Below are 48,440 nucleotides of genomic sequence, written 5' to 3'. Positions count from 1 at the left end.
CATAGCTTCGAGGCCCTTGAACTCCTTGAAGCGAAGAAAAGCGACCTTAACGGGTCGCTTTTTTTTGCCTGATTTTTATGTTCAGGTACGCTGCCCTCGCGGCTAGCCCCCCTGGCAAATGCAGCCTTCTTAATTGAAATGCCTTTCATGTGGGGAGCACCCGTGATGACCATAGAGCCGCTATGTCTCGCAGCAAACATTGGACCTGTAGGAGTGAGCTTGCTCGCGATAGCAATTTATTAATAAAGAAAATCCAATCTGATAAAACGCTATCGCGAGCAAGCTCACTCCTACAGGTTATTCGTTTACGGCTAGACAGTGCTGCACCAGCGGCCTATTTATGGGCACGCAAATCCTTGAGCAAGCCCTCCCAACTGCCAAACAGTGTATTCGAGCTAATCAGGCGTCTTCCCTTGCCTGTCCCGATCACAAGCGCAGGAACACCGCTCGTGCCCATCTGAGCCATTAACCCCTGCGCTACCTTGACCCGCTCACGGGAATGACTCAGTAACCCATCATCCTGCGCAAGCAACAGGCCGGCGGCCTCATTCAATCCCCTGCTCCCGAGAGTGCGGGCAAGTACCTCAAGACTGGTGATGTCCAGCCCCTCAACATAGCGGCCACGTTGTATGGCCGCCAAGGCCTCCAGCTCCCGCGACGGCTCAGTCATCGCCACCGCGCTGAGTGCACGCGTTGTCGGCCCTGAGTCAAATCGGCGGGTGTGATCCTCAAGTACCTGACGTTGATAAGCCTCGCTGAAAGGCTGACCGGTCAACGTGCCGATGCGCAAATCATTGGACCAGGCAAAATCAGCGAAACCAGCGTCCATCGGGCGCGAGTTGCTGTCGGCAAATAAGCCGGTAGGAGAGAGCGTAACGCTGAACTCTTCCAGCGCTTCGAGACGCTTGAGTGTCGGCGATGCTCCATAGCACCAACCACACAGGGGATCGAAAAGATAAGTGACGCTAATCGGCTCACTCACCACTTCATCTCACCCTTGGCCACTTTCGCGCTCAGCACCAACGAGGACTCATCCGCCAGTTTCGGATAGTGCGCTTTCATCGCGGCAATCAGTGCGGCAGAGTCTTTGGCCTTGGCGGTTTCGGCATCAAAGGTTTTGATGTAGCTGGCTGTGAAGTTCGGTGATTGCAGTGCGGTCAGCTCGCCCGGCAGGAAGTGACCCGGCACGATAGTCGCTGGTTTGAGTTTTTCGATTGTCGCCAGGGTCGCCAGCCAGTCCTGGTGGGATTTGGCGCTCTGGGTGTCAGCCATCCACACATGAATGTTGTTGGACAGCACCACGCCGCCGACTACGGCCTTGATCGACGGGATCCATACGAAGCTGCGGTCGGGTTGAGGACCGTCCAGGCCAACCACTTGCAGCTTCTGACCTTCAAGCGTCAGCTCATTACCCTGTAGTACTTCAGGCACGATGACTTTGTCCGGCGCGCCTGCACCCAGTTTGGGTCCCCAGTAAGCCAGCTTGGCATCCTTGGTTTCGTTGATATGCGCAATGGTCTGGGCACTGGCCACAACCTTGGCCTTTGGGTAGGCCGTTGTGATGGTTTGCAGGCCGAAATAGAAGTCCGGGTCGCCATGGCTGATGTAAATCGTCGTCAGGTTTTTCCCGCTCTTGCGGATTTTTTCGACGATCTGATCGGCCTGCGTATTGGAAAACTGCGCATCAACCAGAACCGCATCCTTCTTGCCCGTCACCAGAACCGACGAAACCGGAAAGATAGCTTCTTCCCCTGGGTTGTAGATGTCCAGTTTGAGTGGCTGTGCGGCCAGGCTTGTACCGGTGAAACCGAGCAGGGCAAAAGCCGCTAATAAACGTCGTGCAGACAGCGAAATCATGTCGAGCTCCATCATGGCCTGAGTAAGGAGCTGGCAGGTTAGTTGAGATTTATAGAGCGAAAAACGCTAGATTGGACGCAAGTTTGTTTCTGAAATCGGTCGAATCATGGATAAATTGGCGGCAATGCAGGCTTTTGTAACAGTCGTGGATTGCGGAAGCCAGACCGCAGCGGCGGACAAGCTCGGATTATCAAGGCCGGTGATTTCCAGATTCCTTGCCGAACTGGAGGACTGGACGGGTGCCCGTTTGATGCACCGCACCACCCGACGCCTGAACCTCACCGCAGCCGGGGCTGAAGTTTTGCCTTTATGTCGGCGAATGCTTGATCTGGCTGAAGACATGCGTGCCGTCGTTGCCGCTCCAGAAGATGAACCCAAAGGATTGCTGCGCGTGACCGCCAGTACCTCGTTCGGGCAGGCGCAACTGATGCACGCGGTGACTGATTTCGTCGGGCGCTATACGCAAGTCAGCGTCGATATGGTGCTCCTGGATCGCACCGTCAATCTGGTAGATGAGCGCATGGATCTGGCGATTCGGATCACCAATGAGCTGGACGCTAATCTGATCGCACGACGCCTGACGACCTGCCGCTCAGTGGTGTGTGCCTCGCCGGACTACCTGAAGCGGCACTCAATGCCTAGGGTGGTCGAAGACCTCACGCTGCATAACTGCCTGACGCATTCCTATCACAGCCACAGCCTTTGGCACTTCACACGCAACGACCTGCCACACAGTGTCGCCGTGAAGGGGAATCTCAGCAGTAATGATGCGATCACCACAATGCAGGCTGCGCTGTGTGGTGCAGGCGTGGCGTTGTTGCCGACTTACCTCGCGGCCCCGTTGATTCAACAAGGGCAACTGGTGGCACTGCTGGAGGCGTATCAGCCGATGGAGTTGGGTATCTTTGCGGTGTATGCCTCCCGCAAGCACATGTCGTCAGCCATGCGGGCCATGCTCGATTTTCTCGCGCAACGCTTTGCCCCTGAACCCGCTTGGGACAGCATTCCGGCGAGCTCCAGATAGAAACGTCAGAGGCGGGCGATTTCCACCGTGATCGAGCGCCGCGACTGAAACGGCGCCAGCAACGATGGGTCATCCAGTTCATGAGTGATCAACGTCCACGGCTGACGCAGCGGCGTCCAGTGTTGCTGGCGCGCGCGGCCGAGCTTGGTGGCGTCGGCCAGCACATAGATGTGGGCAGCGCGGGCGATCATGGTTTCTTTGAGGTAAGCCTGCTCTGCGCTGGCTTCGCACAGGCCCAGTTCGGCCACCACGCCATCGGCGCTCAGGAAAACCTTGTCAGCGCTCAGGTGCTCAAGGGCGGCCTGTGCCGTCACGCCGTACGTCGACATGCTCGCACTGCGCAAGTCACCGCCCAGCACGGTGATGCGTCCTTCAGGAATCAGCGCAAGATCAGCCAGCGCCATGAGGTTGTTGGTGATGACGTGCAGGCCGCGACGCTGATTGAGTAGCTGAGCCAGTGCGCTGGTGGTGGTGCCGCCTTCAAGGAACAGCGTGTCGTGATCCTGAATGTGCGCCAGCGCGGCACGGGCGATGACGGTCTTTTCCTGGCTGTGTTGCTGGCGGCGTTCTTCTACCGAGGTTTCCGGTTCGCGCATGCCTACGTGAGCGGCGCCGCCATAGGTGCGGATCACCAGACCTTCTTCCGCCAGAGCGGTCAGGTCCCGGCGCACCGTGGCTTCCGATACGCCCAGTTGGGCGCACAGTTCATCGACGTTCGACTTTCCTGAAAGGACCAGTTCCAGTATCGATTGACGGCGATTTGCGACTTTCATGAACAGCCTTGGTAGTGAACGAGGAGAAAGGGGTTATCACATTAAACCGCGGTGCAATGCAACCGCAGAACCGGCGAGTCTATAGCGAAGCGCCGCCACAGATCACCAGACTTTGTCCGGTGATGGCTCCGGCATCGGGGCCGAGCAGAAACGCCGCCATTCCGGCGACTTCAGACGGCTGCACAAAGCGGCCAATGAGCGGCTTGTTGGGCGGGGTGCCGCTGCGGGCCGGGTCCAGCAACATTGGCGTTTCAGTCGCGCCGGGAGCAATCAGGTTGGCCGTGATGCCCTGAGGTGCCAGTTCCATGGCCCAGGAACGCACCATGCCTTGCAGCGCCGCTTTGGTCGCGGCGTACTGGCTGCGTCCGTTGGCGCCTTGCATGGTGCGGCTGCCGATCATCACGATTCTTGCGCCCGGACGCAGCCTGCCGTGCAGGGTGTTAACCAGATGGCTGGCCGCCGCCACATGGACCTGCCACATCGCTTGAGCATCGTCCGGATTCAACTGACCTAGCGGCGCGGTGCGCATGAAACCTGCCGCGTGAACAATCGCGTCCAGCGTGTCGACTGGCTGCAAGGCCTGTTCAAGCGCGTGCAAATCGCTCAGGTCGCATTCAGTCCAGCGGAAGAGTGGGTGATCGATATCGGTAGGGCGGCGACTCAGGCCATGCACGCGCCAGCCTTCGGCCAGCAAGCGCTGAGCAATGGCCATGCCGATGCCGGAACTGACGCCGGTCAGTACGGCGGTTTTTGTCGGGGTCATAAAAGGTGCCGCTCCGTCATACACGCGGGTCCTGTAGGAGTGAGCTTGCTCGCGATTCGATTTTTCTGTCGATAAATTATCGCCTGATCTAACGCCATCGCGAGCAAGCTCACTCCTACAGGGAATGCATTTCAACTCAGAATGTTGGGTTTGTTTTGTAGGCGGCTAATGCCATTCAGCGCACTGCCGCCAGCGGCAAATGCACATGCTTGATCTTCTGTCGGAAATACGTGAACGCCACATGCAGGCTGCCATCGCGAGCTTGAATAATGCTCGGGTAGGAAAACTCACGATTGAGTTTTTCCTGTGAGTTGTTGGTCAGGCAGAAGCCATCCCCCAACTCCAGGTCCAGACGCACCGGCCAACTGCGTCCGTCATCGTGGGACAGCGCCAGGCTCATGGGCGCACGCGGGATACCCCACACTGCGCTTTTGCCATCCGCTGTCTGGCCCGGTGTCACGCGGTCATCGCCTTCATCTTCAATTTCGTCGTACAGCGAAGCCCGGCGCTGGCTGTGGCCTTCGGCGCTGACCGGGTTGTAGACCAGCGCCAGTTCGCCGCTGATCAGCCGCACAAACTGAATCGAAGAGTTGTTATTCGGCAGTTCGGTGGCGACCGGTACGCTCCAGCTACGGCCGCGATCGTTAGAGCGGCTGCTGTAGATAGAGTCGGCCCAGCGGCTGCGGAACAGGCCCAGCAAGCTGCCGTCGGCCACTTGATGAACGTTCATGTGCACGGCGCCGGTGCTGTCCGGGACGTCATGGCGCGACCAGCTTTGCCCCTGATCGCTGGAAATCATCACTGCACTGACATCGTGATTACCGACCCATTTTTCGCCGGGCAGGGTGATGCAATACCAGACCGGCAAGAGCCAGTCGCCGTTATCCAGGACCACCGGCGGCTGGCGCACGAAGGTGCCCGGTTCATCGAACAGGGTTTCCACCGGGCCCCAGGTCTTGCCCTGATCCTCCGACAGGCGACGGCGAATGATTGCCGTCTCCTGATTGCCGGAAACCTGCGCGGTCCAGATCAACCACAAAGGCCCTTGCGGCGCTTGAAACAAGATCGGGTTCTGCTCGGACCGGGTATCGTCCTGAGACAGTTTCTCCGGTTCGCTCCATACGCCCGTCTGTGGATCGCGGCGCGACAGCAGGACAAAAATATCGGCCATGCCTTCCTGGGTTCCGGCGAACCAGGTGCACAGCACCGTGCCATCGGCCAGTTCGTGAAGGTTCGCAGCATGGTTCTGCGCGTAAGGCGTTGGCAGGAAGGCGTCCTGGCGTTGATTACTGATTGGCATGGGAGACCTCTTGTTTGTCATTGCCGGGCTTATCCTGACGGCGGCTGATCGCTTGCGGAAACAGGCGCTCTACAGCAATCACGATGGCCGGAGTGACCAGCGCGACGTACATGTTATCGATGCCGTACGGGTTATCCAGCAGATACCAGGCGCTGGTAGTAACGGACGAGGCGATCAGGCCCAGCGTCGCCCCGCGGCCCGAGCCGAAGAATGGCAGGTAGATGGCAATCATGGCCACGACGGCGATGGACAGGCGCAGCGCACGGGTGAAGAACGACAGGTTGAGAATTTCAGGCACGAAGAACACAAAGAACAGCGGTACAAAGCCGATGACCAGAGCGATGAAGCGAGTGGCCTTGAGTTCGCGATCCACCGAAGGTTTGCGCATCGGCACATAGAAGTCACGGACCACCAGTGAGGCAATGGCCAACGCTACGGTGCTGACACTGACGAAGATCGAGGCGACCAGAGAAATGGTCACCACACCCGCCAATACCGGGCTCATCGATTGCAGGAAGACCGGCAAGGCGTACAGGCTGCCCATGTCCGGATGCAGGTATTTTGAGGCAACCCCGATGAAACCCAGGGCCAACGCAATCGGGATGCACAGCAGTGATGCGTAGAAGGTCGAGCGCTGCGCCGCTTTCGAGTCAGGCGTCGAGGAAATCGCCTGGATGATGAACTGGGTGGAGAAGATCGCACCGACCGTGCCGATGATCCACGCCATGATTTTCGAGCCGCCGATGGCGCCATCCCAGGTGAAGTAGTGCTCAGGCATGTTCTGAATCACCGGGGTGAAGCCGCCCGTCAGATTCAGTGCCACATACAGCACGATCATCACGCCGACGTATTTCACAGCGGTATGCAGGATGCTCATGTAGGCCACGCTTTTCAGGCCGCCGAACACGTAATACAGGGTGCTGATGATCGCTGTGATAAACGCCGCAGTAGGCAGGTTGATCTTCATCACGGTGGCAATCGCTGCTGCGCCGCTGACGTAGTTACCGACGTTCACCAGCAGCAGTGCGTAGATCATGATGATCGAAACGACCAGCTTGGTGGAGGTGCCGTATTTCTTGGCGATGAACCCGGAAATAGTGAATTCGCCCGAGTTATAGAGCTTGCGGGCCATAAGCAGGCCGAACAGCGGAAAGCCAATGGCGGCGGCGATCACCGACCAGGAAGCGGCAAAGCCACTTTCAAACGCTGCCTGTGCGGTACCGACGGTGGATTTTGCGCCGATGAATTCCGACATCATCAGGATGCCGACGACAAAGGCGGGCATGGTTCGGGCAGCGACCATGTATTGCTCACTGGTCTTGCTGCGCAGACGCAAGCTCATCCAGGTGGTAATGACGATGTAAACGACGACCATGCCGATGATGATCGCAGTGTCCTGCGAGTTGAAGGTTTCCATCATTTCGCTCCGTTGTTGTTTTTGTGGCGCGTTGTTTCAGAGGACTTCAGGGATTGGTTTGAAAGATTGCGCGGCTTTAAACAGCCACCGACTGGCGTGTCTCCCGCTTGCGGGTCGCCAGCTCGACGGCCTGGCGCAAGGCTTCGATCAGGCTGCGTTCGTCAGCGATGCCTTTACCGGCAATGTCGAACGCCGTGCCATGGTCAACCGAGGTGCGGATAACAGGCAGGCCAACGGTGACGTTGACGCCGGCTTCCAGGCCCATGACTTTTACCGGGCCATGGCCCTGGTCGTGGTACATGGCAACGACTGCATCGAAGTCACCGCGACCTGCACGGAAGAACAGTGTGTCAGCGGGCAGCGGACCTTCCACACGCCAGCCGCGGGCGCGCAGTTCTTCGATGGCGGGCTGAATCTTGGTTTCTTCTTCGCCATAGCCAAACAGGCCGTTTTCACCCGCGTGCGGGTTGATGCCACAGACCGCGATCAAAGGGTTTTCGATACCGGCGCGGGTCAGGGTTTCCCGGCAGCGTTCGATGGTGCGCTTGACCAGTCCCGGTTCGATTTTCGCGATAGCGTCGATGATGCCGATGTGGGTGGTGACGTGAATCACTCGCAGGGTCGGCGTCATCAGCATCATTGAGACTTCTTCGATGCCCAGCAGGTGCGCGAGCATTTCAGTGTGACCGGGGAAAATATGCCCACCTGCGTGCAGCGCTTCTTTATTCAGCGGTGCGGTACAGATCGCATCCAGCTCACCGCTTTCAGTCAACTGCACAGTGCGCTCGATATAGCGAAACGCTGCGTTGCCTGCCACGGCCGACAGTTTGCCGTAGGGCATGTCGGCGGGGATCAGCCCCAGATCGATGCAGTCCACGGTGCCGATTTCAAAGCGCGCATTGGCGGGGGAGGCGATGCTGTTGACCCGCAGGCTGCCACCGACGATTCGGTTGGCATCTTCAAGGCGTTTGGCATCACCGATGACCAGCGGCCGACAGCTGTCGTAGACCGACTGATGGGCCAGGGTTTTCATGATGATTTCCGGACCCACACCGGCGGCATCGCCCATGGTGATCCCGATCACGGGACGTTCAGACATGATGGATTTCCTTTTTATGGTGGGGCGCGTCCGCAATGGATGGGCTGCGGCCGTGAAGCTGTTGCCAGGCGGTGAACAGCGTGTCCGGTTGGCCGAAGGCTCCGGCTTTGGTCACAACGTTCAAGCCTGTTTCGGAACAGGAAAGCACGACGCCGGGGGCCAGTTCGCCCTGAACTTCAAGACGATTGATGCCAGCGGCAGTGAGAATGGCGCGGGCGGTTTCGCCACCGGTCGCGATCAACGAACCCGTGACGGCGAGGGCAGGTTTAAGCCATTCGGCCAGCGCACTACTCAGTAGCACCGCAACACCGGGATCTCGCTGTTGTTGGCTCAGCGTTACCAGGCTGTCTTCGCCATTGGCCAAGCGCAGATAGAGAAGGGTGATGAGTTGCTCGCGCTGTTCATTGTTTGCCGGATCAAGCAGCGTGCCAGCGTCTATTTCCAGACAGAAACAGCCGCTGCGCCCGGCCAGTGTGGCGGCCTGCTGTTGTGAGTGCTCAGACATACTTCCTACTACGGTCAGCACGGGTGAGCGGCCTTGCACCTTTATGTCGGCAGGGCCGGGTAGCCCCAATGCTTGCGGCAGATGACTGGCGAGGCCTGCTGAACCTACCCAGAACAATTGACGGTGGAGCGGTGCCGTAGCGCGGGCCAGACGTTGCAGGTCCGTGTCAGTCACGGCATCACAAACCAGCGCCTGCACCTTGCTTTTCAAGGCTTGATCCAGGGCGTTGGCCAATGCTGCTTCATCACGCACGGTGTCGATATCGACGGCTACACAGCGCAAGCCTTCTGCGCTGAGGCTGTCCAGCAGATTACCGGTGCCCGTCAGGTGTTCATTGCGCCAGACATCACTCAACGCTACGGAGATGCCGTTGATCAACTGCACCGAGTCTCGAGTGGTACGGCCCATTGCCGGATAGGCTGGCGCAACAATCGCCAGGCCGTAATGAGCCTGGAGTGCGGCGACTTCACTCGCGACATTGCCGCGCAGCGTCGAGTCGATTTTCTTGTAGAGCGCTCGGCTGGCGTACTGTCGCTGCTGCACGATGGCGGTATTGGCATGCGCGGCTGCTACCGGGTCAAGTCGCCGTGAATCGACATCGATGGCGACCACTGCTGCGCTTGATGGCGTGTCGTGGCCGTCGAAGACTATTTCGGTCGACAAGCGCCGGGCAAAACCTGCTGCGCAATCGGCGGCTCCGGACAAATCGTCGGCAATGATCAACAAGCCCGATACATTCCCGGCACTCATGGCAGCAGGCACCGGTAGAGGTTTTCGATGTCGGTCAGGCTCAGCGCCTTGGGGTTGTTGGCCATCAAGCGGGTGACTTTGGAGGCGGCCACTGCCATGTCGGCCAAGTGCTCTTCGCCGACGCCGAACTCACGCAAATCCTGAGGAATGTTCAGGGTGGCGGTCCATTGGCGAATCTGCTGAATCAGCTTCTGCGCGGCGACTTCATCGCTGTCCTGCTGTTCTGCAACACCGCAAACGCAGGCGGCGCGTTTCAAACGATCTGCGCAGCTGTCCAGATTGAAGGCCATCACATGCGGCAGCAACATGGCGTTGGCAACGCCGTGGGTGACGTGAAACTTGCCGCCCAACGGGTAAGCCATGGCATGCACAGCGGCGGTACCGGCAGCGGTCAGGGCCAGACCGCCGTACATCGAACCGAGTAACATGTCGCCGCGTGCGCTAACCGATTCCGGTTGCTGGTAAGCCTCGACAATGCTGCCCGCGATCAAACGCATGGACTCCAGCGCGAAGGCGTCGCTGATCGGATTTGCCTTGGTGGAGATGAACGATTCCAGCGAATGCACGAAAGCGTCCATGCCGGTCGCGGCAGTGATGCTGCGTGGCAAGCTCAGCGTCAGCAGTGGATCGAGGATGACCAGCGTAGGCAACAAATGACGGCTGACGACGCCTATCTTCAGTTCTTCGTCGGGCAGGGTGACGATAGCGTTCGGTGTCACTTCCGAGCCGGTGCCCGAGGTGGTTGGTACCAGCACCATGGGCTTGCCGGGATGGCTGACCTTGTCGACGCCCAGCAGGTCTCGCAATGGCGTGTCGTTGGTGAGCATGACCGAAAACAGCTTGGCGGCGTCCAGTACGCTACCGCCGCCAATGGCGATCAAGGCGTCAGGTGCATGAGGCGCAACGTCTTCACGAAAAACCCGTTCAATATTTTCCAGCGTCGGTTCTATTTCGACGTTGTCGATCATGTGCACGGCGATACCGACGGCTGTCAGTCGGGCAGTTACCTTTTCGGTGACGCCCAGGTTGTGCATGGCGTTTTGTGTCACCAGCACAACGCTGCGCACAGGCGTATCGAGCAGCGGCAGTTTTTCAGTCAGTTGGTCAAGGCTGCCAGGGCCATGAATCACGTGTTTGACGGTTTGAAAATGATAGGTCGACATCGGTGCGTCTCCTGGCAAATCAGCGGTAAACCGCAAGCAGGGTTTCCAGTTTTTGCACGGCAGCAGCATCCAGCGGCTGCACCGGCGCGCGACAAGGTCCGACCGGGAGATTGAGCAGTTCAGTGGCTTTTTTCAGCACGACGGGCATGGTGCCCATGGCAAAGGCATCCCGCAGCGGACGCAGCGCTTCCTGGGCAACTCGCGCAGCGTCGTGGTTGCCTGCCTGAAAATGGTTCCAGATCGACATGACCAGATCCGGCACCGCGTTGGCGGTCGCGGCAATCGCACCGTCGCCACCGGCCAGCAGGTTCCAATAGATCAGTGAGTCGGTACCGGCAAAGACCGCAAAATCGTCGCTGCGGTATTTCATCATCTGCACCAGAGCGTCGAAGTTACCGGCGCTGTCCTTGATGCCTTTGATCATCGGGTGTTGATGCAGCGCTGCAACGGCGCCGATGCCAATGGACATGCCGGTCTTGGCCGGAATGTTGTACATCATCAGGGGCAGGCTGGACGCGTTGGCGATGGCTTCGTAATGCTTGATCAACTCGTTCTGGCTGATGGCATTGAAGTAGGGCGTGATGACGGAAAGAGCATTTGCGCCGATGTCCGTCACTTTTTTGTTCATTTCAATCACTTCGCGCGTGGCAAAGGCACCTGTGCCAATCACAACCGGCACGCGACCGGCAGCCGCCTCAACCGTAACGCGGGCGATTTCCAGCTTTTCAGCTTCTGAAAGGGTGAAGAACTCGCCATTGGTGCCGAGCACGAACAGACCGTGCACGCCAGCTTGAATAAGGTTTTCGACGAGAGCGCGGAGTGCGTGATGGTCAACCTGCTGATCTGCAGTGAAGGGCGTGACCAGGGCTGGAATAATGCCGCGAAATTGCATGATGGGATTCTCGTTTTATTCTTAGTGAGATCCACAATGATTAAAGCGATCATAAAATGCAAGTGTTTTTGATCGTTTTAATCATTGGTGATTGAAACGATCATTCTGTGAACCTTTGCCGCTGGCAGACAGGCCTTGGTGTGGCCGTTTGTAACAAGATCCTTTCCATCTGCGCGTTGATCCTGCGCGTCCCTTGTTGCAGACTTACCGACGTTTTCCAGTCCGCAGTTCTGCTGACCGTTTTTACCCAGGATCCTTGATGCCTAACTTAGTTAACTTTCGTACCGCATGCTGCGCCGTCGCCTTACTGGCGATCGCGGGCTGTTCTTCGAAAAAAACCGCAGTCTACGAGCATGAGAATTTTGACGACGCGGGGACTTTTTCCAGGACTTACCCGGTCAGTGACTCGGCTTCCTGTGAAGCCGCGCGCCGCGCATTGCTCAGCCAGGGCTACATCATCACCAGCAGTGACCCGAAGATGATCAGCGGTAACAAGAGCTTCCAGCAAACTGGCGAGACTCACATGCAGATCAGCTTCAATGTGGTCTGTGCCGCTGACGACACCACTGATAAAAGCTCGACGGTATTCGCCAACGCCTTGCAGGATCGCTACGCGCTGAAGAAAACCAACAACTCGGCCAGTCTGGGTGTTGGTGTGCTGGGTTCGGTGTCGATGCCGATCGGTTCCACTGACGACTCGATGGTCAAGGTCGCGAGCGAGACCGTGGCGTCGGACAAATTCTACGATCGGTTCTTCATGCTGGTAGATAACTTCATGCCGCCTGAAGCGAAAAAAGCCGCCAACATCAAAGAAACCCCAAAGGCTGCGCTCGGCGTGCCGGAGCAAACGGTGCCCGCGCCAAAACCGGCTGCGCTGGTTGAACCGGCACCGGCGGCAGCGCCCGCGCCGGTAGCAGAGCCGACACCTGCGCCCGCAGTCGAATCCAGCCAGCCAGTGCCTGCTCCGGCTGCGCCAGCAGAGTCGATTCAGGCTGAACCGGCACCTGCTCCTGCCGAAGAAGCCCCGGTTGAGGCCGCTCCGCAAGCCGAGCCGGAAGTCGCTCCAGCGCAATAACCAGCAGACATATCGCTTATGTGGGAGCCGGGCTTGCCCGCGATAAACGAAAACGCGGTATTTCGACTAGCTGCGTCTCATATATCGCGGGCAAGCCCGGCTCCCACATGGAATAGACCTGCGCCTGTCAGCCCTACCCCAAAAACAGCCTATAAGCCGCGTTCTCACTTTCATCCCAATACGGATAACCAATCTCGGCCAGTGCCGGTGGGATCAGGTGCCGCTCTTCCTCTGGCACCACCAGCCCCGCGACCACACGGCCATCTGCCGCGCCATGATTGCGGTAGTGGAACATCGAAATCGTCCACTGACCGCCCAGCTTGTTAAGGAAGTTGAACAGCGCCCCCGGACGCTCAGGGAACTCAAAGCGGAACACCACTTCATCGCTGACCCGCTCGGCATGCCCGCCGACCATGTGGCGAATGTGCAGCTTGGCCAGTTCGTTGTCGGTCAAATCAACCACTGGAAAACCCTGCTCCGTCAGGCTGGCGATCAGCGCTTTGCGCGGATCGGTTTCGGGGTGAGTCTGCACTCCGACGAATATGTGCGCTTCGCGGTCGGTGTGATAGCGGTAGTTGAATTCGGTGATCTGGCGTTTGCCGAGCGCTTCGCAGAACGCTTTGAAGCTGCCCGGCTGTTCGGGAATGGTCACGGCAATAATCGCTTCGCGACCTTCCCCCAGTTCAGCGCGCTCGGCGACGTGGCGCAGGCGGTCGAAGTTGACGTTGGCGCCTGAGTCGATTGCCACCAGCGTCTGGCCGCTTATGCCGTATTGCTCGACGTATTTCTTGATCCCGGCCACGCCCATCGCGCCCGCAGGTTCGGTGATTGAGCGGGTGTCATCGTAAATATCTTTGATTGCCGCGCAGATTTCATCGGTGCTGACCGTGATCACTTCGTCGACGTAATCCTTGCAGACTTCAAACGTGTGCTGGCCGATTTGCGCCACAGCCACGCCGTCGGCAAACAGGCCCACCTGTTGCAGCACCACGCGCTCGCCGTAGGCCATGGCCTGCTGAAGGCAATTGGAGTCGTCTGGCTCTACGCCGATCACTTTGATGTCCGGCCGCAGGTATTTCACATACGCCGCGATGCCCGCGATCAAACTGCCGCCACCCACCGGAACGAAAATCGCGTCGAGCTGGCCCGGCTGCTGACGAAGGATCTCCATCGCCACCGTGCCTTGCCCCGCAATGGTGTCGGGGTCGTCATAGGGGTGGATGTAGACGTAACCCATCTCATCCACCAGTTTCAGCGAGTAGGCCAGCGCTTCAGGAAAGGAGTCTCCGTGCAGCACCACGGTTGCGCCGCGAGAACGTACGCCCTCGATTTTGATTTCAGGCGTGGTCTTGGGCATCACGATGGTGGCGGCAACACCGAGGGTTTTTGCGGCCAGGGCCAGACCTTGCGCATGGTTGCCTGCCGAAGCCGCGACGACGCCACGGGCCAGTTCTTCAGGGCTGAGCTGCGCCAGCTTGTTATAGGCACCACGAATCTTGAACGAGAACACCGGCTGCAAGTCTTCGCGCTTGAGCAGCACCTGATTGCCCAGCCGCCCTGACAACTGGCGAGCATGCTGCAATGGGGTTTCCACGGCCACGTCATAAACCCGGGAGGTGAGGATCTTGCGGGCGTAATGATTGAGCAGGTCGGTCATCGTGTCGGCCCCGTGTGATGGGCAACGATGCACTGAGCCTGAGAAGCGAAGAGGGCGGCTTGAATGCTGATCATGTCTGACTCCTGGTTCGACTTGTTAGCCCAGGAGACAAGAAAAACCCGCCTCTTGGGCGGGTTGGGTGCACGCGTCGGCTAACCCGCCATGACTGGAATGGCGGTAATAATAATCTGGCCGAAGAAATGCTTGGTTACGTTCATGGCCTGAAGCCTATTGCGGAAGCTCTTTGCAAGTCAAGACAGGCAAGGCTAAATCCTAGTCCGCGCGTATCGTATGTTTCATGATCAAGTCATTTTTCCTTCACCTTGGCACTTTATGGTGAGGGCAGTGGTCAGTGAATGACGTCATTTCAAAGAACAGCCAAGAGGGCACGCGTTATGGACGACTATCAAGAAGAACTGCTGGAATACCAGGCATTTGAGCTCGATCCACCTGAGCCTGCGGATGATGCAACTGAGTTGTGAATGTCTGAGCAGGTTCCTTTTCTGTAGGAGCTGCCGAAGGCTGCGAAAGCAATCTTCCTGACACACCGATATCGCAGCCTTCGGCAGCTCCTACACGTTCAGCCGGGGCGGAAAATTCAACCCTGCCCACGCTGACTCCGCCGAAACTCCCCGGGCGTTCGGCCGGTCCAGCGTTTGAAGGCCCGCTGAAAGGCTTCCGCAGACGCGAAGCCCAGCAAGTAGGCAATCTCACCGAATGCCAGTTCGGTGTCGCGGATATACGTCATCGCCAGATCACGCCGAGTGTCGTTCAGGAGGCTGCGGAAACCCGTGCCTTCCTCGGTCAGCTTACGGCGTAAGGTCCAGGCGGGCAGTTTCAGTCGGGCAGCAATCTCCTCCAGCTCCGGTTCCCTTCCCCCGTTGAGCAAAGGTCCCAGCAGGCGGGTGATGCGCTCTCGCAAACTGCGGGTGCGGGTCAACTGTTCAAGCTCTTTTTCACACAGCAGGAGCAGATGTGCCCAGGTGCTGGGGCAGTGCTGCGGGTTGCGCAGGCTCAACGTGTGCTGGTTCAGGCGCAGTTGATTGGTGGCGGCGGAGAAGGCCACCGGTTGTGTGCTTAATTCGCTGTATTCAGCGGCATAGCCGGGCGCCTCAAATTCAATCTCGATGCGCTCAGCGCGCACTTCAGTTTCGCTGAGGCTGGAAAGTTGCTGCAGCCAACTGGCGATAATCGAGTCCACCACAAAGCGGTTATAACCGTTGTAGGGGCTGATGGAGTAGAACCGCAACCAGGCACCTTCAGCGTCCTCGTGAAAGCTCGACTGGCCACGGTAGTTTGAACCATACAAGGCTTCGAAACGGATCAGGGTGCGAGCCGCCTCACGAACGTTCGGGGCCTGGGCTGCTGTCACTCCCGCCAGACCGCATTGGCTGATGTGGCTCAAACGGCCCATTCGCAACCCAAGGCCGGGCTGGCCGGTCAGTTGAATGGCAGCATGGCCCAGGCGCATGTAACGCGGAATGGACAAACGCGCTCCGGCCTCGGCCAACCTTGGGTGATCCAGGCCGTATTGCTCCAGCAATGGCTGTGGATCCTGATCAAAACTGCGCACCGCATCGGCCAGGCTTTGAACAAACCCCACTGACAAATCACCAAGACGTGTAGGCGATGGGGTCATGCTCATAGCCAGATATTGATCAGGCGAGCGCCACGATGGGCTTTGTCATCCGGCGACGGTTCGACGATATGGCGGCCATCGCGGCTGGCGAAACTGTGCCCCGAACTGCCTTGATCCCACAGCTGGCCGCGCATGAAAACGCTGACACCGGCCTTGGCAGTGCTGAGCGGCGCGTGGCTGGTCAGGGTAAGACGCTGCCACGCTTCACCTTCGCTGATATCACCCGTGTTCAGCCCGGTTGCGCCGAGCAGATCCGGCGTGCGGTAGCCTCGCCACGGGCTGGTCCAGTGGCCGGAGCCGATGACAAAGGCGGGCACGGCAATCAATTCGGCACCCAGCTTGTTCAGACTGGCGTAATTGCCGGGATGCCAGCTGTCGCTGCCGATCAATATGCCCAGCTTGCCCGCAGGGGTGTCGAAGACATTCAAGTCGGTGGCTGAATGGACATAATGGCGTTGATACGCCATCGGGAACAGCTGGCGCTGGGGCTGGCCGAGAGGTTGGCCGTCTCGGCCGAAAGCCACACTGCTGTTATAGAGCGGGCCACTGCCGAGCTTCAATTTACCGTTTTCAATGGTCGGTTCAGGCAGCACGATGGAGCCCGCGACCAGCGTGACACCAAACTCCCTGGCCAACCCGCCAAAAAGCGTTTGATACTGTTCGGCCATAGAGGTCGCTTTCATGCGCAAGTGTGCGTCGTCTAGCCAGTTGTGACCCTTGGCGCCGAGCACTGCGCCAAGAAACTTGAGCGGGTTGCTGAGGGATATCCACGTCAGCGCTTCATCCATGCTGACGGCCTGATAGACCTCATTTTTCTCGCCACTGGCAACCAGCCAGGTGCCCACATGTTCAGGCAGTACAACGATGGTCCGGCTGTTGATCAGGCCTTGGTCGCGAGCCTGTTGCAGGTAGGCGGCCAGTTTGCGGTGCAGGCGTGCGGTGCTCTGGTAGTCGGCAGGGAACAGTTCTGGCTGGATGCCCAGCAGGTTGCCGCGTTCACTTGGCTGGCCTTCGTCGACCACGAGCTGGATGCGTAGGTCCGACAGGTAGTGGCCCACCGGACGTTGTTCAGTCCAGAAACCGTAGCCGACAAGAGCAGCCGTGAGTACCAAACCAATGGCAATAGTAAAAAATGTACGCATAAGTAAGTTGAAGTGCTGACGATCCCTGATTGTGGCTGTGTAAGGTTATGTGTGCCGAGACTACGGGAAAACAACGGCTTAACGAACTTTTTTCCTTTCAATGACGGGTTTTTTGTCGCACGGAATCAGCCCGCAGGTCCGCGCCTTCAGTCAGTGGCGCTGTCAATCAGGCAATGCCCCATCGCAAATGTCTTTCCTATTCGCTAGAGTCGGGCCGTATCACGTATTGGGTGAGTGTTCAGGGAAGCGTATGTCAGCAGAGTCAGAGTTTACCGACGAGAAAATCAAGCAGGCTTTGCAGGGCATCACTGTGCCGCCGCAGCCGCAGATTCTGGTCGACTTGCAGATCGAGCAGTACATGCCCGACCCCGATCTGGCGGAGATTGCCCGTCTCATCTCCCAGGACCCAGGTATCGCGGGCGCCTTGCTGAAAATCGTCAACTCCAGCTACTTCGGCCTGAGTAACCGGATCTCTTCGATTCCGCGCGCAGTCAATCTGCTGGGCAGCCGTTCGGTGATCAACATGGTCAACGGCCTGTCCATCCGTGGCGGGATGAACGATGAGTCCATCGTGATCCTCAACCGTTTCTGGGACACCGCGCAGGACATCGCCATGACCTGCCTGGCGCTTGCCAAACGGCTGGGCTCTCAAGCGGTTGACGAAGCTTATGCACTGGGCTTGTTCCACGATTGTGGCGTGCCGTTGATGTACAAGAAATTCCCCAGCTACATGACGGTGCTGGAGCAGGGTTACGCCGGTGCGAACCAGCAACAGCGCGTCGTCGACGTAGAAAACAAAGCGTTCAATACCAACCACGCGGTGGTCGGCTACTACACCGCCAAAGCCTGGCGCCTGCCTGAGCACATGGCCACGACCATTGCCCGGCATCACAATGCCTACGCGGTGTTCAGTGATGACACGGGCCAACACAGCCAGGTCAAGAACCTGCTGTCGATCCTGAAAATGGCCGAGCACATTTGTGAGTCGTACCGTGTGCTGGGCAAGGAAAATGCCGATCACGAGTGGAACACCATCAGCCACCTGGTACTCGATTATGTCGGCTTGTCCGAGTATGACTTTCAGGAGTTGAAGGCGAATATTCGTGAGTTGGGTGCGCGTTGAATCAACATCGTCGTTCCGCCTCTTTAGCGTGCTACGTGACCCTGATGACCCGCGACAAGACGGGTTTTTAGGGAGGCATGTGAAAATGTCAACTTGACCTGTAGGAGCTGCCGAAGGCTGCGATTGCGGTAGGTCAGGACGAATTCTTCGCAGCCTTCGGCAGCTCCTACAGGTAATGCATTTCAAGCCAGATCCTTGATCAGCGTCGCCCCGTCCGCGTACTGACATCCACCCAGACCGCCAATACCAGAATGCTGCCTTTGACGATCATCTGCCAGTAGCTATCCACGTCGAGCATGGACATGCCGTTGTCCAGACTGGTGATTACCAGCGCACCGAGGAGGGCGCCGTAGACAGTGCCGGAGCCGCCACGCATCGAGGTGCCGCCGATAAAGCAGGCGGCGATGGCGTCGAGTTCGCCCATGCTCCCGGCAGACGGTGAGCCCGCCGCCAGGCGTGCGGTTGCGGTGTTGACCATGCCGGCGAGGGCGCACATCACCCCCATGATGCCGAAGATCCACAGTTTGACGGCCTGCACGTTGATGCCCGACAGCCGGGTCGCCTCCATGTTGCTGCCCACCGAGTAGACCCTTCGGCCGAACACGGTCTGGCTGGTGACGTAGCTGAATACCCCGAGCAGGACCAGCAACAGCAATACCGGCACGGGAATGCCGTCGTAGCTGTTGAGTGTTTGAACGAACCCCGCCAGCACCGCGCCGATCAGTACCACGCGCAAAACGTCCCGCACCAATGAGTGTGCTGCCAGGCCATGGAGGGCACGATTGCGACGTTGTTTCCAGGTCAGAAAAAGCGTGAGTGCGAACAGCACGATGCCCAGGCCGGTGCCGACTGAATGCGGCAGATAACCCTGGCCGACGTATACCAGTTCCGGCGAGACCGGGGCGATGGTCGTGCCGCCGGTGATGCCCAGCAGAATGCCGCGGAACGCCAACATGCCGCCCAGGCCGACGATGAACGACGGGATGCGCAGGTAAGCCGTCATGTAGCCGTTGGCGAGGCCGATCATCAGCCCGCACAGCGCAACCAGGCTCAGGTTGGCCAGCAGCGGAATGTGATAGACCACATCGAGAATGGCCGCCAGTCCACCGAGCAGCCCGAGCAATGATCCTACGGACAAGTCGATTTCGCCGCTGATGATTACCAGCACCATGCCGCAGGCGAGAATGCCGGTAATCGACATCTGCCGCAGCAAGTTGGACAGGTTGCGCGGGGTCAGAAATCCACCGTCGGTTTGCCAACTGAAGAATAACCAGATGGCCGCCACCGCAATGACCAGCGCGAGCATTTTGTAGCGTGTGAAGAGCTGTTTGACCTGATTCATCTACGCGGACTTCCGATCATTATTGTTGTTAGGGTCGGCGGTTTGGCTGAGTGCAGCGGCGAGTACCTGTTCCTGGGTCAGATCGTGATTGATGAAGTCACCGCGCAGTTGCCCTTCGCCTATGACCAGGACCCGATCGGAGACGCCGAGCACTTCGGCCAGCTCGGAGGACACCATGATGATCGACACGCCAGCGGCCGCCAGCGCGCCCATCAGTTTGTAGATCTCGTATTTAGCGCCGACGTCGACGCCACGGGTGGGCTCATCGAGAATCAGCACGCGGGGTTGGGTCAGCAGCATTTTTGCGAGCACGGCTTTTTGCTGATTGCCGCCAGACAGGCTGGTGATCGGCAAGAACGGGCTCGCGGTCTTGAGGTGCATGCGCGAGATTTCCTTGTCGATGCTGTCCAGCTCGGCTTCGGCGTCAATGCGGGTCAGCCTGGAGTATGAGTCCAGCACTGCGAGGGTAATATTCTGGCCGACTCCCAGATCGGGAATGATGCCTTGGCGCTTGCGGTCCTCGGGCACCATGCACAACCCGGCGTGGATCGATTTCAGTGGTGTGCGCGTGTCGACGAGTTTTCCGTCCAGCCAGACTTCGCCTTCGTGGCGGCCGGGGTAGGCGCCAAACAATGCCGAGACCAGCTCCGTGCGACCTGCGCCGACCAGCCCGGCAATACCGAGTATTTCGCCACGCTTGAGGGCGAACGAAATATCGTCGACCCGTTTGCGCTTCGGGTTGTCGACGTCGTAGCAGGTGATATGGCGCGCCTCGAATATCACTTCGCCGATGTCATGGGGTTCGGTGGGATAAAGGTTGCTCATTTCCCGCCCGACCATCTGGGTGATGATCCGTGCAATGTCCATGTCCGCCATCGCGGTGGTAGCAATGTGTTTGCCGTCCCGGATAACCGAAACGGTGTCACACACGGCGGCGACTTCATCCAGCTTGTGGGAGATGTAGACGCATGCAACGCCCTTCGCTTTGAGGTCACGAATAATATCCAGCAGCACCTCGATTTCCGAGCGGGTCAAGGCCGATGAGGGCTCGTCGAGAATCAACAGTCGTGCCTGCTTGTTCAACGCCTTGGCGATTTCCACCAGTTGCTGATAGCCGCCGCCGTACTGGGAAACCGGCAGCGATACGTTCATGTCCGGGACTTTCAGTTCGCGCATCAGGGCTTCGGCACGGTGGGTCATGGCGGGGTAGTTCATGCGCCCGCCGAACAGCGTCAACTCATGCCCCATGAAGATGTTCTCGGTCACCGAGAGGTCGGGCACCAGGGTCAATTCCTGGTGAATGATGACGATTCCGGCTGCCTCGGTTTCGCTGATCGACTGTGCCTTGAGTGGCTGGCCATCCCAGAGAATTTCACCTTCCCAGGTACCGTGCGGGTAGACCGCTGAAAGCACTTTCATCAGCGTCGATTTACCTGCGCCATTTTCGCCGCACAGCCCTACGCATTCCCCCGGCCTGACCTTGATATCAATGCCATTGAGGGCCTTTACCCCGTCGAAGGTTTTGACGATGCCATTCATTTGCAGCAAGAAGTTGGACATAGCGAATGCTCAAAGATAAGCGGGTGCAGGCGGACACTGTTTCTGTAGGCGCTGCCGAAGGCTGCGATGGCGGTGTGTCTGGACGGGTGCCTTCGCAGCCTTCGGCAGCTCCTACAGAAAATGCATTTCAATTCAAAGGAATGCATTTTTTGATCGGAGCGAGGTTTACGCTCAGATCACTTCCCCTCAATCTGCGCCTTGGTGTAAAACCCGTCCTTCTCCAGCAGATCAATGTTGTCCTTGGTCAGCGGTGTTGGCGTGAGCAGGATGGTGTCGACTTTTTTGCTGCCGTTGTCGTACTGCGAGCTGTAGGTGGGTTTCTCGTTGCGCGCCAGTTGCACCGAAAGCTTGGCGGCTTCGGTAGCGATGAGCTTCAGCGGTTTGTAAACGGTCATGGTCTGTGTGCCGCTGATCACGCGCTTGATCGCTGCCAGATCGGCGTCCTGACCCGAGATCGGCACCTTACCAGCCAGTTTCTGTGCAGCCAGTGCCTGAATCGCGCCGCCTGCGGTGGCGTCGTTAGAGGCAACGATGCCGTCGATCTTGTTGTCGTTTCGGGTCAGGGCGTTTTCGACAATGCTCAGCGCTTCAGTCGGGTTCCACTCTTTGACCCATTGCTGGCCGACGATCTTGATATCGCCCTTGTCTATTGCGGGTTGCAAGATCTTCATCTGGCCTTCACGCAGCACTTTTGCGTTGTTGTCGGTCGGCGCGCCACCGAGCAAAAAGTAATTACCCTTGGGTGCGGCGTTCAACACGCCGCTGGCCTGCATCTCGCCGACCTTTTCGTTATCGAAGGAGATGTACGCGTCAATGTCAGCATTGAGAATCAGCCGGTCGTAAGACACGACTTTGATCCCGGCTTTCTTCGCCTCTGCAACAGCGTTGGTCAGTACCGTGGCATTGAACGGCACGATGACAATCACATCGACCCCGCGAGAAATAAGGTTCTCGATCTGCGAAATCTGCTTTTGCTCGTTGGCGTCGGCCGATTGTACGAAGACCTTGGCGTCCATTTTTTCCGCCGCCGCGACGAAGTAATCGCGATCGCGGGCCCAGCGCTCCAGGCGCAGGTCATCAATGGAGAAGCCGATTTTTGGATGGGCAGGGTCGGCCATGGCCGGAATTGACAGCAGCGCGAGAGCGCCAACCAGTAGCGTGCATTTAAAACTCTTCATAGTGGTGCGTCCTTTATTGTTGTTTTTAGAAGCGACAGCCTGACGATGAATATCGTGCTGGTAGAACTGTAGAGAGTCGCAAGGCACCGCGAGCACAGATTTGTCGCGCGAATGTAACTGGATTGCGGTGCCCGCGAGCCTTGATTGCGATCAGCGATAAATGAACTGGTTAACAACGTTTTCGAGCATTTCCTGCCTGCCGCTGACGGCTTGTGGATTCAGCTCTTTGGCGAAGGCATGTTCGGCCAGTGACTGTAGGCTGAACTCGCCCGCCAGCACCGACTTGCCCAACGGCTGCTGCCAGCCTGCGTAGCGCTGATCCTTGAATTGCTGGAGCCGGTCGTTCTGCAGCATGGCTGCTGCGCGTTCGAGGGACAGGGCGAGGACATCCATCGCCCCTACATGGCCGTGAAACAGATCGATTTCGCCCAGGCTTTGCCGACGCACCTTGGAGTCGAAGTTGAACCCGCCATTCTTGAATCCGCCCGCCTTGAGGATTTCATAAGTGGCCAGCGTCATCTCTTCGACACTGTTGGGGAACTGGTCGGTGTCCCAGCCGTTTTGCGGATCACCGCGATTCGCGTCGATACTGCCAAAGATCCCCAGGGACGCAGCCGTCGCTATCTCATGATGGAAGCTATGACCGGCAAGGGTGGCGTGGTTGGCCTCGATGTTGACCTTGATTTCGTTCTCCAGACCGAACTGCTGCAGGAAGCCAAATACGGTGGCGCTGTCGTAATCGTATTGGTGTTTGGTCGGCTCTTGGGGTTTGGGCTCGATCAGCAGGTCGCCTTTGAAATTGATCTGGTGTTTGTGCTCAACCACCATCTGCATGAAACGGCCCAGCTGTTCACGTTCACGTTTCAAGTCGGTGTTGAGCAGGGTTTCATAACCCTCGCGGCCACCCCACAGCACGTAGTTGGCGCCGCCTAGGCGCAGGGTCGCGTTCATGGCACTGAATACCTGAGCAGCGGCACAGGCAAAGACTTCCGGGTCCGGATTACTCGCAGCGCCAGCGGCAAAACGCGGGTTGCTGAAGCAGTTGGCAGTGCCCCACAACAGCTTTATTCCGCTTTGCTCCTGATGGCGCTCCAGATGGTCGACCATGTGCGCAAAGTTATTGCGGTACTCCTTGAGCGAGCTGCCTTCCGGGGCGACATCAGTGTCGTGAAAGCAGTAGTAGTCGATCCCCAGCTTGGTAAAGAACTCGAACGCCGCCTCGGCTTTGCCAATCGCCGTCTCCAGCGGATCTCCCGGGTGTTGCCAGGGGCGTTTGAAGGTGCCTGCGCCGAACACGTCGGAGCCTGGCCAAACGAAGGTGTGCCAGTAGCAGGCAGCCATGCGCAGGTGCTCGCGCATTGGCTTGCCGAGGATGATTTTGTTCGCATCGTAGTGGCGAAAGGCGAGGGGCGAATCGCTGTCAGGGCCTTCGAAGCGAATTCGGTCGATAGCGGGGAAATATGGCATTCGCAATGTCCTTGTTGTTCTTATCGGTTGTTCTTGTGGATGCCTCGATACTAGCAACGGCCCTGTGACTGCCGATTATGAAAATCATCAACACGCAGTGCGATTTTGCGTATTGAGATTCTTCGTCTGCACGCCTAGTCTGTTTCGATAACCTTGGCCCGGCCCAGGACAATAACAATGAAAACTGTACCGCCCGTTCACCGCGTTGCGCTGTTATTCAATGGCAGCAAGATCTATGACCGCGGCATTATCAGCGGCATCGGCAACTACCTCAGCAGTACCCGCGCTTCCTGGGATTTATTTCTGGAGGAGGATTTTCTCTGCCGCCTGAAAGGTATCGAGCGTTGGCAAGGGGACGGGATCATTGCCGACTTTGATGACCCAATGATTGGCGAGGCGCTGGCCGGGATCAGGTTGCCAGTGGTTGCGGTGGGCGGCTCTTATCAGAACGAGGAGGACTATCCGCGAGGTATCCCTTACGTCGCCACCGATAATCAGGCCTTGATGACGCTGGCTTACGAACACCTCATTGAAGCGGGTTTGACCCGTTTTGCCTGTTTCAGCCTGCCAGAAGCACAAGCCAATCGTTGGGCTCAGGAGCGTGAGAAGGCGTTTCGCAAATTAATGCAGCGCGACGGTCTGCATGCTGAGGTCTACCGTGGCATGGGCACCAGCGCGCCGCTTTGGGACAGTGCTGTTGAACAGCAGATTACCTGGCTGCAAAGCTTGCCCAAGCCTATCGGGATCATTGCCGTCAGTGATGCCCGGGCGCGGCAGTTGCTCCAGGCCTGCCTGACGGCCGGGATTGCCGTTCCGGAACAGGTGGCGCTGATTGGCATCGATAATGATCCGCTGACCCGCAGCTTGACGCGGGTCCCGCTGAGCTCCGTCAGCCAGGGCACAGAGACCATGGGACGCACGGCCGCGCAGTTGCTGCATCAGATGCTGCACGGTATGCCCGCCAAGGGCACGCACATTCTGATCCCCCCGGATTCGATCAACGTACAGCTGTCGAGCCTGCACCAGCCATTAGGCGATCCTTATGTGATGCAGGCATTGTTGTTCATTCGCCAATACGCTTGCCAGGGCATCAAGACGGCGCAAGTCGCCGCTTATGTGGGTGTGTCGCGTTCAGCCCTGGAGTCGCACTTTCGTGACGCGCGCGGCTGCAGCGTGCATGACGAAATTCTGCGCTTCAAACTCACGGCGGCGGCCAATGGCCTGAAGAACACCGACTCGACCATTGCAGATACTGCTCGCAATTGCGGCTTCAAATCTGCGCAGTACTTGCACACCGTATTCCGTCGCGAGTTTGGTTGTACGCCACTTGAGTATCGGCAGGAGGTGATTATTTAGGAACATCGCCCGGCTGGTCCTGCGGATTGCACCGGCGCTGCATCTCGAACTCGATATTTTTTTCAGCAGCTACCCATTATCCGACAGAACATTTTCTCGTACGATTCGAACCTTGCGTGTATCCATGGAGGGCCGTCCTTTGTGGCGCATGTATCGCGAACGGTGGGGCATTTGTCAGCTCCAAAGGTACATGGTATGTTCCGCGGCCGGCTGGATCCACGTGCAGTTCTGGATGTTTTTCACCCTTACGGCATGGGCCTGGGGTTGCATTTCATTGGTGCATCGCTGATGAACTTTCCGAAAATTTCTCTATGGGTATTGTTTGGCCTATAAATGAACGCTTCAGCGAAAAATCAATACGCTGACAGGTTTCATATCTGCGCAACGGACAGTGCTATTCAAATGCCAAAAAAAATTCCCGCTCCTGACCCAGCCGCTCCCCCCAAGCGTCGCCATATCCCCAAAGGCGATGTGCGCAAACTCGAAATCATTCAAGCCGCCATGGTTATTTTTGCCAGGGATGGGTTCGCGGGGGCAACGCTGACCAATGTCGCCAAGGTCGCGGGTATATCGCAAGTCGGATTGCTGCATCACTTTCCCAATAAGCTCGCGCTGTTGCACGCGGTGCTGCAGCATCGGGATCAATACGTCGCCACCCGCTTGCAGGAAGCGGATGAGGTCGCGTCGCTGGAAGGGTTTTTATCGTTTCTGAAGTTCATCATGAAGTTCAGTACCGAGGATGCCGCTGTCAGTCAGGCGTTGATGATCATCAATACGGAAAGTCTGTCCGTTACCCACCCGGCCAACCTTTGGTTCAGCGAGCGCTTTGGGATTGTGCACAGCCACCTTCAAGCTCATCTCAATCTTCTGATCAAAGCGGGCGAAATTCACTCGGCCACCGATGTGAAGCAGGTCAGCCTCGAGATTGCTTCGATGATGGACGGCATGCAGATTCAATGGCTTCGCTCCCCGGATTACGTACCGATTGAACGCGCCTTCGCCAGGTATCTTGAGCGTCTGGCTTCGGATCTCAAGCCGGCCGGACTCGCCTGAGAACGACCGCTTGATAGCCGGTGATCGGTGGCTGTAGAAGCCACCGATCAGGCCTTCTTAGTAAGCCTGTTCTGGCTTGACCTGAACTGCTTTGCGCAGCGGAGTCGGGAGAGGGTTGGATTCACGCGTGGATAGTTTTTCGCCATACAGCGCGACCACCGTACGGTTCAGCGCCAGGTTTTCCGAGTCCTTGCCTACCAGAACCTTGAACTTGCCCGGGTCTACAATCCAGCTGACCGCGTCAGGCGAATAGTAGGCGAACGAGCGGGCGTCCAGCGGGATCGTCACGGTTTTGCTTTCGCCCGGCTTCAGGTAGACCTTGGAGAAGCCCTTCAGCTCTTTTTCCGGACGATCAACTTGCGGCTTTGAAGGCTGCACGTACAACTGAGCCACTTCGAAACCAGGCTTGTCACCCGTGTTGGTCACGGTGAACGTGGCCTTGATGGTTGCGCCGGGTGCAAGCACGTTAGTCGACAGTTTCAGATCGCTGTATGCGTAGGTCGTGTAGGACAGGCCGAACCCGAACGGGTAGAGCGGCTTCGCATGGTTCTTGTCGTAACCGCGGTAGCCCAGATACAAGCCTTCGCTGTAGGTCATTTCAGTCGGCGGTTTAGGGCTGCTGAAGTAGTACGGTGCCGGATCGGAGTACGAGGCGAAGCTCGGGTTGTCCTGCACTTTCTTGTCCAGCGTGATGGGCAGCTTGCCAGATGGGTTGACCTTGCCGTAGAGGATTTCCGCCAGTGCCTGACCGCCTTGCTGACCCGGGAACCACGCGTGCAGGGAAGCAGCAACCTTGGTTGCCCACGGTTGCATATCCATACCACCGCCGCCGTGCATCACGACGATGGTTTTCGGGTTAGCTCTCTGCACGAAGCTGATCAGCTCGGACTGGAATTGCGGCAGTTCGAACGGGTGATCAAGGGACTCGCCTTCGTATTCGAAGTTGCTGCCCGCTGCCACCACGACTGCGTCATAGTCAGCCAGATTGGTCGGTGGACGCAGCGACGCCCAGCTCAGTTGCACGCCATTCATGCCGCCCAGCACCGGGGTGTAATTGCCTTTGAGTCGACGATATTCCAAGCGCACGTTGTACTCGGTGCCGGCTTTCAGCGCGACAGTCTTGACGGTACGTGGCACCACCGGAATCAGGTCGAATGAAACCTGCTTGTCTTCATCCTCAACCACCAACTCGTCGTTGATCCAGAGCTTGTAGGCACCATCGGCACGGACTTTGAACACGTGCGGGCCGGTGATGGTGGGTTTGATCTTGCTGGTGAACCGAGCCGAGAACGCGCCCGGTGCCGGGGTGTAGCCGGTTACCGCGCTTGTGCCGCTGTCGGTCACGTTGGTGTTGGTGATCCAGCTCAGGTTAAGGCCCGGCTCGATGCGGGTTGCAACAGGATCGCCGGACAGCGTGGTGTTGGCGTAGTACTCCGCTTTGACACCCGTGTTGCTGATGGCGTCCTTGCCTTTACCTGTACTCGGCTGATACCAGACCGACGATTTCGGATCGAGGCTCATCTCCGGCAGGTAGTCGACATTGCTGGCGTTCGACGCCAGTTGCTTGAGCCCGCTCAGCTCGGTCACGTAGCTGGCAGGCGCTGAGTAAGCGGTGCCGAATGGCGCAGTCGGTGGCTGCATTGCCAGGTCGCCGATGACAGCGATTTTTGCCGTTTTCGGCAGTGGCAGCAGAGGTTTCTGCCCGTCTACAGGTTCGTTGCGCAGGAGCACAATCGATTCCCTCGCGACGTTCAGCGCAGCCAGTTGGCCGTACTCACGGTGCTCAAGAGGCTGAGCTTTGTTGATGCCCTTATCGAAGCCGTAGCTGACCAGTGCCCTGAGATTCCTGCGGACTTTGTCGTCGATCACGCTCTGATGCAGTTGGCCGTTCCAGACATAGGGCAGCAACTTGGCTTCAGTGAATTGCAGGCCGCTCGGCATGTCGATATCGGTGCCGGCCCAAGCGCCTTTGAAGGCGTCCTGCACCGAGTTGAAGTCACTCATCACGTTGCCCTGGAAGCCCCACTGGCCTTTCAGGATGTCAGTGATCAGGTGATGATTCTCACAGGCATATTCGCCGTTGATCTTGTTGTAGCCGCACATGATCGAGGCAATGTTCGAGTTCTTGACCAGCGATTCAAAGCCGGGCAGATACAGCTCCTGCATGGCTCGCTCGTCAATTTTGACGTCCAGATAGTGCCGGTTCGCCTCTTGCTCGTTCATCAGGTAATGCTTGGCTGCAGCCTGAATCCCCTGAACCTGAATACCGTTGGTGACGGCCGGCGCCAACACTGCGCCGAGGAATGGATCTTCGCCACTCATGTACTCGGCGGAACGCCCGTTGAACGGGGTGCGATAGAGATTGATGGCCGGAGACAGCATTTGCTGACCGCCAGCGATCCGGGTTTCGTAGCCAATCGCCAGACCGAACTCTTTAGCCCGGTTGATGCTCCACGTCGCGGCCAGTGCCGACGGTGACGGGTACTGCGCACCAAAGGTCTTGCCGCCTACCAGTACGCCCATTGCCGAGTCATAGGCGACGGTGCCTTGCAGGTTGAACTTGTCCAGCTTGGGGATCATGCGCCCGTCATCGACGCGCGAAAAGTTGATCTTTTCCGACTGGCTCATGTTGTCGAGCATCGCGCCAACCCGCGCTTCGACTTCATTGCCCGTCATCGGGGTGACAGCCATTACTGTACTTGCCTGAGCGACGCTCAACGCAAGCAGGCTAAGGCCTAAGCCTTGTTTGATCATGGACATGAAGCTACTCCTGAATTCGTTCGACAGGTGGTGTACTGCGTATCAAACGAAGACTCATTTCTCGTCATCGGTCGCAGGGGCGTCATCGGTGACGACCGGGGCATCCAGCACGGTTTGCGCGCCTGTGGACTGGCTTTTCGTGGCGCTTTCGGCACCCGTGATCTGCTCGCGTTTGGCCTCGACTTCCACGCGCACATCACTCGATGTCGAGGGCAGGGGATTTTTGTTTTCGGCGGCTGATACGGAAATTGTGGTGAGGCTCATCAGAAAAATGGCAGCAAGAGGCAGCAAGCTTCTAGCCATCGGGAGAATCTCCAAATAGAAGTGGGTAACGAAGAAGTGTCAGCGCGTGGAGGTTTACTACAGGCTGCGGACTGTAAGTCAGCAGTGTGAGCTTAAAGTTCTGTGGCGGCAAAATGTTGCCGTTATATATTTTAAATTTATATTTTTCTTATTTTTGTTTTTAATAATTTATTGGTAATTATTATCAATTTGTTAATCTTTATTGGTTTTTTATGCTGAAAATACTTGAATTATGGCAATAAAAAATCTTTTATGAAAGCAGAGCGTAAGCTCTTTTTTGGCGACGATAAAGTGGTTTTGCTGTAAGGTAATCCCTTCATGTCGCGTTGGCTAAAGGATGTGCGTGTCACGCTGCTCATTCCGGAAAGCGAGAAAACGCACGGTGTAAAAACGCGCGGTTGTTCAGGCTAATGGTATTCAGAGGTTTATCTGTGACATCCCAAGCGAGTTCCTTCCTGCCTCATGAGTCCGGGTTAATCCCCGAGCTCACAGACCCTCTCGCGGTCGATCTGGCGATTTTAAAAGCGGTCTGGCTACTACTCAGCGAGGTAAAGCCTGGCGTGGGGAAGGCACGACAGCTGACGTGCGGGCAGATATACATGCAGTTGGTGCGCCGTCAGCCAAGCGTTCCCTCCATCGTGCGCTGTGTGTTGGCGATCGATGTGCTCGTGAACGAAGGGCTGTTGGTGTCTGAAAGAGTGCTGGAGGAGGATCCTGCTTTTCCCTACACCCAGCACATCATCCGCGGGCTAACCGAGATTGGCGCTGCATCCCTGTTGACCAGCGATGCCGTTCACAGCAGCAGGCTGCCTGTGCGACTTTGATCCGCATGGGGGGTATCAAGGCACAACACGTTCAAGCGGAATGGCAGCTGCACATTTAAATCATCAACTTGTCACTTACAGTCATTGAGCAGGTCGCGAAGCTCGTCTTTACTGTTGCCCAATGAACAGGCCACCAAGGCCTGAATAATTGACGGCTGCTTCAGGCAGTCGCATACCGTGACAGTTCGATGGAGTTTCTATGGCCGCCGCTCATTACCCGCACCTGCTGGCCCCGCTGGATCTGGGCTTTACCACCTTGCGCAACCGCACCCTGATGGGTTCCATGCACACCGGTCTGGAAGAAAAGCCGGGCGGTTTTGAGCGTATGGCGGCGTATTTTGCCGAGCGGGCAACGGGCGGTGTCGGGCTGATGGTGACAGGTGGGATTGCGCCTAATGAAGAAGGCGGCGTTTACACCGGCGCCGCGAAGCTGACCACGGCCGAAGAAGCCGGGCAGCATCGTATAGTCACCCAGGCGGTACATGAGGCTGGCGGCAAAATCTGCCTGCAGATTCTCCACGCCGGGCGTTATGCCTACAGCAAGAACCAGGTCGCCCCCAGCGCGATTCAGGCGCCCATCAATCCTTTCAAACCCCGCGAGCTGGACGAAGAAGGCATCGAAAAGCAGATCGCCGATTTCGTCACCTGCTCGACGCTGGCCCATAGCGCCGGTTACGACGGCGTTGAAATCATGGGGTCTGAAGGCTATTTCATTAACCAGTTTCTCGCGGCTCACACCAACCATCGCACTGACCGCTGGGGTGGCAGCTACGAAAATCGCATGCGTCTGCCGGTGGAAATCGTTCGGCGGGTTCGCGAGGCCGTTGGGGCTGAGTTCATCATTATCTTTCGCCTGTCGATGCTCGATCTGGTGGAAGGCGGCAGTACCTGGGAAGAGATCGTGCAATTGGCTCAGGCCATTGAGCAGGCCGGGGCGACGATCATCAACACGGGTATCGGCTGGCATGAAGCGCGTATCCCGACCATTGCGACCAAGGTGCCGCGTGCCGCATTCAGTAAAGTCACTGCCAAGCTGCGCGGCTCGGTGGACATTCCGCTGATCACTACCAACCGTATCAATACACCGGAAATCGCCGAGCAGATTCTCAGTGAAGGCGATGCCGACATGGTCTCGATGGCGAGGCCTTTTCTGGCGGATCCGGAATTCGTGAATAAAGCTGCTGCGGGGCGGGCTGATGAGATCAACACCTGCATCGGTTGTAATCAGGCCTGTCTTGACCATACGTTTGGCGGAAAGCTGACCAGTTGCCTGGTCAATCCGCGGGCCTGTCATGAGACCGAGCTGAATTACATCCCGACGCGCCAGAGCAAGAAAATCGCCGTGATTGGCGCTGGCCCTGCTGGTCTGGCGGCCGCCACGGTTGCCGCTGAGCGCGGCCATCAGGTGACCTTGTTCGATTCGGCGGCAGAAATTGGCGGCCAGTTCAATATCGCCAAGCGCGTACCGGGCAAGGAAGAGTTCTACGAAACGCTGCGTTACTTCGCGCGCAAACTGCAGACTACCGGTGTCGACGTGCGCCTCAATACGCGTGTTGCGGTCGAAGATTTACGTGGCGCAGGTTACGACGAGGTCATCCTCGCCACCGGCATTGCGCCACGTACCCCGGCGATACCCGGTATCGAACATCCCAAAGTGTTGAGCTATCTGGATGTGATCCTGCAGCGCAAGCCAGTGGGCGCGAGCGTTGCGGTGATTGGCGCGGGCGGTATCGGTTTTGATGTCTCGGAGTTTCTGGTGCATCAGGGTGTTTCCACCAGTCTGGATCGCACGGCTTTCTGGAAGGAATGGGGTATTGATACTGCCCTGGAAGCACGCGGTGGTGTGGTGGGCATCAAGCCGGAGCTGCACGCCCCGGCGCGTCAGGTGTTCCTGCTACAGCGCAAAGCTTCCAAAGTGGGTGATGGTCTGGGTAAAACCACTGGCTGGATCCACCGCACCGGCCTGAAGAACAAACAGGTGCAGATGCTCAACAGCGTTGAATACCTGCGTATCGACGATGCGGGCCTGCACATCCGGATTGCTGAAGGCGAAGAGAAGGTGTTGCCGGTGGACAACATCGTGATCTGTGCCGGGCAGGATCCACTGCGAGAACTGTATGACGGGCTGGTTGAGGCCGGGCAGAGCGTGCACCTGATCGGCGGCGCGGACGTCGCGGCAGAGCTGGATGCGAAGCGGGCGATTGATCAGGGTTCAAGGTTGGCGGCGGGGTTGTAGGACTTTCCTGGGGAACGCAATTCTTGTGGGAGCGAGGCTTGGTCTGGGCGGCATTCCGACGATACATGAGACGCGGTCAGAAGACGCACCGCGTTATCGTTTATCGTCGGAATGCCGCCCAGACCAAGCCTCGCTCCCACAGGGTTTATGCTTAATCAGTTAAATCGCAGCCAATGCTAAACTCCCGCACTTCGTTCAGCGGCTCAATCCTGTGTCTATCGCCCCCATTCACTGGCAACCCAACGCTCCTCTCCAGCGGCTGAACCTGCCTTGGCTCGCCAGTGCCGGGGTCGAGGTTGCGGTCCTGCGTCTTGACCTCATCGACCCGCTGATCAGCGGCAACAAGTGGTTCAAGCTTGCTCATCACCTGAGGGCCGCCAGTGAGATCAGCGCCCAAGGCGTCATCAGCCTTGGTGGCGCGCATTCCAACCATCTGCATGCCTTGGCGGCTGCGGGCAAGCGGTTTGGCTTCCCTACGGTCGGGTTGGTGCGCGGTCATCCTGTGGAGACGCCCACCACCTTGGACCTGCAAGCGTTCGGTATGCACCTGCACTGGCTGGGCTATGGTGGTTATCGCGCGCGGAATGAGCCGGACTTCTGGCCGTCGTGGCTGAAGCAATACCCTGATTTCTATCCGGTCCCGGAAGGCGGCGGAGGTTTGCCCGGCGCGCTTGGTTGCGCGGGGTTATTGGAGATGGTGCACGACCAACTGAGCGACATGGGCTGGAGTGGTTACCACGGTTGGTGGCTGGCCGCCGGGACGGGCACGACGCTGGCTGGACTGGTTCTGGCCGAAGAGGGCGCGCATCCGGTGTATGGCGCCATGGCGGTGCCGGATGATCATGGGGTTGAGCAGAATGTCGCGGCAATCCTGGCCCACCGCCAAATCTGTAGGAGCTGCCGAAGGCTGCGATGCGATTGCCCTGAAAATCCGCTTTCGCAGCCTTCGGCAGCTCCTACAGATGCGAGGGATGACTATTACCTCATCAGCGCCTCCCGTGGCGGCTTCGCCAAAACCGACCCCCACTTGCTGGATTTCATCGCCACCAGCGAATCCCAAAGCGGCATCCCCTTCGAACCGCTGTACACCGGCAAGGCCCTGCTGGCCCTGCACGATGAAGTGGTCGCCGGACGTTTTTCGGCGGGCACCCGGCTGATTTTCATCCACACCGGCGGCTTGCAAGGTCGTCGGGCGATGAGCTTGTAAGCGTTGATTTAAAGCCTTTGGCATGAATCATGCGCTGTCGAACCACGGTGGGGTCGGTCCTGACTATGCGGATGACACTTTTGGAGTAAGCCGCTTCAGCGACTGTCCCGATAATCGATAGCTTCCTGATGAAATGTCGAGGTCCAGCATGACAAGTGCCGCTACGGAACAAGTCAGCCCCAAAACGCTGAGAAAAGTGATTGTCGCCGCCGCCATCGGCAACTTCGTCGAATGGTTCGACTTCGCCGTTTATGGCTTTCTGGCGACTGCGATCGCCCAGCAGTTTTTCCCCAGTGGCGATGCGAGCGCGGCGCTGCTGAAAACCTTTGCAGTGTTCGCCGTAGCGTTCGCATTCCGGCCATTGGGAGGGATTTTCTTCGGCATGCTCGGCGACCGGATTGGCCGCAAACGCACCCTGGCAATGACCATTTTATTGATGGCCGCAGCCACGACGTTGATTGGCCTGTTGCCGACTTATGCGGCGATTGGGGTGATGGCGCCGATTCTGCTGACGTTGATTCGTTGCGCTCAGGGCTTTTCAGCAGGCGGTGAATACGCCGGTGCCTGCGCCTACCTGATGGAACACGCCCCCAGTGACAAGCGAGCCTGGTACGGCAGCTTTGTCCCGGTCTCGACTTTTTCCGCATTCGCCGCGGCAGCCGTCGTTGCCTATGCCCTTGAAGCATCACTTTCCCCGGAGGCCATGGGCAGCTGGGGCTGGCGTCTGCCGTTCCTGATCGCTGCGCCGCTGGGGCTGGTCGGTTTGTACCTGCGCTGGAAACTGGATGAAACACCGGCATTCCAGGCAGTGACCCAGGATCATGACGTCGCCCATTCGCCCCTCAAGGAAACCCTGCGCAACCACGGCGCGGCGATCTGCTGCCTGGGTGCGTTCGTGTCACTGACGGCGCTGTCGTTCTATATGTTCACCACGTACTTTGCCACCTACCTGCAAGTCGCGGGTGGTCTCAGCCGGGCGACGGCGTTGCTGGTGTCGTTGATTGCGTTGCTGTTTGCGGCGGCGATCTGCCCGTTGGCCGGGTTGTATTCCGACAAGGTGGGGCGCCGCAAGACGGTCATGACGGCCTGCGCGCTGTTGATCGTGGTGGTCTTTCCGTCTTTCCTGATGGCCAGTTCCGGTTCGTTCGCTGCGTCTATTGTCGGCGTGATGCTGCTGGCGGTCGGTGCAGTGTTGTGTGGCGTGGTGACAGCGGCGCTGCTCTCGGAAACCTTCCCGACCCGCACTCGTTATACCGCTTCGGCAATCACCTACAACATGGCTTACACGATCTTTGGCGGCACCGCGCCGTTGATGGCAACCTGGTTGATCACCACGACGGGCAGTAATCTGTCACCCGCGTTTTACCTGATCGCGGTTGGTTTGTTGGCATTGGCGGGTGGGTTGGCGCTGCCGGAAACTTCGCGGCTATCGCTGCATGACGTGCCGACGGGGGAGAAGGGCGTGGCTGTTGGGGCCACGGCTTGACTGGCTCCTGTAAAAGAAAATACAGCGACTGAATTGAAATGCATTTTCTGTAGGAGCTGCCGAAGGCTGCGAAGCATTTATCCAGACACACTGCCATCGCAGCCTTCGGCAGCTCCTACAGGTCCAATGTTTGCCGCCCCGCAAGGGAGGCAGGACGCGGTCATGCAAAATCAAATTTCGCGTTCATTCCACGCAACAATATGTAGCGGCCATGCCCCAAAAAATGGCACATTGGCGGACCTTGTGCCGCTGACATATTTTGCAATATCCAGGTCGTGGCACATCCAATAGCTTCGCGGATGAACTCCATGGACGTCAGTAACTCCCCCACCAGTGCAATTCCCGCTGCAACCCCTACGCCTTCCAGTACCAGCAGTCCGCTGGTCATGCGCATCATTGGTGCTGTGGCACTGGCGCACCTGGTCAACGACCTGATTCAGGCGGTATTGCCGTCGATCTACCCACTGCTCAAGGAAAGTTACGGCCTGACGTTCACTCAGGTTGGATTGATCACCCTGACGTTCCAGATCACTGCTTCATTGCTGCAGCCATGGGTGGGTTATTACACCGACCGTCATCCCAATCCGCTGGTGCTGCCGGTGGGCTCGCTGTGCACACTGATTGGCATTTTGATGCTGGCCGTGGTGGGCAGCTTCCCGATGATTCTTCTGGCCTCGGCCCTGATCGGCATTGGCTCTTCGACCTTCCACCCGGAAGCTTCGCGTATTGCGCGGCTGGCCTCAGGTGGGCGGTTCGGCCTGGCGCAGTCGACCTTTCAAGTGGGCGGCAATACCGGCTCGGCATTCGGCCCGTTACTGGCGGCGGCGATCATCATCCCTTTCGGCCAGGGGCATGTGGCCTGGTTCGGGCTGGTCGCGCTGTTTTCCGTTGGATTGCTGTACGCGATCAGCCGCTGGTACCGTGCGCATTTGAATCTGTTCAAGCTCAAACAAGGTCAGGCCGCGAGCCATGGCTTGTCGAAAGGCCGGGTCACTGGCGCACTGGTCGTGCTGGCATTCCTGATCTTTTCCAAGTTCTTCTACATGTCGAGCATCACCAGTTACTTCACCTTCTATCTGATCGAGAAGTTCGACCTGTCGGTGGCCAACTCCCAGCTGTATCTGTTCCTATTCCTCGGTGCCGTGGCGGCGGGCACGTTCTTTGGTGGACCGATTGGTGACCGGATCGGGCGTAAAGCGGTGATCTGGTTCTCGATTCTGGGCGCTGCGCCGTTCACCCTTGCGTTGCCTTACGCTGATCTGTTCTGGACAAGCATTCTGAGCGTGATCATCGGCTTCATTCTGGCCTCGGCATTTTCCGCGATTGTGGTGTATGCCCAGGAACTGGTGCCGGGTAACGTCGGCATGATCGCGGGGATCTTTTTCGGCCTGATGTTTGGCTTTGGTGGTATTGGCGCGGCTTTGCTGGGCTATCTGGCGGATAGCCACGGCATTCTGTTCGTCTACAACCTGTGTTCCTACCTGCCGCTGCTGGGGATCATGGCGATTCTGCTGCCGCGCACTAAAAAAGCCGCTTGAGGATCAGGCGGGCGACACGGGCAACGTGATGGATTGAATCGTATTGCTCGTGTCACCCAGCCTTGGCCAGATGTCGGAAACCAGAAACACCCGTTCGGCTTCCTCCCATTCGCCGCTGCCGTTTTCCACCATTCTTACCAACAGTTGCGCCGGGGCCAGTGGATCCAACTGAGTCAGCCAGTCTTGCAACTGCGAATCTGTCCAGGCTTCGGGGTAATGGGCGGGTGCGAGCCAGGCGTGTCTAGGCAGTAACTGCCAGCGGCCTTCGGGCCGATGCGCGACAAATGCGTGCCAATCCTTTTGATGCAGCCAACTGCCCCGCAAGTGCTGGTGATGGACGCCCTGCGGAGAATCAGTCTGGCCGGGCCACGGATACAGCAGATAGCCGCCCAGCCACAGCTGGGCATCGAACGTTTCGATGCCCAGTGCGGCAAGTAGCTCACGGCTTTCCGGCCGTGCGGAAATCGGCAGTTGATGTTGGCTCAGATGGGCAAGTTTGAGGTCAAGCCGATCATGGCAGCCTGGCCCCAGCCATTGCGACGAATCGCTGCCGTTACCTTGTTGCGGACCCAGATAGAGCTTTATCGCCAACTCCACATGGTGCACACCGTCGGCATCGCGCAGCAACATGTCCAGTTCACCCAGGGTTTGTCCGCCATTGCGAATCGGCAGGTTGGCGGCAACCATTTCGACACCGGGCGCCTGAGCCACTGCAAATTGCCATAAACGCTCGTAATACACGCCCAGCCGGCGTGTTGCGCTCAATGCCAGCCAGTGGAGCAGGGCACGGCTGTCCTGATCGAGCCGGAACAGAAAATCCGCCAATTGCTGCGGCTCCCGCACCCAGTCACTGGCCGTCAGCGGATGGCGCTGGGGCCACGGCGTCTGCTCCAGCATCGGCGGCGCCAGAATCACCCACGCCAGATCCCGCACGTGTGGCGTGCGTAACTGGCGGGGCAGGTGGGTGAGGCTGGGAAAAATAGTCATGGGCGCAGGATAGCGTTAACTGGTAGCCACCGGTCAAAGTAGGAGCTGCCGAAGGCTGCGATCGGCCGGGAACCGGACGCTTAATCAGACCTGTGGAAGGTCGTTCCGACCTTTTCGCAGCCTTCGGCAGCTCCTACGGGGTGAACATCCGGGAACGATCAATTGCCGCTACCCCGGCCTTTCGCCCATAATCGCTGTCTTTAAGCCGCATCGAACCCCGCAGGAGCCCCATGGAGCAGTTTCGTAATATCGGCATCATCGGTCGCCTGGGCAGTGTTCAGGTGCTCGATACCGTGCGCCGACTCAAGAGATTCCTGCTGGAACGGCACCTGCACGTCATTCTGGAAGACACCATCGCCGAGGTTTTGCCTGGCCATGGCCTGCAAACCTCATCGCGCAAGATGCTCGGCGAAGTCTGCGACATGGTCATCGTGGTGGGTGGTGATGGCAGCCTGTTGGGTGCCGCCCGTGCGCTGGCCAAACACAACGTGCCGGTGTTGGGTATTAACCGGGGCAGCCTGGGCTTCCTGACCGATATTCGCCCTGACGAACTGGAAGTCAAAGTAGCCGAAGTGCTCGACGGCCATTATCTGGTCGAGAACCGCTTCCTGTTGCAGGCCGAAGTCCGCCGTCACGGCGAAGCCATCGGTCAGGGCGACGCGCTCAACGATGTCGTGCTGCATCCCGGCAAGTCGACGCGGATGATCGAATTCGAGATCTACATCGACGGCCAGTTTGTGTGCAGCCAGAAGGCCGATGGCCTGATCGTCGCCACGCCTACCGGGTCAACTGCTTACGCATTGTCGGCTGGCGGGCCGATCATGCATCCCAAGCTGGATGCCATTGTGATCGTGCCGATGTACCCGCACACCTTGTCCGGCAGGCCTATCGTGGTTGATGGCAACAGCGAGCTGAAAATCGTGGTGTCCAAGGACATGACGATTTATCCGCAAGTTTCCTGCGACGGGCAGAACCACTTCACCTGCGCACCGGGCGACACCATCACGGTCAGCAAGAAATCGCAGAAGCTGCGTCTGATTCACCCCCTTGATCACAACTACTATGAAGTCTGTCGCACCAAGCTTGGCTGGGGTAGCCGACTTGGTGGTGGAGGCGACTGATGCTCGATCCCGCGCGTAGCTACGATTTGATCGGTGACGTGCATGGTTGTGCCCACACGCTGGAGAAACTGCTCAGCGTGCTGGGTTATCGCTTTCAGGCGGGCGTCTGGCGCCACCCTGAACGCATCGCGTTATTTCTCGGTGACATCATTGACCGCGGCCCGTTGATTCGCGAATCGCTGCATATCGTGCGCGACATGGTCAAGGCGGGTCACGCGCTGTGCATCATGGGTAACCATGAATTCAACGCGTTGGGCTGGCACACCCCCGCCCCGCCGGAGAGTGGCAAGCAGTTTGTGCGCGAGCACTCGCTGCGTCACAGCAAACTCATGGGCGAGACCCTGACCCAGTTCGAAGACTATCCGGATGAGTGGAAAGAATTCGTCGACTGGTTCTACGAGCTGCCACTGTTCATGGATGCCGGACGCTTCCGGGTTGTGCATGCCTGCTGGGATGCCAGCCTGATCACTCCGCTGATCACCATGCATGGCGGCGGCTGCATCAATCAGCAGTTCGTTCAGGCGTCGGCGGTGCAGGGCAGTTTTGCCTGCGCGGTGTTTGACCGTTTACTGCGTGGCACCGACATGCGTCTGCCCCATGGCATCACGCTGACCGGCGGTGATGGCCTGACCCGCGAGTTTTTCCGCACCAAGTTCTGGGAAGACGACCCGCAAACCTACGGCGATGTGGTGTTTCAGCCGGACGCTCTGCCCGAAGGCGTGGCCAAGACGCCGCTGTCCACCACGGAAAAGAATGCCTTGCTGCGCTACGGCGCCGATGAACCGCTGCTGTTTGTAGGCCATTACTGGCGCAGCGGCATCCCTGCTCCGATCCGGCCAAACCTGGCCTGCCTGGACTACAGCGCCGTGCTCTACGGCAAACTGGTCGCCTACCGGCTTGACCAGGAAACCTGCATAGACCCGGACAAGTTCGTCTGGGTTGATGTTGAACGTCCCGAGGCTGTTTGATGAGTCCTGTTGCTGTATTGCGTCTGCCGTTGACCACCGACCTGAGTGGCTTCGTCAGTTTGTTGAATCGCCTGCGCGTGCCGCACCGGGTCAGCGAAGAGGCGGGTGAGCAAGTGCTGTGGGTGCCGGATACGCCGCAACTGGCGGACGATATCCGGGCTCTGTATCAGCAATACCCGGAGGGCGACGAGCATTATCAGCTGCCAGCGGGCGAGCAGAGTACCAAGGCTCCACGGCCCGGTTTTGTGCAGCAGTTGCGTCAGAGCCCGGTTACCACGCTGGTGCTGCTGGCTTCATTGATCGTTGGCGCGATCACGCTGCTGGGGGAGAACCTTGACGCAGTGCGCTGGCTGACGTTTCTCGATTTTCGCGTGCATGGCGAGTACGCCACGTTTCTACCGCCCGGCGACAGCCTGGCCGCCGGTCAATGGTGGCGAATCGTCACGCCGATGCTGATTCACTTCGGCATCCTGCATCTGGCCATGAATGCCATGTGGTACTGGGAGCTGGGCCGCCGTATCGAATGGCGTCAGGGCAGCCTGCATTTGCTCGGTCTGACTCTGCTGTTCAGTGCAGCTTCCAACACCATTCAATATCAGTTCGGCGGTGCCAGCCTGTTCGGTGGGTTGTCCGGCGTTCTGTATGGCCTGCTGGGTCATTGCTGGATCTTTCAATTGCTGGCACCCAACCCCATCTATCGTTTACCGCGGGGTGTGCTGGTGATGATGCTGGCCTGGCTGGTGCTGTGTCTTTCAGGATTGGTCAGCATGCTGGGCTTTGGCGAAATCGCCAACGGTGCCCATGTCGGCGGGCTGATCATGGGTTGTGTAACAGGTCTGATTGGCGGGGCAATTGCCCGGGTCAGAGCCTGATTTTGAATGCTGGTTAATTAAGAGTCAGGAGTGCGCTATGTCCTCTTTTGCCGAAATGATTGAAAACATCACCCCGGACATCTACGAAAGCCTGAAGCTGGCTGTGGAAATCGGGAAATGGTCCGATGGCCGCAAACTGACTCAGGAACAGCGTGAGTTGTCCTTGCAGGCCTTGATTGCCTGGGAAGTGCAGAACCTGCCGGAAGACCAGCGCATCGGTTACATGGGCCCGCAGGAGTGTGCGTCCAAGTCCACGACCGTGCCGAATATCCTGTTCAAGTCGGATGCTATCCATTGATTGAGATTGGTCGCGGAGCCGTTAATAAAATGTCGGCGCGTCTGGACGCGTCGGCGGTGCAGTATGCGTTTCGTCTGGGTGACACGGAGATTCCGGTCAACCCGCTGATTGGCAAAACAGTCCGTCTGGAGTTCCTTGGCGCTATCCATTGCAGCCATTGCGGACGCAAGACCAAGTCCAGCTACAGCCAGGGTTATTGCTACCCGTGCATGCTGAAGCTGGCGCAGTGCGACATCTGCATCATGAGTCCGGAAAAGTGCCACCACGAGCACGGCACGTGTCGTGATCCGGCGTGGGGCGAGCAGTTCTGCATGACCGATCATGTGGTCTACCTGGCCAACTCGTCGGGCGTCAAAGTCGGCATTACCCGCGCCACGCAGCTGCCAACCCGCTGGCTGGATCAGGGCGCCAGTCAGGCGTTGCCGATCCTGCGGGTTGCGACCCGCCAGCAATCCGGTTTCGTCGAAGACCTGTTGCGCAGCCAGGTCGCCGACCGCACTAACTGGCGGGCGTTGCTCAAAGGCGACGCACAGCCTGTGGACCTGGCCGCCATTCGCCAGCAACTGTTCGACAGTTGCGCCGAAGGCCTGGCCGGGCTGCAAGAACGATTTGGCTTGCAGGCCATCCAAATGCTGCATGACGTCGAACCGATCGAGATCCGCTACCCCGTAGAGGCGTACCCGACCAAGATCGTCAGCTTCAATCTGGACAAGAACCCGATCGCTGAAGGCACATTGCTGGGGATCAAGGGCCAGTACCTGATCTTCGACACCGGCGTGATCAATATTCGTAAATACACGGCTTATCAGCTCGCCGTGCATCAGTAAGAGGACTCATCATGCGCACCGAACAACCGCAAATGATTTACCTGAAGGACTATCAGGCCCCTGAGTACCTCATCGACGAAACGCACCTGACGTTCGAGCTGTTCGATGACCACTCGCTGGTTCACGCGCAACTGGTCATGCGCCGCAATCCGGCGCGTGGCGCAGGCCTGCCACCGCTGGTGCTGGACGGTCAGTTGCTGGAGCTGCTGTCGGTCAGGCTCGGTGACGCCGAATTGAGCGCCGCTGATTACCAGTTGACTCCGGATCACCTGACTTTGCACCCGCAGGCCGAGTCGTTCACGGTCGACACTAGCGTGCGCATCCACCCGGAAACCAACACCGCACTGGAGGGCTTGTACAAATCCAGCGGCATGTTCTGCACCCAGTGCGAGGCTGAAGGCTTCCGCAAGATCACCTACTACCTCGACCGCCCGGACGTGATGAGCAAGTTCACCACGACGCTGAGCGCCGACAAGCACAACTTCCCGGTATTGCTCTCCAACGGCAACCCGATTGCCAGCGGCCCGGAAGATGACGGCCGGCATTGGGCAACCTGGGAGGACCCGTTCATGAAACCGGCGTACCTGTTCGCCCTGGTAGCGGGCGATCTGTGGTGCGTCGAAGACAAGTTCACCACCGTGAGCGAGCGGGAAGTGACCCTGCGTATCTATGTCGAGCCGGAAAACATCGACAAGTGCCAGCACGCCATGACCAGCCTGAAGAAATCCATGCGCTGGGACGAAGAAACCTACGGTCGTGAGTACGATCTGGATATCTTCATGATCGTCGCCGTGAACGACTTCAACATGGGCGCGATGGAAAACAAGGGTCTCAACATCTTCAACTCCAGCGCCGTGCTGGCCCGTGCTGAAACCGCCACCGACGCCGCACACCAGCGTGTCGAGGCCATCGTTGCCCACGAATATTTCCACAACTGGTCGGGCAACCGCGTGACCTGTCGTGACTGGTTCCAGCTGTCGTTGAAAGAAGGCTTTACGGTTTACCGCGATGCAGGCTTTTCTTCAGACATGAACTCGGCCACGGTCAAGCGCATTCAGGACGTGGCGTACCTGCGTACCCACCAGTTCGCCGAAGATGCCGGCCCGATGGCCCACGCCGTACGCCCGGACAGCTTCATCGAAATTTCCAACTTCTACACCCTGACCGTGTATGAAAAGGGTTCGGAAGTTGTTGGCATGCTTCATACGCTGCTCGGCGCACAGGGTTTCCGCAAAGGCAGTGACCTGTACTTTGAGCGTCACGACGGCCAGGCCGTGACCTGCGACGACTTCATCAAGGCCATGGAAGACGCCAATGGCGTTGACCTGACCCAATTCAAGCGCTGGTACAGCCAGGCCGGTACGCCGCGTCTGGCGGTCAGCGAGTCCTATGACAGCGCTGCCAAAACCTACAGCCTGACCTTCCGCCAGAGCTGCCCGACCACACCGGGCCAGCCGGGCGAGAGCAAAAAACCGTTCGTGATCCCGGTAGAACTGGGCTTGCTGGACAAGCAGGGCGGCGAAATCCCGTTGCGCCTGCAAGGCGAAGACGCTGCCGCTGGCAATACGCGGGTGATTTCCGTCACCGAAGCCGAGCAGACCTTCACCTTTGTGGACATCGCCGAACAGCCATTACCGTCGCTGCTGCGCGGTTTCTCGGCCCCGGTGAAACTCAGCTTCCCGTACAACCGCGATCAGTTGATGTTCCTCATGCAACATGACAGCGACGGCTTCAATCGCTGGGATGCGGGTCAGCAACTGTCGGTGCAGGTGCTGCAGGAATTGATTGGGCAGCATCAGAAAGGCCAACCGCTGGTACTCGATCAGCGTCTGATTACTGCTCTGGGTACGGTGTTGGCTGATACTTCGCTGGATCAGGCCATGATTGCCGAAATGCTTTCTTTGCCGGGTGAAGCCTATCTGACCGAAATCAGCGAAGTGGCTGACGTCGATGCTATCCATGCCGCTCGTGAGTTCGTGCGCAAACAGCTTGCCGACAGCCTTTTCGACGCTCTGTGGGCGCGCTACACCGCTAATCGCAAGGTGTCGAAAGCCACTGAATACGTGGCTGAAGCCGAGCATTTCGCCCGTCGCGCCCTGCAAAACATCAGCCTGTCGTACCTGATGCTCAGCCAGAAACCGGAAGTCCTGGCCGCGACCATCGAGCAGTTCGATACCGCCGACAACATGACCGAGCGCCTGACGGCCCTTGCGGTGCTGGTCAACTCGCCGTTTACCGCCGAGAAGGACAAGGCGCTGGCGGTGTTTGCCGAGAACTTCAAAGACAACCCGTTGGTCATGGATCAATGGTTCAGCGTTCAGGCAGGCAGTCCGTTGCCTGGCGGTCTTGAGCGGGTCAAGGCGTTGATGCAGCACCCGGCATTCAACATCAAGAACCCGAACAAGGTCCGTGCGCTGATTGGTGCCTTTGCGGGTCAGAGCCTGATCAACTTCCACGCTGCGGACGGCTCCGGCTACCGTTTCCTGGCCGATCTGGTGATCCAGCTCAACGGCTTCAACCCGCAGATCGCCTCGCGCCAATTGGCACCATTGACCCGCTGGCGCAAATACGACAGCAAACGACAGGCACTGATGAAGGCCGAACTGGTACGCATCCGTGACTCGGGTGAGCTGTCCAGCGACGTGTTCGAAGTGGTAAGCAAAAGCCTCGCCGAGTAAAAACACCGGTTGATGAAAGGGCCTTCCGTGCAAGCGGCGGGCCCTTTTTTATGGCGTTAATCCGGTCCCAGTGGATTGCGGTGACCTGAAGGTGAATGCAGATCCGTGGGAGCGAAGTCATTCGCGAAGAGGCGGGTGCGTTCACGGCACCTGCGCCGTCAGGACTACGGTCTTCTTGGGTTCCTGCAGGCCGTACCGTCAAACCCGGCCTACACTGGCAATGAATTATCCCCGGTAGGAGCTGCCGAAGGCTGCGAGCGATTTATCTGAATCAGCGCTTTCGCAGCCTTCGGCAGCTCCTACAGGGGGAGAGGGTTCTAAGCCTGCATCACCCCAACTGATAATCCACCAATCACACAAGAGGCCTCGACCAAAGATAACCATATGTCGATTGTCATGCGTTTCCAAAGCTGGATAGGATAGGTCGGCTTCCAGAAGTCCAAGGCTAGAGCGCTTCGCCAAGGCTTTCTGATAAAAGTCGCCTAATAAAAATAATGGAAAGGGGACGCTTCATGAGTGAGCCTGCAAATCGGCGCACACAGTCCGGTGGGGACTCGGCAGTCGGACAGCCATTGGCATTACGAATGGGCAAGCCCTTGGCGACAGCCTGGTCGCTGTGCGCAATCATGGCTTTATCAAGTCTGGCCATGCCATCAATGGCGGCTACTGAAAGTACGACCCAAAACCCTGACTCGCCTCAGAGCACTCTGTATTCCATCGAATCTGCCAAGGCCTCGCGCAGCCTTCTACTCGACGTAGCCCATGCGGGTGCGCGACTGGTGGTGGTCGGCGAGCGTGGACACATTTTGTATTCAGATGATCAGGGCAAAACCTGGGTTCAGGCCAAAGTGCCAACCCGGCAACTCCTGACCTCTGTGTATTTCGTTGATGACAAGCACGGCTGGGCCGTGGGGCATGACGCGCAAGTCCTGGCCAGCAGCGATGGCGGCACCACATGGGTCAAGCAATTCGAAGACCTGACGCGCGAGGCACCGTTGCTGGATGTCTGGTTCAAGGACACCACCACCGGTTTCGCAGTCGGTGCTTACGGTATGTTGCTGACAACCGTGGATGGCGGTCAGCACTGGGAAGACGTCAGCGACCGCCTCGACAACGAAGATCAATATCACCTCAATGGCATTACCCATGTTGCCGATAGCGGCCTGTTTGTCGTCGGCGAAGCGGGGGCGATGTTCCGCTCTGGAGACGATGGCGAGTCCTGGGAAAAGCTTGAAGGGCCGTATCAGGGATCGTTGTTTGGCGCGATTGGCACCGGGCAGCCCGGCACGCTGCTGGTGTATGGGCTGCGTGGCAATCTCTACCGCTCCGCTGACTTTGGCGACACCTGGGAGCCTATCGAGTTAAAGGCTGCGCGGGGGCCGCTGGAGTTTGGTCTGTCCAATGCGACGCAACTGGAAGATGGCTCACTGGTGCTGGTGGGCAACGGCGGCAGCGTGATGCGCAGCACCGACGACGGCCTGACATTCAAGGTTTACAACCGTCCTGACCGGGTTTCTTTATCCGGGGTGGCGGCTGATGCACAGGGCAATCTGATTCTGGTTGGACAAGGAGGCGTACGCGTCACCTCGCCGACGGGCGCCGAGTCGAGCCAACAATAAGAATGATCAGGGCGGGGAAATTTCGGCATGAGTAATCTGCACGACACTCAGCAGCACAGCAGCGGCAAGGAAACCTTCCTTGAGCGTCTGATTTTCAATAATCGTCCGGCAGTCATCGTCATCTGTCTGCTGGTCAGCATCTTTCTGTTCTGGCAGGCGACGCTGGTTCGGCCTTCCACCAGCTTCGAAAAAATGATCCCGCTGGATCACCCCTTCATCCAGAAAATGATGGAGCACCGCAACGATCTGGCCAACCTGGGTAACACGGTGCGGATATCGGTCGAAGCGCTGGACGGCGACATATTTTCCAAGCAGTACATGGAAACCCTGCGGGAGATCAATGACGAGGTTTTCTACATATCCGGCGTTGATCGTTCTGGCCTGAAATCCCTGTGGAGCCCTAGCGTACGCTGGACCGAAGTGACGGAAGAAGGTTTTGCCGGTGGTGAGGTCATCCCGCAAAGCTATGACGGTTCCGACGACAGTCTCGATCAGTTGCGTAACAACGTACTCAAGTCCGGGCAGGTCGGACGGCTGGTGGCCAACGATTTCAAGTCGAGCATCGTTGATGTTCCGCTGCTCGAGTCCTACCCGGACCCGGCGGATCAGGGCACGCTGCTCAAGCTGGACTACCAGCAGTTTTCTCATCAACTGGAAGAGAAAATTCGCGACAAGTACGAAGCTCAGAACCCCAACATCAAGATCCATATCGTCGGTTTCGCCAAGAAAGTCGGCGACTTGATCGATGGCCTGTTGATGGTGGTGCTGTTCTTTGGTGTGGCCTTCGTCATTACCCTCGTGCTGTTGATCTGGTTTACCCGGTGTATTCGCAGCACCATTGCCGTGTTAAGCACCACCCTGATTGCGGTGGTCTGGCAATTGGGGTTGATGCACGTTGTGGGCTTCGGCCTGGACCCGTATTCCATGCTGGTGCCGTTCCTGATCTTTGCGATCGGCATTTCTCACGGCGTGCAGAAAATCAACGGTATTGCCTTGCAGTCCAGTGATGCCGATAACGCCCTGACTGCAGCGAGGCGTACGTTCCGCCAGTTGTTTCTGCCGGGCATGATCGCGATTCTGGCGGATGCGGTGGGTTTCATCACTTTGCTGATCATCGACATCGGCGTTATTCGCGAGCTGGCGATTGGCGCGTCGATTGGTGTTGCGGTCATCGTCTTCACCAACCTCATCCTGCTTCCCGTGGCCATTTCCTACGCGGGGATCAGCAAGAGGGCAATCAACCGCAGCAAAAAGGACGCGGTGTCCGAGCATCCGTTCTGGCGTCTGCTCTCCGGTTTTGCCAGCGCCAAAGTCGCTCCGGTGTCGATCGTGCTGGCGTTAATCGCCTTCGGTGGCGGCCTCTGGTACAGCCAGAACCTGAAAATTGGCGACCTCGACCAGGGGGCACCGGAATTACGTCCCGATTCACGCTACAACCAGGACAACAGTTTCATCATCAACCACTACTCCACCAGCTCTGATGTGCTGGTGGTAATGGTCAAGACGCCGCCAGAAGGCTGCTCCGCGTATCCGACCATGTCCGCCATCAACGAACTGACCTGGAAGATGGAGAACACGCCGGGCGTGCAGTCGGCGATTTCTCTGGTGACAGTCTCCAAGCAGGTCATCAAGGGCATGAACGAGGGCAACCTCAAGTGGGAAGCCCTGTCTCGCAACAAAGACGTGCTCAACAGCTCCATTGCCCGGGCGGACGGCCTGTACAACAACGATTGTTCGTTGGCGCCATTGCTGGTCTTCCTCAACGACCACAAGGCAGAAACCCTGGACCGCGCCGTGCATGCTGTGCAGGAGTTCGCCAAGGAGAATAATCGTGAAGGCCTGGAGTTCATGCTGGCAGCGGGTAACGCGGGTATTGAAGCGGCCACAAATGAAGTGATCAAACGCTCCGAGTTGACCATCCTGATTCTGGTCTACATCTGCGTGGCGGCCATGTGCATGATCACCTTCCGCTCGTGGGCGGCGACACTGTGCATCGTCTTGCCGCTGGTGCTGACCTCGGTACTAGGCAACGCGCTCATGGCGTTCATGGGCATCGGCGTCAAGGTCGCAACCTTGCCGGTGGTGGCGTTGGGCGTGGGGATCGGTGTCGATTACGGCATCTACATCTATAGCCGTCTGGAAAGCTTCCTGCGCGCAGGACTGCCATTGCAGGAGGCGTATTACGAAACCTTGAAGTCCACCGGCAAAGCCGTACTGTTTACCGGCCTGTGTCTGGCGATTGGCGTATGCACCTGGATCTTCTCGGCGATCAAGTTCCAGGCTGACATGGGCCTGATGCTGACGTTCATGTTGCTCTGGAACATGTTCGGCGCGTTGTGGCTGCTGCCAGCGTTGGCGCGGTTCCTGATCAAGCCTGAGAAAATGGCGGGCAAGGTGGGGAATTCACTGTTTTCACATTGAAATAACCGTACTTGTTGGAGCGAGGCTTGCCCGCGATAGGTTGTAAACCCAATCGCGGGCAAGCCCGGCTCCCACAATGTAAATGCGATCAACAGGGTTACAACCCCAACTCCCGCCCCAACACCACACTCAACGCATTCCTTGCATCGTCCAGCTGCAC

General features: G+C 58.1%; 40 protein-coding genes (1 of these 40 cut by a window edge). 19 read left to right on the top strand and 21 right to left on the bottom strand.

What is annotated here, in order from left to right; all coding sequences use genetic code 11:
* Positions 1-334: 334 nt before the first annotated feature.
* Both AUC61_RS18890 and AUC61_RS18885 read right to left on the bottom strand, forming a co-directional pair.
* The gene (locus AUC61_RS18890; protein WP_243247695.1) at positions 335-982 is read right to left on the bottom strand and encodes a DsbA family protein; all 648 of its coding nucleotides are present in this window, start codon (positions 980-982) and stop codon (positions 335-337) included.
* Positions 979-1,857 carry an MBL fold metallo-hydrolase gene (locus tag AUC61_RS18885; RefSeq protein WP_243247694.1) on the bottom strand — a complete coding sequence of 293 codons (879 nt, stop codon included), beginning with the start codon at positions 1,855-1,857 and terminating at the stop codon, positions 979-981. The genes AUC61_RS18890 and AUC61_RS18885 overlap by 4 nt, the downstream gene beginning before the upstream one ends.
* 106 nt (positions 1,858-1,963) lie before the next feature.
* Between AUC61_RS18885 and AUC61_RS18880 the strand changes: the two genes are divergently transcribed.
* Complete coding sequence (locus tag AUC61_RS18880; RefSeq protein ID WP_243247693.1) at positions 1,964-2,881, top strand: LysR family transcriptional regulator; 918 nt, start codon at positions 1,964-1,966, stop codon at positions 2,879-2,881.
* A gap of 5 nt (positions 2,882-2,886) precedes the next feature.
* On the opposite strand, the gene AUC61_RS18875 is transcribed toward AUC61_RS18880, so the two are convergent.
* The 8 genes from AUC61_RS18875 to dapA all read right to left on the bottom strand — a co-directional run bounded on the left by AUC61_RS18875 (position 2,887) and on the right by dapA (position 11,543).
* The gene (locus AUC61_RS18875; RefSeq protein WP_243247692.1) at positions 2,887-3,654 is read right to left on the bottom strand and encodes a DeoR/GlpR family DNA-binding transcription regulator; all 768 of its coding nucleotides are present in this window, start codon (positions 3,652-3,654) and stop codon (positions 2,887-2,889) included.
* Positions 3,655-3,733: 79 nt separating this feature from the next.
* Complete coding sequence (locus tag AUC61_RS18870) at positions 3,734-4,417, bottom strand: SDR family NAD(P)-dependent oxidoreductase (protein ID WP_243247691.1); 684 nt, start codon at positions 4,415-4,417, stop codon at positions 3,734-3,736.
* A 175-nt stretch (positions 4,418-4,592) separates the two neighbouring features.
* The gene (locus AUC61_RS18865; RefSeq protein ID WP_243247690.1) at positions 4,593-5,717 is read right to left on the bottom strand and encodes a sialidase family protein; all 1,125 of its coding nucleotides are present in this window, start codon (positions 5,715-5,717) and stop codon (positions 4,593-4,595) included.
* Positions 5,704-7,134, bottom strand: a complete 1,431-nt coding sequence (locus AUC61_RS18860) for a sodium:solute symporter family protein (RefSeq protein ID WP_243247689.1) — start codon at positions 7,132-7,134, stop codon at positions 5,704-5,706. The genes AUC61_RS18865 and AUC61_RS18860 overlap by 14 nt, the downstream gene beginning before the upstream one ends.
* 76 nt (positions 7,135-7,210) lie before the next feature.
* Entirely contained in the window at positions 7,211-8,233 is a 1,023-nt protein-coding gene (gene pdxA / locus AUC61_RS18855; protein ID WP_243247688.1) for a 4-hydroxythreonine-4-phosphate dehydrogenase PdxA, read from the bottom strand.
* Entirely contained in the window at positions 8,226-9,488 is a 1,263-nt protein-coding gene (locus AUC61_RS18850; RefSeq protein WP_243247687.1) for a four-carbon acid sugar kinase family protein, read from the bottom strand. The genes pdxA and AUC61_RS18850 overlap by 8 nt, the downstream gene beginning before the upstream one ends.
* Positions 9,485-10,651: an iron-containing alcohol dehydrogenase gene (locus AUC61_RS18845; protein ID WP_243247686.1), complete on the bottom strand. Its 1,167-nt coding sequence runs from the start codon at positions 10,649-10,651 to the stop codon at positions 9,485-9,487. The genes AUC61_RS18850 and AUC61_RS18845 overlap by 4 nt, the downstream gene beginning before the upstream one ends.
* A 19-nt stretch (positions 10,652-10,670) precedes the next feature.
* The gene (dapA, locus tag AUC61_RS18840) at positions 10,671-11,543 is read right to left on the bottom strand and encodes a 4-hydroxy-tetrahydrodipicolinate synthase (protein ID WP_243247685.1); all 873 of its coding nucleotides are present in this window, start codon (positions 11,541-11,543) and stop codon (positions 10,671-10,673) included.
* 259 nt (positions 11,544-11,802) lie between these two features.
* Here dapA and AUC61_RS18835 point away from each other — a divergent pair, with 259 nt between their 5' ends.
* Positions 11,803-12,618: a DUF2242 domain-containing protein gene (locus AUC61_RS18835; protein WP_243247684.1), complete on the top strand. Its 816-nt coding sequence runs from the start codon at positions 11,803-11,805 to the stop codon at positions 12,616-12,618.
* Positions 12,619-12,751: 133 nt separating this feature from the next.
* Here the strand turns inward: AUC61_RS18835 and ilvA are convergent, their stop codons facing one another.
* The 3 genes from ilvA to AUC61_RS18820 all read right to left on the bottom strand — a co-directional run bounded on the left by ilvA (position 12,752) and on the right by AUC61_RS18820 (position 17,056).
* Positions 12,752-14,275: a threonine ammonia-lyase, biosynthetic gene (ilvA, locus tag AUC61_RS18830; protein WP_422765501.1), complete on the bottom strand. Its 1,524-nt coding sequence runs from the start codon at positions 14,273-14,275 to the stop codon at positions 12,752-12,754.
* A gap of 598 nt (positions 14,276-14,873) precedes the next feature.
* Positions 14,874-15,914, bottom strand: coding sequence for an AraC family transcriptional regulator (locus AUC61_RS18825; protein WP_243247683.1), 1,041 nt, complete (start codon positions 15,912-15,914; stop codon positions 14,874-14,876).
* Positions 15,915-15,916: 2 nt separating this feature from the next.
* Positions 15,917-17,056, bottom strand: coding sequence for a carbon-nitrogen hydrolase family protein (locus tag AUC61_RS18820; protein ID WP_243247682.1), 1,140 nt, complete (start codon positions 17,054-17,056; stop codon positions 15,917-15,919).
* A 250-nt stretch (positions 17,057-17,306) separates the two neighbouring features.
* On the opposite strand from AUC61_RS18820, the gene AUC61_RS18815 reads away from it, so the two are divergent.
* Positions 17,307-18,179, top strand: a complete 873-nt coding sequence (locus tag AUC61_RS18815) for an HDOD domain-containing protein (RefSeq protein ID WP_243247681.1) — start codon at positions 17,307-17,309, stop codon at positions 18,177-18,179.
* Between the two features lie 199 nt (positions 18,180-18,378).
* Here AUC61_RS18815 and AUC61_RS18810 read toward each other — a convergent pair whose 3' ends face one another.
* From AUC61_RS18810 to xylA, 4 genes are all read right to left on the bottom strand, one after another.
* Positions 18,379-19,521, bottom strand: a complete 1,143-nt coding sequence (locus AUC61_RS18810) for a sugar ABC transporter permease (RefSeq protein ID WP_243247680.1) — start codon at positions 19,519-19,521, stop codon at positions 18,379-18,381.
* Complete coding sequence (xylG, locus tag AUC61_RS18805; RefSeq protein ID WP_243247679.1) at positions 19,522-21,081, bottom strand: D-xylose ABC transporter ATP-binding protein; 1,560 nt, start codon at positions 21,079-21,081, stop codon at positions 19,522-19,524. It lies immediately after the preceding gene.
* Positions 21,082-21,257: 176 nt separating this feature from the next.
* Positions 21,258-22,259 carry a D-xylose ABC transporter substrate-binding protein gene (gene xylF, locus AUC61_RS18800; protein WP_243247678.1) on the bottom strand — a complete coding sequence of 334 codons (1,002 nt, stop codon included), beginning with the start codon at positions 22,257-22,259 and terminating at the stop codon, positions 21,258-21,260.
* 150 nt (positions 22,260-22,409) lie between these two features.
* Complete coding sequence (xylA, locus tag AUC61_RS18795; protein WP_243247677.1) at positions 22,410-23,726, bottom strand: xylose isomerase; 1,317 nt, start codon at positions 23,724-23,726, stop codon at positions 22,410-22,412.
* 177 nt (positions 23,727-23,903) lie between these two features.
* Between xylA and AUC61_RS18790 the strand changes: the two genes are divergently transcribed.
* The 3 genes from AUC61_RS18790 (at position 23,904) to AUC61_RS18780 (ending at position 26,135) form a co-directional block, all read left to right on the top strand.
* The gene (locus AUC61_RS18790; protein ID WP_243247676.1) at positions 23,904-25,082 is read left to right on the top strand and encodes a XylR family transcriptional regulator; all 1,179 of its coding nucleotides are present in this window, start codon (positions 23,904-23,906) and stop codon (positions 25,080-25,082) included.
* 195 nt (positions 25,083-25,277) lie between these two features.
* Positions 25,278-25,415 (top strand): hypothetical protein, encoded by a 138-nt coding sequence (locus AUC61_RS18785; RefSeq protein WP_243247675.1) that lies wholly within the window; start codon positions 25,278-25,280, stop codon positions 25,413-25,415.
* A 69-nt stretch (positions 25,416-25,484) separates the two neighbouring features.
* Positions 25,485-26,135, top strand: a complete 651-nt coding sequence (locus AUC61_RS18780; protein ID WP_243247674.1) for a TetR/AcrR family transcriptional regulator — start codon at positions 25,485-25,487, stop codon at positions 26,133-26,135.
* Positions 26,136-26,192: 57 nt separating this feature from the next.
* Here the strand turns inward: AUC61_RS18780 and AUC61_RS18775 are convergent, their stop codons facing one another.
* Complete coding sequence (locus AUC61_RS18775) at positions 26,193-28,889, bottom strand: beta-glucosidase (RefSeq protein ID WP_243247758.1); 2,697 nt, start codon at positions 28,887-28,889, stop codon at positions 26,193-26,195.
* Between the two features lie 60 nt (positions 28,890-28,949).
* Positions 28,950-29,198, bottom strand: coding sequence for a hypothetical protein (locus tag AUC61_RS18770; RefSeq protein WP_243247673.1), 249 nt, complete (start codon positions 29,196-29,198; stop codon positions 28,950-28,952).
* 509 nt (positions 29,199-29,707) lie between these two features.
* Between AUC61_RS18770 and AUC61_RS18765 the strand changes: the two genes are divergently transcribed.
* From AUC61_RS18765 to AUC61_RS18745, 5 genes are all read left to right on the top strand, one after another.
* A complete protein-coding gene (locus AUC61_RS18765) occupies positions 29,708-30,022 on the top strand; it encodes a hypothetical protein (RefSeq protein WP_243247757.1) in 315 nt (104 codons plus the stop codon).
* Between the two features lie 199 nt (positions 30,023-30,221).
* Complete coding sequence (locus tag AUC61_RS18760) at positions 30,222-32,258, top strand: NADPH-dependent 2,4-dienoyl-CoA reductase (protein WP_243247672.1); 2,037 nt, start codon at positions 30,222-30,224, stop codon at positions 32,256-32,258.
* Between the two features lie 211 nt (positions 32,259-32,469).
* Positions 32,470-33,465, top strand: coding sequence for a 1-aminocyclopropane-1-carboxylate deaminase/D-cysteine desulfhydrase (locus tag AUC61_RS18755; protein WP_243247671.1), 996 nt, complete (start codon positions 32,470-32,472; stop codon positions 33,463-33,465).
* A gap of 148 nt (positions 33,466-33,613) precedes the next feature.
* A complete protein-coding gene (locus AUC61_RS18750; protein ID WP_243247670.1) occupies positions 33,614-34,951 on the top strand; it encodes an MFS transporter in 1,338 nt (445 codons plus the stop codon).
* 308 nt (positions 34,952-35,259) lie between these two features.
* Complete coding sequence (locus AUC61_RS18745; RefSeq protein WP_240350599.1) at positions 35,260-36,489, top strand: MFS transporter; 1,230 nt, start codon at positions 35,260-35,262, stop codon at positions 36,487-36,489.
* A gap of 3 nt (positions 36,490-36,492) precedes the next feature.
* Here the strand turns inward: AUC61_RS18745 and AUC61_RS18740 are convergent, their stop codons facing one another.
* On the bottom strand, positions 36,493-37,476 hold the full coding sequence (locus tag AUC61_RS18740) for a DUF1853 family protein (RefSeq protein ID WP_243247669.1): 984 nt from the start codon (positions 37,474-37,476) through the stop codon (positions 36,493-36,495).
* A 230-nt stretch (positions 37,477-37,706) separates the two neighbouring features.
* Between AUC61_RS18740 and AUC61_RS18735 the strand changes: the two genes are divergently transcribed.
* From AUC61_RS18735 to AUC61_RS18700, 8 genes are all read left to right on the top strand, one after another.
* Complete coding sequence (locus AUC61_RS18735) at positions 37,707-38,597, top strand: NAD(+) kinase (RefSeq protein ID WP_122664886.1); 891 nt, start codon at positions 37,707-37,709, stop codon at positions 38,595-38,597.
* Positions 38,597-39,565, top strand: a complete 969-nt coding sequence (locus tag AUC61_RS18730) for a metallophosphoesterase (RefSeq protein ID WP_243247668.1) — start codon at positions 38,597-38,599, stop codon at positions 39,563-39,565. The genes AUC61_RS18735 and AUC61_RS18730 overlap by 1 nt, the downstream gene beginning before the upstream one ends.
* Entirely contained in the window at positions 39,565-40,437 is an 873-nt protein-coding gene (locus AUC61_RS18725) for a rhomboid family intramembrane serine protease (RefSeq protein ID WP_243247667.1), read from the top strand. The genes AUC61_RS18730 and AUC61_RS18725 overlap by 1 nt, the downstream gene beginning before the upstream one ends.
* A 37-nt stretch (positions 40,438-40,474) precedes the next feature.
* The gene (locus AUC61_RS18720) at positions 40,475-40,735 is read left to right on the top strand and encodes a YeaC family protein (protein WP_027902009.1); all 261 of its coding nucleotides are present in this window, start codon (positions 40,475-40,477) and stop codon (positions 40,733-40,735) included.
* Positions 40,732-41,562, top strand: coding sequence for a DUF2797 domain-containing protein (locus AUC61_RS18715; protein WP_205504999.1), 831 nt, complete (start codon positions 40,732-40,734; stop codon positions 41,560-41,562). The genes AUC61_RS18720 and AUC61_RS18715 overlap by 4 nt, the downstream gene beginning before the upstream one ends.
* An 11-nt stretch (positions 41,563-41,573) precedes the next feature.
* Positions 41,574-44,240, top strand: a complete 2,667-nt coding sequence (pepN, locus tag AUC61_RS18710) for an aminopeptidase N (RefSeq protein WP_243247666.1) — start codon at positions 41,574-41,576, stop codon at positions 44,238-44,240.
* A 512-nt stretch (positions 44,241-44,752) separates the two neighbouring features.
* Complete coding sequence (locus AUC61_RS18705; protein WP_422765497.1) at positions 44,753-45,859, top strand: WD40/YVTN/BNR-like repeat-containing protein; 1,107 nt, start codon at positions 44,753-44,755, stop codon at positions 45,857-45,859.
* A 27-nt stretch (positions 45,860-45,886) separates the two neighbouring features.
* The gene (locus tag AUC61_RS18700; RefSeq protein ID WP_243247665.1) at positions 45,887-48,280 is read left to right on the top strand and encodes an efflux RND transporter permease subunit; all 2,394 of its coding nucleotides are present in this window, start codon (positions 45,887-45,889) and stop codon (positions 48,278-48,280) included.
* 97 nt (positions 48,281-48,377) lie between these two features.
* Here the strand turns inward: AUC61_RS18700 and AUC61_RS18695 are convergent, their stop codons facing one another.
* Positions 48,378-48,440: the 3' portion of a FadR/GntR family transcriptional regulator gene (locus AUC61_RS18695; RefSeq protein WP_087265582.1), read on the bottom strand. Its footprint extends 660 nt past the window's final position; only the last 63 of its 723 coding nucleotides appear in the window; its start codon lies beyond the right edge, outside the window; its stop codon occupies positions 48,378-48,380.

Origin of the sequence: Pseudomonas maioricensis, assembly GCF_022790535.1 — a bacterium.
Classification (GTDB): domain Bacteria; phylum Pseudomonadota; class Gammaproteobacteria; order Pseudomonadales; family Pseudomonadaceae; genus Aquipseudomonas; species Aquipseudomonas maioricensis.
This window is presented reverse-complemented; position numbering and strand designations above follow the sequence as displayed.

Coding starts and splice junctions, on each gene's coding strand:
- AUC61_RS18775 (WP_243247758.1), bottom strand. CDS start 28,889: ATGATCAAACAAGGCTTAGGCCTTAGCCTGCTTGCGTTGAGCGTCGCT.
- AUC61_RS18810 (WP_243247680.1), bottom strand. CDS start 19,521: ATGAATCAGGTCAAACAGCTCTTCACACGCTACAAAATGCTCGCGCTG.
- AUC61_RS18880 (WP_243247693.1), top strand. CDS start 1,964: ATGGATAAATTGGCGGCAATGCAGGCTTTTGTAACAGTCGTGGATTGC.
- AUC61_RS18820 (WP_243247682.1), bottom strand. CDS start 17,056: ATGCGTACATTTTTTACTATTGCCATTGGTTTGGTACTCACGGCTGCT.
- AUC61_RS18725 (WP_243247667.1), top strand. CDS start 39,565: ATGAGTCCTGTTGCTGTATTGCGTCTGCCGTTGACCACCGACCTGAGT.
- AUC61_RS18885 (WP_243247694.1), bottom strand. CDS start 1,857: ATGATTTCGCTGTCTGCACGACGTTTATTAGCGGCTTTTGCCCTGCTC.
- AUC61_RS18745 (WP_240350599.1), top strand. CDS start 35,260: ATGGACGTCAGTAACTCCCCCACCAGTGCAATTCCCGCTGCAACCCCT.
- AUC61_RS18815 (WP_243247681.1), top strand. CDS start 17,307: ATGTCAGCAGAGTCAGAGTTTACCGACGAGAAAATCAAGCAGGCTTTG.
- AUC61_RS18845 (WP_243247686.1), bottom strand. CDS start 10,651: ATGTCGACCTATCATTTTCAAACCGTCAAACACGTGATTCATGGCCCT.
- AUC61_RS18865 (WP_243247690.1), bottom strand. CDS start 5,717: ATGCCAATCAGTAATCAACGCCAGGACGCCTTCCTGCCAACGCCTTAC.
- AUC61_RS18860 (WP_243247689.1), bottom strand. CDS start 7,134: ATGGAAACCTTCAACTCGCAGGACACTGCGATCATCATCGGCATGGTC.
- AUC61_RS18785 (WP_243247675.1), top strand. CDS start 25,278: ATGTTCCGCGGCCGGCTGGATCCACGTGCAGTTCTGGATGTTTTTCAC.
- AUC61_RS18875 (WP_243247692.1), bottom strand. CDS start 3,654: ATGAAAGTCGCAAATCGCCGTCAATCGATACTGGAACTGGTCCTTTCA.
- xylF (WP_243247678.1), bottom strand. CDS start 22,259: ATGAAGAGTTTTAAATGCACGCTACTGGTTGGCGCTCTCGCGCTGCTG.
- pdxA (WP_243247688.1), bottom strand. CDS start 8,233: ATGTCTGAACGTCCCGTGATCGGGATCACCATGGGCGATGCCGCCGGT.
- AUC61_RS18770 (WP_243247673.1), bottom strand. CDS start 29,198: ATGGCTAGAAGCTTGCTGCCTCTTGCTGCCATTTTTCTGATGAGCCTC.
- AUC61_RS18700 (WP_243247665.1), top strand. CDS start 45,887: ATGAGTAATCTGCACGACACTCAGCAGCACAGCAGCGGCAAGGAAACC.
- AUC61_RS18705 (WP_422765497.1), top strand. CDS start 44,753: ATGAGTGAGCCTGCAAATCGGCGCACACAGTCCGGTGGGGACTCGGCA.
- AUC61_RS18870 (WP_243247691.1), bottom strand. CDS start 4,417: ATGACCCCGACAAAAACCGCCGTACTGACCGGCGTCAGTTCCGGCATC.
- xylA (WP_243247677.1), bottom strand. CDS start 23,726: ATGCCATATTTCCCCGCTATCGACCGAATTCGCTTCGAAGGCCCTGAC.
- dapA (WP_243247685.1), bottom strand. CDS start 11,543: ATGCAATTTCGCGGCATTATTCCAGCCCTGGTCACGCCCTTCACTGCA.
- AUC61_RS18780 (WP_243247674.1), top strand. CDS start 25,485: ATGCCAAAAAAAATTCCCGCTCCTGACCCAGCCGCTCCCCCCAAGCGT.
- AUC61_RS18850 (WP_243247687.1), bottom strand. CDS start 9,488: ATGAGTGCCGGGAATGTATCGGGCTTGTTGATCATTGCCGACGATTTG.
- AUC61_RS18720 (WP_027902009.1), top strand. CDS start 40,475: ATGTCCTCTTTTGCCGAAATGATTGAAAACATCACCCCGGACATCTAC.
- AUC61_RS18740 (WP_243247669.1), bottom strand. CDS start 37,476: ATGACTATTTTTCCCAGCCTCACCCACCTGCCCCGCCAGTTACGCACG.
- AUC61_RS18735 (WP_122664886.1), top strand. CDS start 37,707: ATGGAGCAGTTTCGTAATATCGGCATCATCGGTCGCCTGGGCAGTGTT.
- AUC61_RS18730 (WP_243247668.1), top strand. CDS start 38,597: ATGCTCGATCCCGCGCGTAGCTACGATTTGATCGGTGACGTGCATGGT.
- AUC61_RS18760 (WP_243247672.1), top strand. CDS start 30,222: ATGGCCGCCGCTCATTACCCGCACCTGCTGGCCCCGCTGGATCTGGGC.
- AUC61_RS18790 (WP_243247676.1), top strand. CDS start 23,904: ATGAAAACTGTACCGCCCGTTCACCGCGTTGCGCTGTTATTCAATGGC.
- AUC61_RS18835 (WP_243247684.1), top strand. CDS start 11,803: ATGCCTAACTTAGTTAACTTTCGTACCGCATGCTGCGCCGTCGCCTTA.
- AUC61_RS18825 (WP_243247683.1), bottom strand. CDS start 15,914: ATGACCCCATCGCCTACACGTCTTGGTGATTTGTCAGTGGGGTTTGTT.
- xylG (WP_243247679.1), bottom strand. CDS start 21,081: ATGTCCAACTTCTTGCTGCAAATGAATGGCATCGTCAAAACCTTCGAC.
- AUC61_RS18750 (WP_243247670.1), top strand. CDS start 33,614: ATGACAAGTGCCGCTACGGAACAAGTCAGCCCCAAAACGCTGAGAAAA.
- ilvA (WP_422765501.1), bottom strand. CDS start 14,275: ATGACCGACCTGCTCAATCATTACGCCCGCAAGATCCTCACCTCCCGG.
- pepN (WP_243247666.1), top strand. CDS start 41,574: ATGCGCACCGAACAACCGCAAATGATTTACCTGAAGGACTATCAGGCC.